Source organism: Streptomyces chengmaiensis (genome assembly GCF_029846775.1).
GTDB classification, from domain to species: Bacteria; Actinomycetota; Actinomycetes; order Streptomycetales; family Streptomycetaceae; genus Streptomyces; species Streptomyces chengmaiensis.
Genome location: NZ_JARWBG010000024.1, coordinates 57,672 through 113,538, shown reverse-complemented (window position 1 = coordinate 113,538; position 55,867 = coordinate 57,672). Strand labels below are relative to the sequence as shown.

At 69.7% G+C, this 55,867-nt stretch carries 57 protein-coding genes and 5 pseudogenes (1 of these 62 running past the window's edge); 43 read left to right on the top strand and 19 right to left on the bottom strand.

Going from position 1 to position 55,867, the window contains the following annotated elements; translation table 11 throughout:
* Positions 1-99, bottom strand: partial view of a TerD family protein gene (locus tag QCN29_RS20995; protein WP_279929984.1) — the beginning only. 456 nt of this gene lie to the left of the window's left edge; only the first 99 of its 555 coding nucleotides appear in the window; the start codon lies at positions 97-99; its stop codon lies beyond the left edge, outside the window.
* A gap of 297 nt (positions 100-396) precedes the next feature.
* On the opposite strand from QCN29_RS20995, the gene QCN29_RS36890 reads away from it, so the two are divergent.
* From QCN29_RS36890 to QCN29_RS20985, 3 genes are read left to right on the top strand one after another with little or no spacing between them, the layout of a single operon-like run.
* Entirely contained in the window at positions 397-552 is a 156-nt protein-coding gene (locus tag QCN29_RS36890; RefSeq protein WP_318036728.1) for a WXG100 family type VII secretion target, read from the top strand.
* A gap of 39 nt (positions 553-591) precedes the next feature.
* Positions 592-780 (top strand): hypothetical protein, encoded by a 189-nt coding sequence (locus tag QCN29_RS36885; protein ID WP_318036727.1) that lies wholly within the window; start codon positions 592-594, stop codon positions 778-780.
* Between the two features lie 12 nt (positions 781-792).
* The gene (locus QCN29_RS20985) at positions 793-1,041 is read left to right on the top strand and encodes a WXG100 family type VII secretion target (RefSeq protein ID WP_279929983.1); all 249 of its coding nucleotides are present in this window, start codon (positions 793-795) and stop codon (positions 1,039-1,041) included.
* Positions 1,042-1,116: 75 nt separating this feature from the next.
* Here the strand turns inward: QCN29_RS20985 and QCN29_RS20980 are convergent, their stop codons facing one another.
* Positions 1,117-2,034, bottom strand: coding sequence for an IS110 family RNA-guided transposase (locus tag QCN29_RS20980; protein ID WP_279929982.1), 918 nt, complete (start codon positions 2,032-2,034; stop codon positions 1,117-1,119).
* Positions 2,035-2,065: 31 nt separating this feature from the next.
* Between QCN29_RS20980 and QCN29_RS20975 the strand changes: the two are divergent.
* Together QCN29_RS20975 and QCN29_RS20970 are read left to right on the top strand one after the other, a co-directional pair.
* A pseudogene (locus tag QCN29_RS20975) lies at positions 2,066-2,658 on the top strand (transposase); the annotation flags it as partial.
* Positions 2,659-2,739: 81 nt separating this feature from the next.
* Positions 2,740-3,141: a hypothetical protein gene (locus tag QCN29_RS20970; protein WP_279929981.1), complete on the top strand. Its 402-nt coding sequence runs from the start codon at positions 2,740-2,742 to the stop codon at positions 3,139-3,141.
* A gap of 10 nt (positions 3,142-3,151) precedes the next feature.
* Here the strand turns inward: QCN29_RS20970 and QCN29_RS20965 are convergent.
* Positions 3,152-3,301: pseudogene (locus tag QCN29_RS20965) on the bottom strand (ATP-binding protein); the annotation flags it as partial.
* Between the two features lie 145 nt (positions 3,302-3,446).
* Between QCN29_RS20965 and QCN29_RS20960 the strand changes: the two are divergent.
* From QCN29_RS20960 to QCN29_RS20945, 4 genes are all read left to right on the top strand, one after another.
* Entirely contained in the window at positions 3,447-4,511 is a 1,065-nt protein-coding gene (locus QCN29_RS20960; RefSeq protein ID WP_279929980.1) for a tyrosine-type recombinase/integrase, read from the top strand.
* The gene (locus QCN29_RS20955; RefSeq protein WP_279929979.1) at positions 4,508-4,822 is read left to right on the top strand and encodes a helix-turn-helix domain-containing protein; all 315 of its coding nucleotides are present in this window, start codon (positions 4,508-4,510) and stop codon (positions 4,820-4,822) included. Before QCN29_RS20960 ends, QCN29_RS20955 begins: the two co-directional genes overlap by 4 nt.
* A 102-nt stretch (positions 4,823-4,924) precedes the next feature.
* Positions 4,925-6,493: a site-specific integrase gene (locus QCN29_RS20950; protein WP_279929978.1), complete on the top strand. Its 1,569-nt coding sequence runs from the start codon at positions 4,925-4,927 to the stop codon at positions 6,491-6,493.
* Between the two features lie 55 nt (positions 6,494-6,548).
* Complete coding sequence (locus QCN29_RS20945; RefSeq protein ID WP_279929977.1) at positions 6,549-7,070, top strand: GNAT family N-acetyltransferase; 522 nt, start codon at positions 6,549-6,551, stop codon at positions 7,068-7,070.
* On the opposite strand, the gene istB is transcribed toward QCN29_RS20945, so the two are convergent.
* The 3 genes from istB to QCN29_RS20930 form a co-directional block, all read right to left on the bottom strand.
* A complete protein-coding gene (gene istB / locus QCN29_RS20940) occupies positions 7,003-7,737 on the bottom strand; it encodes an IS21-like element helper ATPase IstB (protein ID WP_318036726.1) in 735 nt (244 codons plus the stop codon). The two genes, QCN29_RS20945 and istB, sit on opposite strands and share 68 nt — an antisense overlap.
* Positions 7,734-9,158: an IS21 family transposase gene (gene istA / locus QCN29_RS20935; RefSeq protein WP_450169743.1), complete on the bottom strand. Its 1,425-nt coding sequence runs from the start codon at positions 9,156-9,158 to the stop codon at positions 7,734-7,736. Before istA ends, istB begins: the two co-directional genes overlap by 4 nt.
* 283 nt (positions 9,159-9,441) lie before the next feature.
* Entirely contained in the window at positions 9,442-11,019 is a 1,578-nt protein-coding gene (locus QCN29_RS20930; protein WP_398859610.1) for an ISL3 family transposase, read from the bottom strand.
* Positions 11,020-11,208: 189 nt separating this feature from the next.
* Here QCN29_RS20930 and QCN29_RS20925 point away from each other — a divergent pair.
* From QCN29_RS20925 to QCN29_RS20905, 5 genes and pseudogenes are all read left to right on the top strand, one after another.
* Positions 11,209-11,902 (top strand): annotated as a pseudogene (locus QCN29_RS20925) (IS3 family transposase); the annotation flags it as partial.
* A 38-nt stretch (positions 11,903-11,940) separates the two neighbouring features.
* The gene (locus tag QCN29_RS20920) at positions 11,941-12,099 is read left to right on the top strand and encodes a hypothetical protein (RefSeq protein WP_279929975.1); all 159 of its coding nucleotides are present in this window, start codon (positions 11,941-11,943) and stop codon (positions 12,097-12,099) included.
* A 1,113-nt stretch (positions 12,100-13,212) separates the two neighbouring features.
* Positions 13,213-14,913: a carbon starvation CstA family protein gene (locus QCN29_RS20915; RefSeq protein ID WP_279929974.1), complete on the top strand. Its 1,701-nt coding sequence runs from the start codon at positions 13,213-13,215 to the stop codon at positions 14,911-14,913.
* Complete coding sequence (locus QCN29_RS20910) at positions 14,910-15,167, top strand: cory-CC-star protein (RefSeq protein ID WP_279929973.1); 258 nt, start codon at positions 14,910-14,912, stop codon at positions 15,165-15,167. Before QCN29_RS20915 ends, QCN29_RS20910 begins: the two co-directional genes overlap by 4 nt.
* Entirely contained in the window at positions 15,158-16,144 is a 987-nt protein-coding gene (locus QCN29_RS20905; RefSeq protein ID WP_279929972.1) for an ArsA family ATPase, read from the top strand. The genes QCN29_RS20910 and QCN29_RS20905 overlap by 10 nt, the downstream gene beginning before the upstream one ends.
* Before the next feature lie 1,277 nt (positions 16,145-17,421).
* On the opposite strand, the gene QCN29_RS37150 is transcribed toward QCN29_RS20905, so the two are convergent.
* On the bottom strand, positions 17,422-17,571 hold the full coding sequence (locus QCN29_RS37150) for a hypothetical protein (RefSeq protein ID WP_398859608.1): 150 nt from the start codon (positions 17,569-17,571) through the stop codon (positions 17,422-17,424).
* A gap of 277 nt (positions 17,572-17,848) precedes the next feature.
* Here QCN29_RS37150 and QCN29_RS20895 point away from each other — a divergent pair, with 277 nt between their 5' ends.
* From QCN29_RS20895 to QCN29_RS20875, 5 genes and pseudogenes are all read left to right on the top strand, one after another.
* Complete coding sequence (locus tag QCN29_RS20895) at positions 17,849-19,405, top strand: sodium:solute symporter family protein (protein WP_279929971.1); 1,557 nt, start codon at positions 17,849-17,851, stop codon at positions 19,403-19,405.
* On the top strand, positions 19,402-20,061 hold the full coding sequence (locus QCN29_RS20890) for a sigma-70 family RNA polymerase sigma factor (protein WP_279929969.1): 660 nt from the start codon (positions 19,402-19,404) through the stop codon (positions 20,059-20,061). Before QCN29_RS20895 ends, QCN29_RS20890 begins: the two co-directional genes overlap by 4 nt.
* Complete coding sequence (locus tag QCN29_RS20885) at positions 20,058-20,366, top strand: hypothetical protein (protein WP_279929968.1); 309 nt, start codon at positions 20,058-20,060, stop codon at positions 20,364-20,366. The genes QCN29_RS20890 and QCN29_RS20885 overlap by 4 nt, the downstream gene beginning before the upstream one ends.
* 47 nt (positions 20,367-20,413) lie before the next feature.
* A pseudogene (locus QCN29_RS20880) lies at positions 20,414-20,719 on the top strand (helix-turn-helix domain-containing protein); the annotation flags it as partial.
* Positions 20,720-20,727: 8 nt separating this feature from the next.
* Positions 20,728-21,021 carry a hypothetical protein gene (locus QCN29_RS20875; RefSeq protein WP_279929963.1) on the top strand — a complete coding sequence of 98 codons (294 nt, stop codon included), beginning with the start codon at positions 20,728-20,730 and terminating at the stop codon, positions 21,019-21,021.
* A 23-nt stretch (positions 21,022-21,044) separates the two neighbouring features.
* Here QCN29_RS20875 and QCN29_RS20870 read toward each other — a convergent pair whose 3' ends face one another.
* From QCN29_RS20870 to QCN29_RS20855, 4 genes and pseudogenes are all read right to left on the bottom strand, one after another.
* Positions 21,045-21,875, bottom strand: a complete 831-nt coding sequence (locus tag QCN29_RS20870; RefSeq protein ID WP_279929960.1) for an IclR family transcriptional regulator — start codon at positions 21,873-21,875, stop codon at positions 21,045-21,047.
* A 145-nt stretch (positions 21,876-22,020) separates the two neighbouring features.
* Positions 22,021-22,350 carry a hypothetical protein gene (locus QCN29_RS36880; protein ID WP_318036725.1) on the bottom strand — a complete coding sequence of 110 codons (330 nt, stop codon included), beginning with the start codon at positions 22,348-22,350 and terminating at the stop codon, positions 22,021-22,023.
* A gap of 10 nt (positions 22,351-22,360) precedes the next feature.
* The gene (locus QCN29_RS20860; protein ID WP_279929959.1) at positions 22,361-23,188 is read right to left on the bottom strand and encodes a helix-turn-helix transcriptional regulator; all 828 of its coding nucleotides are present in this window, start codon (positions 23,186-23,188) and stop codon (positions 22,361-22,363) included.
* 33 nt (positions 23,189-23,221) lie between these two features.
* Positions 23,222-23,915 (bottom strand): annotated as a pseudogene (locus tag QCN29_RS20855) (hypothetical protein); the annotation flags it as partial.
* A 153-nt stretch (positions 23,916-24,068) separates the two neighbouring features.
* On the opposite strand from QCN29_RS20855, the gene QCN29_RS20850 reads away from it, so the two are divergent.
* Positions 24,069-25,121: a helix-turn-helix transcriptional regulator gene (locus QCN29_RS20850; RefSeq protein WP_318036724.1), complete on the top strand. Its 1,053-nt coding sequence runs from the start codon at positions 24,069-24,071 to the stop codon at positions 25,119-25,121.
* A gap of 629 nt (positions 25,122-25,750) precedes the next feature.
* On the opposite strand, the gene QCN29_RS20845 is transcribed toward QCN29_RS20850, so the two are convergent.
* The gene (locus QCN29_RS20845) at positions 25,751-26,992 is read right to left on the bottom strand and encodes an MFS transporter (RefSeq protein WP_279929955.1); all 1,242 of its coding nucleotides are present in this window, start codon (positions 26,990-26,992) and stop codon (positions 25,751-25,753) included.
* Between the two features lie 294 nt (positions 26,993-27,286).
* On the opposite strand from QCN29_RS20845, the gene QCN29_RS20840 reads away from it, so the two are divergent.
* The gene (locus QCN29_RS20840) at positions 27,287-28,477 is read left to right on the top strand and encodes an acyltransferase family protein (RefSeq protein WP_279929953.1); all 1,191 of its coding nucleotides are present in this window, start codon (positions 27,287-27,289) and stop codon (positions 28,475-28,477) included.
* 100 nt (positions 28,478-28,577) lie between these two features.
* On the opposite strand, the gene QCN29_RS20835 is transcribed toward QCN29_RS20840, so the two are convergent.
* From QCN29_RS20835 to QCN29_RS20825, 3 genes are all read right to left on the bottom strand, one after another.
* Positions 28,578-28,799, bottom strand: a complete 222-nt coding sequence (locus QCN29_RS20835) for an NAD(P)-binding domain-containing protein (protein ID WP_279929952.1) — start codon at positions 28,797-28,799, stop codon at positions 28,578-28,580.
* Positions 28,800-28,903: 104 nt separating this feature from the next.
* Positions 28,904-29,914 (bottom strand): beta-ketoacyl-ACP synthase III, encoded by a 1,011-nt coding sequence (locus QCN29_RS20830; protein WP_279929950.1) that lies wholly within the window; start codon positions 29,912-29,914, stop codon positions 28,904-28,906.
* 721 nt (positions 29,915-30,635) lie between these two features.
* Positions 30,636-31,379, bottom strand: coding sequence for a thioesterase II family protein (locus QCN29_RS20825; protein WP_279929949.1), 744 nt, complete (start codon positions 31,377-31,379; stop codon positions 30,636-30,638).
* A gap of 363 nt (positions 31,380-31,742) precedes the next feature.
* On the opposite strand from QCN29_RS20825, the gene QCN29_RS20820 reads away from it, so the two are divergent.
* The 19 genes from QCN29_RS20820 (at position 31,743) to QCN29_RS20730 (ending at position 49,793) form a co-directional block, all read left to right on the top strand.
* Complete coding sequence (locus QCN29_RS20820) at positions 31,743-31,985, top strand: acyl carrier protein (protein ID WP_279929947.1); 243 nt, start codon at positions 31,743-31,745, stop codon at positions 31,983-31,985.
* A gap of 56 nt (positions 31,986-32,041) precedes the next feature.
* Entirely contained in the window at positions 32,042-32,662 is a 621-nt protein-coding gene (locus QCN29_RS20815; RefSeq protein ID WP_279929945.1) for a hypothetical protein, read from the top strand.
* Positions 32,655-33,551, top strand: coding sequence for a hypothetical protein (locus tag QCN29_RS20810; RefSeq protein ID WP_279929944.1), 897 nt, complete (start codon positions 32,655-32,657; stop codon positions 33,549-33,551). Before QCN29_RS20815 ends, QCN29_RS20810 begins: the two co-directional genes overlap by 8 nt.
* Before the next feature lie 32 nt (positions 33,552-33,583).
* Positions 33,584-33,802: a tautomerase family protein gene (locus QCN29_RS20805; protein ID WP_279929943.1), complete on the top strand. Its 219-nt coding sequence runs from the start codon at positions 33,584-33,586 to the stop codon at positions 33,800-33,802.
* A gap of 42 nt (positions 33,803-33,844) precedes the next feature.
* Positions 33,845-34,669, top strand: coding sequence for an AfsA-related hotdog domain-containing protein (locus QCN29_RS20800; RefSeq protein ID WP_279929942.1), 825 nt, complete (start codon positions 33,845-33,847; stop codon positions 34,667-34,669).
* Positions 34,670-34,728: 59 nt separating this feature from the next.
* Positions 34,729-35,406 (top strand): HAD family hydrolase, encoded by a 678-nt coding sequence (locus QCN29_RS20795; RefSeq protein WP_279929941.1) that lies wholly within the window; start codon positions 34,729-34,731, stop codon positions 35,404-35,406.
* Complete coding sequence (locus QCN29_RS20790) at positions 35,403-36,035, top strand: nucleoside/nucleotide kinase family protein (protein ID WP_279929940.1); 633 nt, start codon at positions 35,403-35,405, stop codon at positions 36,033-36,035. The genes QCN29_RS20795 and QCN29_RS20790 overlap by 4 nt, the downstream gene beginning before the upstream one ends.
* Positions 36,032-37,714, top strand: coding sequence for a GH3 auxin-responsive promoter family protein (locus tag QCN29_RS20785; RefSeq protein WP_279929939.1), 1,683 nt, complete (start codon positions 36,032-36,034; stop codon positions 37,712-37,714). The genes QCN29_RS20790 and QCN29_RS20785 overlap by 4 nt, the downstream gene beginning before the upstream one ends.
* 155 nt (positions 37,715-37,869) lie before the next feature.
* Positions 37,870-38,724 carry a class I SAM-dependent methyltransferase gene (locus QCN29_RS20780; protein WP_279929937.1) on the top strand — a complete coding sequence of 285 codons (855 nt, stop codon included), beginning with the start codon at positions 37,870-37,872 and terminating at the stop codon, positions 38,722-38,724.
* 2 nt (positions 38,725-38,726) lie between these two features.
* On the top strand, positions 38,727-40,133 hold the full coding sequence (locus QCN29_RS20775) for an NAD(P)/FAD-dependent oxidoreductase (protein ID WP_279929934.1): 1,407 nt from the start codon (positions 38,727-38,729) through the stop codon (positions 40,131-40,133).
* Positions 40,130-41,266 carry a hypothetical protein gene (locus QCN29_RS20770; RefSeq protein ID WP_279929933.1) on the top strand — a complete coding sequence of 379 codons (1,137 nt, stop codon included), beginning with the start codon at positions 40,130-40,132 and terminating at the stop codon, positions 41,264-41,266. Before QCN29_RS20775 ends, QCN29_RS20770 begins: the two co-directional genes overlap by 4 nt.
* Positions 41,263-42,153 (top strand): DUF6182 family protein, encoded by an 891-nt coding sequence (locus QCN29_RS20765; RefSeq protein ID WP_279929931.1) that lies wholly within the window; start codon positions 41,263-41,265, stop codon positions 42,151-42,153. The genes QCN29_RS20770 and QCN29_RS20765 overlap by 4 nt, the downstream gene beginning before the upstream one ends.
* Before the next feature lie 3 nt (positions 42,154-42,156).
* On the top strand, positions 42,157-42,789 hold the full coding sequence (locus QCN29_RS20760; protein ID WP_279929929.1) for a substrate-binding domain-containing protein: 633 nt from the start codon (positions 42,157-42,159) through the stop codon (positions 42,787-42,789).
* Complete coding sequence (locus tag QCN29_RS20755; RefSeq protein ID WP_279929928.1) at positions 42,786-43,556, top strand: alpha/beta fold hydrolase; 771 nt, start codon at positions 42,786-42,788, stop codon at positions 43,554-43,556. Before QCN29_RS20760 ends, QCN29_RS20755 begins: the two co-directional genes overlap by 4 nt.
* Positions 43,550-44,389, top strand: coding sequence for a class I SAM-dependent methyltransferase (locus tag QCN29_RS20750; protein ID WP_279929926.1), 840 nt, complete (start codon positions 43,550-43,552; stop codon positions 44,387-44,389). The genes QCN29_RS20755 and QCN29_RS20750 overlap by 7 nt, the downstream gene beginning before the upstream one ends.
* Before the next feature lie 47 nt (positions 44,390-44,436).
* Positions 44,437-45,255 carry a carboxymuconolactone decarboxylase family protein gene (locus tag QCN29_RS20745; protein ID WP_279929924.1) on the top strand — a complete coding sequence of 273 codons (819 nt, stop codon included), beginning with the start codon at positions 44,437-44,439 and terminating at the stop codon, positions 45,253-45,255.
* Positions 45,256-45,315: 60 nt separating this feature from the next.
* Positions 45,316-46,521: a cytochrome P450 family protein gene (locus tag QCN29_RS20740; protein ID WP_279929923.1), complete on the top strand. Its 1,206-nt coding sequence runs from the start codon at positions 45,316-45,318 to the stop codon at positions 46,519-46,521.
* 1,259 nt (positions 46,522-47,780) lie between these two features.
* On the top strand, positions 47,781-48,260 hold the full coding sequence (locus QCN29_RS20735; protein WP_279929922.1) for a hypothetical protein: 480 nt from the start codon (positions 47,781-47,783) through the stop codon (positions 48,258-48,260).
* A gap of 288 nt (positions 48,261-48,548) precedes the next feature.
* Positions 48,549-49,793: a protein-glutamine gamma-glutamyltransferase gene (locus tag QCN29_RS20730; protein ID WP_279929919.1), complete on the top strand. Its 1,245-nt coding sequence runs from the start codon at positions 48,549-48,551 to the stop codon at positions 49,791-49,793.
* A gap of 250 nt (positions 49,794-50,043) precedes the next feature.
* Here QCN29_RS20730 and QCN29_RS20725 read toward each other — a convergent pair whose 3' ends face one another.
* The 3 genes from QCN29_RS20725 to QCN29_RS20715 all read right to left on the bottom strand — a co-directional run bounded on the left by QCN29_RS20725 (position 50,044) and on the right by QCN29_RS20715 (position 50,630).
* Positions 50,044-50,184, bottom strand: a complete 141-nt coding sequence (locus QCN29_RS20725) for a hypothetical protein (protein WP_279929918.1) — start codon at positions 50,182-50,184, stop codon at positions 50,044-50,046.
* Between the two features lie 2 nt (positions 50,185-50,186).
* Complete coding sequence (locus QCN29_RS20720) at positions 50,187-50,390, bottom strand: hypothetical protein (RefSeq protein ID WP_279929916.1); 204 nt, start codon at positions 50,388-50,390, stop codon at positions 50,187-50,189.
* Positions 50,391-50,462: 72 nt separating this feature from the next.
* Positions 50,463-50,630: a hypothetical protein gene (locus QCN29_RS20715; protein ID WP_279929914.1), complete on the bottom strand. Its 168-nt coding sequence runs from the start codon at positions 50,628-50,630 to the stop codon at positions 50,463-50,465.
* Between the two features lie 795 nt (positions 50,631-51,425).
* On the opposite strand from QCN29_RS20715, the gene ltrA reads away from it, so the two are divergent.
* Both ltrA and QCN29_RS37145 read left to right on the top strand, forming a co-directional pair.
* Positions 51,426-53,090 (top strand): group II intron reverse transcriptase/maturase, encoded by a 1,665-nt coding sequence (gene ltrA, locus QCN29_RS20710; RefSeq protein WP_318036723.1) that lies wholly within the window; start codon positions 51,426-51,428, stop codon positions 53,088-53,090.
* Positions 53,050-53,223, top strand: a complete 174-nt coding sequence (locus tag QCN29_RS37145; protein WP_398859606.1) for an HNH endonuclease signature motif containing protein — start codon at positions 53,050-53,052, stop codon at positions 53,221-53,223. Before ltrA ends, QCN29_RS37145 begins: the two co-directional genes overlap by 41 nt.
* A 256-nt stretch (positions 53,224-53,479) precedes the next feature.
* Here the strand turns inward: QCN29_RS37145 and QCN29_RS20705 are convergent, their stop codons facing one another.
* Positions 53,480-54,067 (bottom strand): hypothetical protein, encoded by a 588-nt coding sequence (locus QCN29_RS20705; RefSeq protein WP_279929912.1) that lies wholly within the window; start codon positions 54,065-54,067, stop codon positions 53,480-53,482.
* Between the two features lie 390 nt (positions 54,068-54,457).
* Here QCN29_RS20705 and QCN29_RS20700 point away from each other — a divergent pair, with 390 nt between their 5' ends.
* Positions 54,458-55,327: an SDR family NAD(P)-dependent oxidoreductase gene (locus QCN29_RS20700; protein ID WP_318036722.1), complete on the top strand. Its 870-nt coding sequence runs from the start codon at positions 54,458-54,460 to the stop codon at positions 55,325-55,327.
* The last annotated feature ends 540 nt before the right edge of the window (positions 55,328-55,867 follow it).

Below are 55,867 nucleotides of genomic sequence, written 5' to 3'. Positions count from 1 at the left end.
GCCGTACGCGTCCCGCATCGCGCCGCTCTCCGTCGACCGGACCACGAGGACACGGACGATCTGCTCCTCGACGGCCGTGAGGGACGCCTCCAGCCACACGGTGCCGGTTTCCTCCGCGAGCAGCCGTAGGCGCCCGACGGACGGACCGGAGCCCCGTGGAACACGATGTCCCCGTCCCCCCGGACCCGGCCCGTCTCCATCAGCAGCAGCGCCGCGACATCGACCCGCTCCGTACCGTGGTCCGTAGTGGCACCGTCGGAACGAAGGCGTTGCCTCCCTTGATCATTTCCCCTCCCCGAAATCGATCACCTATGGATCTTCCGATCACGTGAGCCCGCGGAAGAAGGCTCTCGGACCGCGTTGTTAGGGTGACTCGAGCGACGAGAGGCGGGGGCCATGACGATCGACGCCCACTTGAAGGTGTCCGAGGACGATCTCACTCGGCTGGCGGACGACCTGGACGAGATGCAGCGTCATCTCAACGGTCAGGTACGGCGGATGGACGACATCGTCGACCGTATCGAGGCCGGCTGGAAGGGAGATACGAGGTAGGCGTACCGCGCCCTGCACCGGGGTGCGGCCGAGGATGCCGTGCGCATCCGGGAGATCATCGTCGTCCTCGAGGAAGCCGTGCGGATGAGCCGCGACGGCTTCACCGAGCAGGAGCTCGAAAACCTGCGGCGTCTCCAGCGCATGGAGAGTTCGGTCGACGTGGCACTCGAAGCCGAGCGGCTCCAGGCTCCGACTTCGGCTCCACGCAGCAGCATTCTCGACATCTGAGCGGGGGCTCCCATGTCCGATGACCACATAGGCGTCGACTTCGGCACACTCCGAGATCTGTCCTCGGAGCTCGAGGACATTCTCAAACAACTCGACATCAAGCTCGAAAGCCTGTATGCGCGGACCGAGAAGGTGGTGCTGAGCTGGGACGGTGAGGCCCGCGCGGCGTTCATCGACGAACTCGACCGCTGGGACCGCCAGATGCAGGACCTCCAGGCAGCTCAGCAATGGCTGCACGAGGTGGTGACGACCGGATGCTGAACGGAAAATCGACCTTCGGGAGGGCAGGCGGCAGCATCCAGTCCGCTTGCGGACCGGATGTCGGGGTGGGGCCCGTCAGGTGGTCGCGGGTTCGAGATTGACCTGGTGGCCGAGGGCCTGGAGCTGGCGGACGAGGTCGCGGGTCCTGCGGGCGGGGTTGAGGTGACGCTGATGCCAGTCGGCGCCGAGTTCCTCGTAGGAGGCGCCGGGTTCGTTGATCAGATGCCAGGCGATGACGAGTATCGAGCGGGCGACGGCGACCAGGGCTTTGGCGTGGCCGCGGCGTTTGACGATGCGCCGGTAGCGGGCGCCGAGGAAGGTATCGGTGCGGGCGGCGGCGTTGGCGGCCTCCCCCAGCGCCCCCTTGAGCCAAGGGTTACCCTGCCCGACCGGGCCCGCGCTGTTCTTCGCCCCGGACTGGATCGTCCTGGGACACAGTTTCGCCCACGAGACGAGATGTTCGGGGCTGGGGAAGCGCCTCATGTCCGTGCCGATCTCGGCGAGGATGATCTGCGCGGTGGCCGGCCCGATGCCGGGGACGGCGTCCAACCGCTCGGCCAGGGCCTGGGCAGTCACCGCGTCGGAGGCCGGTCCGGTTCCGGTTCCCGCCGGGCCGTCGTGTGGGGTGGTGACCTCTTCCAGGGTCTGGACGATGAGGCGGTCGAGTTCGTTGATCTGGGCGGTGAGATGGTCGACGATACTCAGCAGCACGCCTAGCAGTCGTGCGTGGTGGTCCTCGAACTGCCCGGTGAGGGCTTCGGCCAGGGCCGCCTTCTTCCTGACGAGGCTGCCCTGGGCGAGTTCCGCCAGAGCGCGGGGGTGGCGTTCGCCGGCGACCAGGGCGTCGAGCATGGCCCGGCCCGACACGCCGAACAGGTCCGAGACGACCCCGGACAGTTTGATCTGGGCGTCCTGCAGGGCCTTGTCCATGCGGTGCTTGTGTCGGGTGCGTTCCTGGATGAGGTGACCCCGGTGGTGTGGACACTCTGACAATGGATCTTTCGATCCGAGGAAGGGTGTCCTGGTGGGACGTAAGTCTCCGTATCCGGCGGAGTTCAGGAACGATGCGGTCGCGCTCTATCGCGCGGCGGGCGGGAAGCGCACGTATGCGGCGGTCGCGGCAGATGTCGGAGTGACCGGCGAGACGCTGCGGAGCTGGGTGCGCCAGGCCGACGAGCACGCGGGCCGCGCTCATAGCGATGGTGAGCAGAGCGCGGAGAGCCGGGATGAGGAACTGGCCCGGCTGCGCGCGGAGAACGGCCGGCTGTGCAAGGCGGAGAAGGAGTGGGAGCTCGAGCGCGAGATCCTGCGCCGGGCAGCGGCGTATTTCGCCAAGGAGATGAAGTGAAGACCCGCCGCTGGGACTTCGTCTCCGCCCACGCCGAGACCTTCGGCGTCCAGCGGATATGCCGGGTCCTTCGGGTCTCGCGCTCGGGCTACTACCGGTGGATCGCCGGCGCGAAGACCCGCCAGGAGCGGCAGGCCGCTGACGACGCCCTGCTCGCGGAGATCCGTGAGATCCACACCGAGCACAAGAGCACCTACGGAGTCCGGCGCGTCCATGCCGAGCTGCGCGGCTTCGGGCACACGGTCAACCGCTGTCGGCGTACTCGCCTATGTGCAGAGCTGCGTACGGATGAACGTGCAGAGCAAGGAGCCCTGTGAAGCGCGAGCGTCATGGTTCGAGATGATGGCGCGGTGTCTCTTCGCTATTTCAATCAGACCGGCTGGACCGCGATCTTCAACGGCACCGACACCGAGATCGGCCGCATGGTGCGTGTGGAGGGCTGGGACCAGGCGACCGGGACGGCTCTGGTCGTCGATCCCAAGCGCGGTGCCCTGCGTGCGGTGACGGACTACGAGGACTTCTCCCACCTGGAGCGGGCCGAGCAGGTCGTGGCCGCGGTGCCTGGTGGAGGGTGGCGGGTGCACTGGACGGACGAGGGGCCAGGGGGAACGCCGCTGACGGAACAGGTCCTGGCCTGGCTCATCACGTCGCAGGGGCGGGCGACGGCCATCACGGTCGATGCCCAGGGGCATGTCGAGGACGCTGATGGTGCCGACGCCTTCATCCCGCCGGGCGAGGACCCGGTGGCCTGATCGCAGCCGGTCAGGCCACGTCGTTCTCTCGCTCGATGGCCTGGAGGCGGTTCTTGAGCCGGTAGCTGGGGCCGTTGATGGAGATGACCTCGCAGTGGTGGAGGAGCCGGTCGAGGATGGCGGTGGCGAGGACCTCGTCGCCGAAGACCTGGCCCCATTCATCTGGGGCTGGCACTTGTTCCCTCACAAGAGTTGATGCTGCCACCTGGCCGTATCCCGTTCCTGCGATCCTCGTTGGTTCTCGCGGTGGCACCCAGTTTCTCAAGGTGCTGCCTTAATCGTTCAGGTGCGAGGAAGGTGTGCCGGTGGCCGAGGCGAGACTCCAGGTCATCGCGGGCGGAGCCGTTCCGCAGGAACCACTGGTCACGGATCCGTGGCAGTTCCAGAACGCATGCGTCGTCGCGTTCGTCGCCTCGTGGCGGGCCCGCGGTTTCAGCCCGGTCACCATCGACAACGACACCGGTCTGCTGGAGCGGACGCTGGCCGCACTGGGCCGGCCCGCGTGGGAGGTGACCCCTGAGGACATCGACCGCGTGGTCGGTGACCTCGCCGTGAAGGGCCGCAAGACCTCGACGCGTCGCGAGTATGTCCAGGTCTTCAAGGGGTTTCACCGGTTTCTCCAGGCCCGGAAGGCGGCCGAGATCGAGGCCGCGTTCGGCGTCCGGCTGGTCTGCCCGGTCGACGAGTTCAACGCCTCACGGCATGTCGGCGACGACTCCCCGGCCCTGGTGCCGCCGCCGACGCCGGAGCGGGTGGCGGAGTTCTTCGACTTCATGAAGCAGCGGATCGCCACCGCGAGGAAGTACGGACCCGCCGCCCGGGACTATGCGATGTTCCGGACCCTGTATCACGCCGGGCTCCGTTCGGAGGAGGCATCGCTGCTGGACAAGCCGGACCTGCACTTCACCCGCGGCCCGTTCGGCAAGCTCCATGTCCGCTTCGGCAAGGGAGCCCACACCTCCGGGCCGCGTCCGCGGTGGGTGCCCATGCTCGACGGCCTGGACCTGGTGCTGCGGTGGTTCCTCGACGACGTGCGGCCCAAGTTCCCCGACTCGCCAGTGCTGTTCGCCGACGAATCCGGCGGCCCCCTGCATCGCGGGACCATCCGCAACCGACTCCGCTATCTCATGGAACTCGAAGGCCGCCCGCCAGCTGAGCGGTTCAGTCCCCATGCCCTGCGGAGGGCCTGCGCGACCCACAACTACGAACGCGGCGTCGACTTGGTCGCGATCCAGCAGATGCTCGGACACTGGACGGTCAGCTCGACCATGCGCTATGTCCGGCCCTCCGCGACGTTCATCGAGGACGCCTATCAGCGGGCAGTCGCCAGTACTCTCGCGGAGCTGTCCGGGAAGGACACCACGGCATGAAGATCCGATGGCGGCTGCGGATGGCCGCCGCCCAGCGCGAGGTCTGGACCGGGACCGAGCTGCGGCGGCTGCTGGCCGAGAAGGCCGGCCTGGAGTTGTCCTCCGCGTCGGTGTCCGCACTGTTCACCAAGGAGCCGTCGCAGGTGAAGATGACCACCCTGGCCGCGTTGTGCACCGCGCTGGAGTGCACCCCCAATGATCTGATCGAGGTCGACACCACCCCTGTCGAGCGGCCCATCACACCGCCTCGGCCCGTCGCCGACCTCCCCAAGGCCGCCTCCGCCCGGGGCCGATCGATGCCGCCCCTGTGACCGGCAGAGAACGCGATGGGCAAGAAGCAGCGGGACTGCGTCATTTGTGGCGCCCCGGTCGGCTATCTCGATCGCCAGCACTGCTGCCGGTGCTGGCGCCGGATGGAGGAACAGGCAGCGAAAACCGTATGCCCGTCCTGCGGCAAGGACCGCGTGCTCCAGGAGGACACCAGCCGCTGCATCACCTGCTCGCGTGTCTGTGAACAGTGCGGCCAGCCGGTCCGTGCGGCCCAGAACCGGCTTTGCGGGGTCTGCCGGCGCAAGGCCGAGCGGGTCGCCGACCAGCAGCCTTGCCCCCGCTGCGGCAAGCCGGGATATCTCCGCGAGGCGACCGGCTGGTGCGGCCATTGCTCCCGCCCGCGGCAGGACAAGCAGCCGCCGCGGACCTGCCGCGAGTGCGGTCAGCTGCGACGGCATGCCGGCCTGGGCCTGTGCTCAGCCTGCTGGCAGAAGCACCCCGGCCGCCCCTTCATCCGCGGCGAACACCTCCGCGACCAGCTTGCCAATCCGCCCGCATGGCTGGACGACTTCGTCGGTCATGTCGCGGCCCGCTTCTGCGTCGCCCGGGCCTGCGGCCTGGTCACTGACCTCGGCCGCCTCCTGCAGGACGAGCACCCCAACTCGCCCCAGGCCCTGCTGGAGCGGTCCCGCCGACCAGGACGGTCCATGGGCCCTTTCGCCCGTACTCTCGAAGACTTCTTCACCCATCGCGGCCTGGCCCTGCCCACTGACCAGGCCGAACGGCTCGCCGCCGGGCGGCGCAAGCGTCGCATCGACGCCGTCCCCGACCCCCTCAGGCCAGCCGTCGCCGCCTTCGACGCCTCCCGCATGCGGGCCCAGGACCGGGCCCGCCGAGCCAGCACCCGGCCCCGCAGCGATCACACCCTGGAAACCGCCCTGGCCATCCTGCGAGACTTGGCCCTCTTCCTCACCGAGCACCGCGACAAGGACGACTGGGCCCTGGCCGACGTTCACGACATCGAAGCCTTCCTCGCCACCTTGCCCAAGGCCCGCAAACGCCGGCTGGTCGTGCTGCGGCAGTTCTTCCGCTTCGCCCGCTCGCAGCACCTCATCCTGGTCGACCCGACACAGACTCTGACCACGAAGGAGCCGAACGGCTTCCGCGGAATGACTCTCACCCTCGACCAGCAGCGCGAGCTCTTCCGCCGCTGGACCACCGATGAACGCGTCCACCCGCACGAGGCACTGATGGGCATGCTTGCCCTGCTGCATGGTGCCTCCAGTTCCGAGGTGCGGACGTTGCAGATCACGGACGTCGACTCGGTGTCCCAGACCGTCAAGCTCGGCAAGCGACCCCACCCTGTTCCATTGGACCCCGCCTCCTGGACGGTGCTGCAGCGGTGCCTGTCCCACCGCGACGCGTGGCCGACTGCCAACCCGCACGTGATGGTCACCAAAGGAACAAAAGCCGGGCGAAGCCCGGCCTCAACTACCTTTCTGTCCCACGTCCTTGACGACTGCGGATACCCGCCCCGGATGATCCGCAGCACCCGCCTCCTCGACTTGGTGAACACCATGGACCCCAAGCTCGTCGCCGCCGCCTTCGGCATGGACCCGCAAGCCACCCTGATCTATCTCGCCGACCGCGTCGATCCCGGACGACTGCCGACCCTGCCGAAAACCGCTGGCGCAACACCACACAGAACGTGAGGATCAACAACCAGTGTCCAGCACTCAGCGGAGGGGAACCGGCATGGTCGGTCGGGTGGAAGTGCAGCAGCTGGACGAGGAAAGCCTCGAAGGACTCCTTGCGGTGGCCGTCGAGGATGCAGCACCCGAAGAGGTCATGCCTCCCGTGGCCGGTCCACCAGGATGGACGACGGAACGACAGGAAACCTTCCGGAACTGGCACTGGGCTCGACGCCCCGGACTTGCCGGCCCGCTCCGCGAGTCCACATTCGCGATCACCCACAACGGGAAAATCGTGGGGTCAGCCCGTTTGGCACTCCGCGACAGCCATGACGTCCTCGAAACCGGCATGTGGCTCGGCCGTTCACATCGCGGACGCGGAATCGGCACCGCCACTCTCCGAATCCTCCTCGAAGAAGCCGCGAGAGCCGGTGCACGGGCCGTAGTCGCGGACACCAAGACTCACAACACGGCGGCACTTCGCGCCTTGCGCCGCAATGGTGCAACGCTCATCGCAAGCCAGGACACCGTCAAAATCCACGCTGAGCTGATTCCGAAGGAGATGCTGCCGCCTTCACCCTCCACCGCGAACCCGTGAGGTTTCGGCAGCACCTGGCACGGGTTCGCCGGAACATGTGCGCTTTGCTGGAGGTCTTGTTCGAGGTCAGGATGATCGACCCCTTCTCGTAGCGCTTCGAGATCACCTGGAAGACCAGGTTCGCCTCCGCTCGTTCGAGGGGCTGGTAGCCGACCTCGTCGACCACGAGAACGCCGGGCCGCAGGTAGGTGCCGAGCTTGTTCGTCAGCCGGCCTGCAGCCTCGGCGGCCTTGAGGTTGCGGACCATGTCGTCGAGGCTGGTGAAATAGATCGAGTAGCCGGCCCGGCAGGCCCCGACGGCCAGGGCGACGGCGATGTGCGTCTTCCCGACCCCGGGCGGCCCGAGCAGAGCGGCGTTCGCCTTGCCCTCGACGAACGAGAGGGTGGCCAGGTCCTTGACCTTGCGCGGGTCGAGGTCGGGCTGGAAAGAGAATTCGTACTCATCGAGCGTCTTGTGGTGCGGCAGCCGGGAGAGCCGCAGGCCCTGGCGGAAGCGGCGGTCGTCGCGAACGGCCAGTTCCTCGGACAACACCAGGTCGAGGAAGTCGAGGTAGCCCATCTTCCCCTCGTCGGCCCGGCGGGTGTACTCGTTGATCGTTTCGGCCAGGTGGGGCAGGCCGAGCTTGCCGGCCGTGTTGCGGATGCGGGTGGAGACCAGCTCGCTCAAGACGTTTCCCTCGTGCTCGGACGGGTGGTGAAGGGGCGGGTGCCGGTCAGCTCGTCATAGACCGACAGCGGACGGCGGCCGACCTCGACGCGAGTGGCCGCGGCCCGGTTCAGCAGGGCCTGCAGAGGCCCGGCCTCCTCGCCCCGTGGACGCTCCTGGCGGGGCCGGGGCAGGACATCGCCGGTGGTGGTGCGGCGTCCCTTGCCGGTGGGCAGGCCGTCCCAGTGAGCCTCTTCGACGACGCGGGCCCCGCGGCCGACCGCCCGCGGGTGGGTGGCCAGCAGCGTTTCGCCGCTGGAGTCGGCGACGGTGGAGTGCAGCATGATCTGCGACTTCGTGGCCCTGATCTCCACCAGCTGCCGGGGGCGGACCTTGCGGGCCGGCACCGAGTAGAGGTTGCCGCCGAAGGCGACCAGGCAGTCCTTGCCGACCGGCCGCAGGTGCCGTTCGGCCACCAGATAGGGAGTCTCCGGCAGCGGCTTGAGAGCCACGTGATCACGGGCCGCCCGCTCTCCGATGATCTGCTGGTGAGTCCTGTGGGCCTGGGCCCGTCGCTGCGGCACCCAGGTGGTGAAGGCGGCGTCCATCTCCTCGACGGAGGAGAAGGACCGGCCGGCCAGGACGTGGTCGCGGACGATGAGAACCTGGCGTTCGACGCGTCCCTTGCCGGTGGGCCGGTAGGCGGCCAGGACGTCGATGTCGAAGTCGTAGTGGCCGGCGAAGCCGACCGCTTCCGGGTGCAGCGGGACCGCCTCACCTGGGGCGACGTGCCGACGGACGACGGTCTTGGTCCGGTCGTAGACGATCGTCATCGGGACGCCGCCGAAGTGCGCGAACGCGCGGCGGTGGCAGTCGAAGAACGTCTGCAGGTCTTGGCTGGTGGTGAAGCAGCAGAACGGGTCGCGTGAGTACGACAGCGTCATGTGGAAGGAGTAGACCTTCGGAATGCCCATGTGGGCGAGGATCTTGCCCTCGTCGCCCCAGTCCACCTGGGCCTGGGCGCCGGGGATCACCTCGAAACGGCGGTGCATGCCCGCCAGCTCATTCGGCGTTATGCCGAGTTCCTCGGCGATCCGGGGCCGGGCTTCCTGAACGTAGAGCTTGACCCTCTGATAGTTGCCGGTGAACCCGTACTCCGCGGTCAGCCGCCCGTGGATCACAGCGGCCTTCATCAGGATCTCCGCCCGGAGCATCGAGTCGACCAGCGGCGCGAACTCGTCGATCACCCTGGCCCGTGACCGGCCGTTCGGCGACCGGCGCGGAGGTGCGGCGGGTCCGTCGGCTGCGAGGTACTTGCTGACCGTCCGCCAGTTCAGGCCCATCTCCTTGGCGACCTCGGTCAGGCTCATGGCTCCGGACTCGACCAGGCCACGAAAGCGCCGTAGCTCCAGCCAGCGCTGCGGATCCAGGACCACGGCCACCCCATCTCTGCGACCTCGACCAACAGGCAACAGAGTGCCGAACCCTGAACCTCAGCACATCAGGAACCCTGCACGTTCATCCGTACGCGGCCCTGCACGTTCACGGCTCTGGCAAGATTTTCGTAGCTGGAGATCATCTCGGTGACACGGTCGTCCGGTCCGCATAGCGGCGGCGGAGGTGGGCGATCAGAACGACTCGGTGGCGGAGGAGAGGGACGCCGGCGCGACCGGCCATCAGGCGTTTTTGCAGCTTNGGCTCTGGCAAGATTTTCGTAGCTGGAGATCATCTCGGTGACACGGTCGTCCGGTCCGCATAGCGGCGGCGGAGGTGGGCGATCAGAACGACTCGGTGGCGGAGGAGAGGGACGCCGGCGCGACCGGCCATCAGGCGTTTTTGCAGCTTGACGTCGGTGATGCGGCCTTCGTTGACGCCGGAGCTGTAGGGGGTGGTGATGCCCTGGGCGACGGCGTGCCGGTCTTCGCGAAGGGCTCCGGCGAGGCCGACGAGAGGGGCCAGGCCGCTGCCTGCGAGGTCGTCCAGCCAGTCCGGGAGGGGTGTCGCGTCGTGGTTGTCGAGCATGGCGGCGAACCGGCGGACCAGGTCGTGAGTCTTCCTGAGTTCGGGGCAGTGCTCTAGGAGCCGGGGCAGGCGGTCGTTGATGTGGAGGTTGCGTCGGTGCGGGTGGGTGGTGATCCAGCGGGCCGTTTCACGTGGTGAGGGCGGTCGCTCGCGTGGTTCGTCCAGGGGCAGGCCCCGTCTGAGGGGTGCGACGGCCATCTTCACGCGCTGGTAGTGGCCGAGGTAGCCCTTGGCCTGGAGTTCCTCGTGCAGGATCTTCGCGCTGTGCTGTCCCTCGTCCCAGCGTTGCTGCAGGTAGTTGAGGTAAGGGTCCAGGGTGGAGGGCTTGCGGGGCGGGCGGCGCATCACCTCCTGCCAGGTTCGGGCCCGGGCGTATTTGCTGACCGTGCGACGGTCCAGGCCGAGCTCGCGGGCCACGGAGCTGTGACTCCGGCCGGTGCGGGTCAGGGCCTGAACGGCCTCGAACAGCCTGCGGGCGTGCCGTGCGGCCCGGGTGTCGGCCGCGGTGCTGCCGAGGGTCTCCTCGGCCGGTGCGGGACCGCTCTCACCGGCCGGAGGCAGCGCCGCGGGCAGGCAGCCGCGGTGGGCGGAGGCGATGTCCTGGACGCGGCGGGAGAGGCCCTGCCAGAGGTGGAAGCGGTCGCTGACCTGCACCGCATCGGGGGCGCCGCCTGCGATTCCCTGCCGGTAGGTGAGGGAGCCGTCGCGGCAGGCGACCTCGACACCGGGGTGCTCGCGGAGCCACCGGCTGAGCTGGTCGGCGTCGCGTCCTTCCCAGAGCGTGAGCGGGAGCCGGGTGGTGGCGTCGACCAGGAGGGTGCCGTAGGTGTCGCCGTAGAGCGCGAAGTCGTCCACCCCCAGCACCCGAGGCGTCTCCAGCGGCGGAAGCGGCACCCGCATCAGCTGGGACAGGACGGTGCACCGCGAGAGAGTGACGTTCAAGATCCGCAGCATCCGGGAACCGCCCCGGCCGGCCAGCACCACACCGACATCCTCAACCAGGCGCTGCAGCTGAGGTGTCCGCCGCTGATAGCGCACGGTCAGCCCCGGTACTTGCTCGGCGAAGGTCCTCTTCGGGCAGGTCTCGTTCTCGCAGTACAGACGGCGTACGGACAAGTCGATACGCACAGGCCGGCCCCCGAGACAGACGTCGGCGAGGCGCCGTACGTAGCGGCTGTGGAACCACGCGCTGAGCTGACCGCATCCCGTACATCCCGTGGGAACACCGGACCTCGTACGGGCGTGAACCGCCACACCAGCATCAGAGACATCAACCGACACAACCAGCACATCAGTCAACTGCGGTAATAGACTTGCCAGTTCAACAGAGCACAACCACAGGCTGCCCGCACCGCGGACCGGACGACCGTGTCACCGAGATGATCTCCAGCTACGAAAATCTTGCCAGAGCCACGTTCACGTGTACGCCGACANGCGGACCGGACGACCGTGTCACCGAGATGATCTCCAGCTACGAAAATCTTGCCAGAGCCACGTTCACGTGTACGCCGACAACCGCAAGCGCGTCGAGCGCCTGATGCGCGTCAACCGGCTCGAAGGCCGCCATCTACGGCGCCGCAAGCGCACCACGGTCCCCGACCGGCTCGCACCGCCCGCCCCGGACCTCGTCCAACGCGACTTCACCGCCGCACGGCTGGACGAGAAGTGGTGCGGCGACATCACATACGTGCAGGTCGGTGGCTCGTGGCTGTATCTCGCCTGCGTCATCGACATCTGCTCACGCCGAGTGCTCGGCTACTCGATGGCCTCGCACATGCGCGCCGAGCTGGTCATCGATGCACTCAAGATGGCGGTGGCGACCCGCGGCGGCAACGTCGACGGAGTGATCTTCCACGCGGACAGGGGTTCGCAGTACACGTCGGCCGCGTTCGCGCAGGTCTGTGATGGTTTCGGGATCCGCAGGAGCATGGGACGCGTCGGCTCGAGCTACGACAATGCCCTCGCTGAGAGCTTCTGGCAGGGGCTGAAGAGGGAGACGATGCACCAACGGCTGTTCCCGACGATGCGCCAGGCGCGGCTGGAGATCTTCCAGTGGCTCACCTACTACAACGCCCGCAGACGCCACAGCGCCCTCAACTACCTCTCACCAGCCGAATTCGAACAGCAACAGCAGAGAGCACGTACACTCACACTCGCAGCATGAACCCCCGTGTCCACACCCCGGGGGACGCCTCAATACGTATGCGTCCGCAGTCGCTCGGCCAGATCCTGGAGGAATGCGTCCACCCCGAGGCCGCCACCGCGTCGACGGTCACCCCGTCGGCGCCGGTGGCTCCTCGGATCGCGCACACACCGGCCCGCCCGCCGAAGAACGTCTATGCGGTGGACATGGCTATATAGGGCATGAAACCGGCGTTCGGGTTCTTGCTCGGCACAGCGGTACAGCGTCCGCTGCAAGGCTCGGACCTTGTCCAAGGGACGGCCACCCGGTCTGGCGGCGCCTTCCTCCCGGCGGATGGATCTAGCCGAAACGGCACTCATCCGGGCCCCTCCCTGTTCGCGAATCGCATCGATGAAGCAGGAGTCCTTCGCTCCCAGCGGGTTGTGTTGTCCCGCCGATCAGCACTACTACGACCCCCTCCGACTGCCTCTCGACAGCCCGCCACTTACCGGTTCCGCCGGTTATAGGCAGGCCACGCTTCCCGCGCCGCATGCGCGGGGCCGAGGAGGCTCTCTCCAGTTCCCAGGACAACGTCCGGGTCACGTCCACGGGCGTGGTGTACGACTGAGGATGTGAGGGCCGCCGGAGGCGGTCCCTCACATGGCTCAATGGCCGAGGGCGTTCGGCTGGCCCCCGAAGTGCGGGGAGCTGGGCAAACGTCTCGCCCTTGGCGAGCCAGACCAGCAGCATCATCGGCCTGCGCGTGCGAGGTCAGCTTCCGCCATCGGGCGCCGGTCTCACACCTTCGGGTGCCGGTCAGATCCTCCAGCCAGGAGGCCAGCGCATCAGGTACATCGAGGGTGGCGCGATAGGTGACCCCGAAGCTCCTTGCTCCGAGCGACAGTTGGCACGATGACGCCCGTCATGGCCCGCCGTCCGAAACTTCGACGCAATCTCCTGTCAACCGAATCGGAAGCCTCGACAACTCTTGGGCAGACCGCCGGGTGGCTAGCTCGCGGCATCCGCGCAGGAGGTGGGGCACCAGTGGCAGACAGCAGGTACGGACTCACGCCGAGCCAGACGTTAACCGACGGCTTTGACCCGGCGCGTGTGGCCGTGGCGGGAGAGTTCCACCGCTGCCGCGGCACAGTCGCCGCCCAGGCGCAGCACACCGAGTCTGGGTACGCCGCCAAGCTACGCAAGAGGCACCTTTCAACGCCCGGTTCCCCGTTCCGGACGTTGCCCCCCTCGGTCGAGGAGGGCCACGCTCCACCGTCCCTCCTGTCTGCCTGTCAGGTCACATCTCGTGCAGGGCAGCGGCTCCATCTCCCAGAATCCAGAGGGCATCTCGTATGAATGCTATTCCGCTGCTATTGATCGGCCTTGCGATATTTGCGGGCGGATATGTCCTTTACTCGAAATTCCTGGGCAACCGGGTATACAAGCTTGACGCTTCCTTCAAGACTCCGGCGCACGAGCTGCAGGACGGCGTGGACTACGTCCCGACCAACAAGTTCGTGCTGTGGGGTCACCACTTCACCTCGGTCGCTGGCGCGGCGCCGATCGTCGGCCCCGCAGTCGCGGTGATCTGGGGCTGGCTGCCCGCGTTCCTGTGGGTCACGCTCGGCACGGTCTTCTTCGCGGGCATGCACGACCTGGGCGCTCTGTGGGCCTCGGCGCGCAACAAGGGCCGCTCGATGGGCACGCTCTCTGGCCGCTACATCGGCAACCGGGGCGCGAACCTGTTCCTCGTCGTGATCTTCCTGCTGCTCCTGATGGTGGTCGCGGCCTTCGCGGTGGTCATCAAGAACCTGCTGATCTCCTCCCCCTCGGCGGTGATCCCCGCATGGGGCGCGGTCGCGGTTGCGCTGCTGGTCGGCCAGGCGGTCTACCGCTACAAGATGAGCCTCGGGCTGGTCACCGTGGTGGGCGTCGCGGCGCTCTACGGCCTGATCCTTCTCGGTGACGCCTTCCCGGTGGTGCTGCCCGACCCGATCCTGGGCATGTCCCCGGCGACCTTCTGGATCGTCGCCCTCTTCGTCTACGCCGGCATAGCCTCCCTGCTGCCCGTGTGGGTGCTGCTCCAGCCGCGTGACTACATCAACGGCGTCCAGCTCTTCGTCGGGCTCGGCATCCTGTTCGTCTCGGTGCTGCTGAGCGCCCCGGCGATCGTCGCCCCGGCCTTCAACGACGCCGTGCCCGCGGGCACCCCGAGCCTCGTGCCGCTGCTCTTCGTCACCATCGCGTGCGGCGCGATCTCCGGCTTCCACGGCATGGTCTCCTCGGGCACCACCTCGAAGCAGCTGGACAAGGAGACCGACGCCCGCTTCGTCGGCTACTTCGGCGCGGTCGGCGAGGGCCTGCTCGCGCTCGGCGCGATCATCGCCGCCATCGCGGGCTTCCGCACCCTGGCCGACTGGGAGGCCGTCTACACCGCCTTCGGCCAGGGCGGCGTCGGGGCGTTCGTCGCGGGCGGCGGCCAGATCGTCAACAGCGGCCTGGGCCTGCCGGCCACGCTGAGCTCGACGGTCCTGGCCACCATGGCGATCCTGTTCGCCGCCACCACCATGGACACCGGCGTGCGCCTGCTGCGCTTCGTCGTCCAGGAGGCCGGCGATGTCGTCAAGGTGAAGATCAACAACGGCGTCGGTACCCTCATCGCGCTCGGCGCCGGTATGGCACTCACCTTCAGCCAGGGCTCCGACGGCTCCGGCGGCCTCCGCATCTGGCCGCTGTTCGGCACCAGCAACCAGCTGCTGGCCTCCCTGACCCTGTCCATCGTCGCGGTCATGCTGATCCGCAAGCGGCGCAACCCGGCGCCTGCGCTGGTGCCGCTCGCGATCGTGTTCGTGATGGCGTTCTGGGCCGCGCTCGTGCAGCTCGGCAACCTCTACGCCTCCGGGGACTGGCTGCTGCTGGCCATCGACGTCGTCATCATCGTCGCCGCCGTGTGGGTCGCCTTCGAGGCCGTCGCCGCGATGCGGCGGGCCTCCCAGGAGCCGCCGGAGGCCGCTGACGCCGATGCGGCGGAGAAGGTCGAGCTGAAGGGGTGACATCCCGCTGGGCCTCGTTCCGAGCCGGGTTGGAGGAGTTCTACGCCGGCCCCTACCGGCGTACCTTCGCCCGCGCCCGGCGCGAGGAGGACGACTTCTTCCGGATAGTCGTCCTCGCGGAGGCACTGGGCGTGCCCGACCCGGCGGCGTACTACACCGCCGAGCTGATGCCCGCCCTCTACGAGGACTTCCATGCCTGGCACCGCCGGATGGGCATGGACCGCTCACCACTGGAGCACGTCGGATGCTGCTAGACCTCATCACCTCGCGCAGGGTCGTCTTCGTCGGCGGCAAGGGCGGGGTCGGCAAGACGTCCATCGCCGCGGCACTCGCCCTCGGCCGTGCCGCGGCCGGCGCCCGCGTGCTGCTGGTTTCCACCGATCCCGCCCACAACCTCGGCCACCTCTGGGACCGCCCCGTGGGCGACGAGCCCTTGCGCCTCGCCGACCCCGGGGACCTCGCCGCCGGGGCGGCGGGTTACGTCGACGGGCTGGAGATCGACCCGGAGCGCACGGTCGAGCAGCACCTGTCCGCGGTCGCCGGGATGATGCGGCGGCTGCTCCCCGAGCGGATGCACGCACCGGCCGCCCGGCACCTGGAACTGGCCCGGCAGGCGCCCGGCACCCACGAGTCGGCGGTACTGGAGCGGATCGCCGAGGCGGTGGAGCTCGGGGAGGAGGCGTACGACCTGGTCGTCTTCGACACCGCCCCGTCCGGCCACACGCTGCGGCTGCTTGCGCTGCCCGAGCAGCTCACCTCCTGGACCGAGACCCTGCTCGCCAACCGTGACCGGTCCGAGCGGTTCGGCGCCGCGGTGCGCGGTCTCGGCGGCAGCGAGGAGTCCGACCGCGACGCCGAGCTGCGCCGGATCCTCGTACGCCGACGCAACCGCTTCTCCCGGCTGCGCGAAGTGGTGACGGACCGGGCGCAGACCGGGTTCGTGGTCGTGCTGACCGCCGAGTTGCTCCCGATCGCCGAGACCATGGAGGTGTATGAGAAGCTCACCGGCCTCGGCGTCGACGTGGCCGCACTCGTCGCCAACCGCCGTTCCCCGGCGGACGCCGGGGAACTGCTCGCACGGCGCCGGAGGCAGGAGGACAAGCACCTCGTCCGGCTGCGGCAGCGGGTCCCGGACGTACCGCTGCTCGATGTGCCGCTGCTGCCGGGGGATGTAGTGGGCACCGAGGCGCTTGCCGCGCTGGCCGACCGGCTCGGACCTTCCTCTTCCTGAGTTTCCGGATGGCCCACGCGCTTTGGGCAGGACTGCCCGGCAGTGAGGTATGCCGAGCAGATACCGGGCCTGACCCGCCCGCATGCGCGCTACACCGCGGTCCGCCACGGCCTGCCGCGTGTCGCAGAGGTTCTGACTGGACGTCCGGGCGAGCCGCGAGCCGGACACCTTGGACGCGGCCAAGGAAGCCTTCGGCGCAACAGGCGACACCGCTTCTTGGCCGACGCGCTCCCCTCGGGCCGGAGGGGGAGCGGGGGCCTCCCATGGCCACGCCGTGTGGACAGCGCCGCCGACTTGGCCGGAAAGCACCGCCGATGTGCGGTGAAGACGACCCCGACGTGCCGCTGTTTCCTGAGAAGACGCCAGTTCACAGAGAAAGGCTCACACCCCTTGAAAGATCGTTCAACGATCCACATCTTGTTCTCATCGTCGAGCCGAGCCCGGTACACGTGGGCTTCGGAGCGTGAAGGCCGGAAACATCGCTTCCGCAGGCAGTTCTCCACACGTCTTGCCTCGTCCGGATCGCGGGGTATTTCACGGCCAGGAGCCCCCACCGCCGTCGCCTCGCCCCCTGCCGCCCGGGACATGAGGCGAGGCCGGGCGGCCCCGTCCCACAGCGCTCACCGCGTCGGAGACCAGTACGCAACTTCGTCCGGCGGCATCCGGCGGGCAGGTCCGGAACACGGGTCGGCCGGTGTCAGGTGTGCTGTGGACGGCAGACGACCCTCCGGCGAGGGCGGCACGACCGTTCCCGGCAGTCCGCGTTCACGGTCACGGCCGACCACAGACTCAACGCCCTCGCCGGGCACCAGGACAGCACTCACGAGAGGTTCCGTCCTGCAGGGCCTACCGGCACTGCGCGCATCCGTGGATACCGCCAACCTCACACAGAGCTCCATCCTCGCCAACTACCCCACGACCATACGCAGGTTGATGGATCTCGGGTCGGCGCTGGCCTCGTGCAACGGCCGCAGTAACACCGGTCAGTACCGTCCACGCCATCCAGGAACGAGCCGCCGACCAGGCGCAGGCTCCCCGTATCGACGTGGACCCGGCGGCCTGGCACGAGGCATCCAGCCGCAAGATCACCCTGATGCGGGAGGATTCGTTCCGACCCGGCGGCGGCGAACACCCTCCGTGTGACACCGTCACCCGCCCTGCCCATCGCGCCGAGCACGGTGACCGTGCACCGGGTTGGCCGGTGCTGTGGCTCGGTGGGTCAGGGCAGGGCCGTCCCACACCTCGGGGTGTTCCGTGACGACGCGCTGTGCAGCGGATCAGGGGCCGGGCCGGTGACGCCGGCGGTCGGAGTCAGGGTCGGGACGGCGATGGACATTCCTGGTCAGCAGATATGCGGCGAGCAGGGCGAGACCGCATCCAGGCACCCAGGCGAGCTGGTACCAGTAGAAGAACGGCACTCCTGCCAGTCGCGGGCGCGCACCGCCGTATCAGGGGACCCACAGCAGTCCTGCCGCAGGCGCGAGGAGCAGAACGGCTGCCGTGACGCGCCGCAGCCGGTACGGGACAAACCGTGTCACATCACGCATTCCTCTCGCCTTCATCGATGGGTTCGTGTAAGAGTTGCCGACCGGCCCCAACCGGTTGACAGCAGATCTCCAGAAGAATTCCGCATGCTTCTGTCATCCGGACCGGCGTGCCACGCAACTCGCGGTCAGAGGCTGATCCACACACGGAAGGTGAGCGATGACGGATGCCGCCATGATCGCTCCGTTCCTCGCCGTCATCGGCGGGGCCTCACTCGTCGCCGTCACCGCGCGCCGCCTCCACCCGACCGACCGCCTGCCGTCCCTGGGGGGCTGGGCACTGGCCGACCGCGGCCTCGGGCCGGTATGGACGTGGTTCCTGCTGGGCGGCACGATCTTCACCGCGTACACCTTCACCGCCGTACCGGGGCTGGCGTACGGGGTCGGCGCCCCTGCCTTCTTCGCGGTGCCGTACACCGTGATCCTCTGCCCGCTCGCCTTCGTCCTGCTGCCTCGCCTGTGGAAGGTGTCCCGCCGCCACGGTTACATCACCGTCGCCGACTTCGTCCGCGGGCGCTACGGATCGTCGCCTCTGGCCCTGGCGGTCGCACTGACCGGCATCCTCGCCACGATGCCGTACCTGGCGCTGCAACTGGTCGGCATACGCGCAGTGCTCGTTGCGGGCGGCCTCTACCCGCGGGGTGGCGCCGGCGACCTGGTGATGGTGGTGCTCTTCGCCGGGCTCGCAGTGACGACGTACCGATACGGGCTGCGCGCTCCCACGGTCATCGCGGCCCTCAAGGCGGTGGCCGTGTTCACCTCGGTCGGCGTCGTGTGCTGGCTGGCCCTGAGAGGTCTCGGCGGCCCGGGAGCTGTCTTCGACACGGCTGCCCTCCGGGCCGCCGAGACCGGCAACGCCTCACTGCTTCTGGCTCCCGGACAGGAGTCCGCGTACGCCACGCTCGCCCTGGGCTCCGCCCTGGCCCTGCTGATGTACCCGCACGTGCTGGTCGCCGGCTTCGCCGCCTCCGGCCCCGACGCTCTGCGGAAGGCCACGGTCGCATTGCCCGCATGGACGGCGCTGCTCGCCCTCTTCAGCCTGCTCGGCATCGTCGCGCTGGCTGCCGGCGTACGCGCCCCGGCAGGCGGCGCCGAGTCGGCCGTCCCGATGTTGGTGGACCGGCTCATGCCCGCGCCGCTGGCCGCGCTGGTGTTCGCCGCGATCACCGTGGGTGCGTTGGTCCCGGCCGCCGTGATGTCGATCGCAGCCGCCACGTCCTTCGTACGCAACGTCTATGTCGAATACGTTCATCCGACGGCCACTCCGAAACGGCAGGTGCGCGTCGCCCGGCTGGTGTCGCTCACCGCGAAGGTCGGGGCAGTCGCGTTCGTGTTCGGTCTGCGGGACCAGGACGCCATCAACCTCCAACTCCTCGGTGGCGTATGGATTCTGCAAATATTCCCCGCGGTGGCCATCGGGCTGTTCACCCGCCGGCTGCACCCGAGGGCTCTGCTCGCAGGGTGGGCGGTGGGCATGGCGGTCGGGACGGTCATGGTTGTGCGCGAGGGATTCTCGCCCGCTGTGCCTTTCGGGCCCGCCGGCCACCACGTGGAGATCTATGCCGGACTGGCCGCTCTCCTGATCAACCTGACAGTCGCGCTGGTCACCACCGCGGCGCTCGAACGCCTCGGCACGCCTCGCGGGACCGACACCACCGAACTGCCGTCGCGCCTGACTGCCAGGCGACGCCCCGAGACGGGAACGAGCAACTCATGAGACGCAGACACGACAGTCCTGCGACACTGCAACCCGCCGCGCAGGTCCCAAAGCCGCCCGTACCGGAATCCGCCGGTTCCGCCGCCGACGGCGGAACCGTCAGCGGACGCGCCGCCGGTGAAGTGACCGCTGGTGGCTCTGCGCAGACCGTGACCGACCCGGACGGACTCGAACGGGAGGTGACCGTATCCCGATTGTTCGATCTGCACTACGCCTCGATGCTCCGTCTCGCCGCACTGCTCGGCGCCGACGATCCTGAGAACATCGTCGCCGAAGCCTATTACCAGATCTACCGGAAGTGGCGCAAGCTGCGGGACACCGAGGCGGCGGAAGCCTATCTTCGCTCCACCGTGTGCAATCTGACCCGCATGCGCATACGCCATCTGCAGGTTGTGCGCAGGCACGCCGAGACCCCGCCCGCCGATTTCGTCGCCTCGGCCGAGAGCTCTGCCCTGCTCCGCGCCGATCAGCGCGTACTGATCGGCGCCCTCCAGCAGCTGCCCGCGCGACAGCGTGAGGCCCTCGTTCTGAGACACTGGCTCGGGCTGAAGGAGAGCGAGATCGCCGCGGCGATGGGCATCTCCGCAGGCTCGGTCAAGACACACACATCGCGCGGTATCGCCGCCCTGACCCAGGTGATGGAGGCCCGGCGATGAACGACACCTCCCACGATCGCACCGAACAGCAACTGCGTGAGGCCCTGGGCGCCCTGGCCTGCAACGTGCATGCCACCCCCGACGCCTACCGCCTGGCCCGCGGGGACTGGCTGCGCCGTGAACGCCGCCGCCGCCTGGTCCTCACCGTCCTGATCACCGTCGTCTTCGCGCTCGCCATTCTGATCGGCCTGTGGGTCCTCAATCAGAACCCGTCCGGACCCGGTGTCGTCTTCGACCGCACTCACGGCCAGCTCGGTCCCGGACTCGACGGCAAGGCTGCGTTCGACCTCATCGGGCCTCTCTGACGCTGAGGTTGAAAGGGTGGGGTGACAGAGGGCCTTGGCCCTGCTACATCCTCGTCAAGAGGTACGCGGATGGCGGCGGTCTGACCCCCGTGGGGCGGGTGAAGCGTGAAGCAGTGCGCTTCGAGGCCGCAGAGATGTTCGAGCAAGGGGTGCGGCCGCCGGAGGTGGCCCGCAGGTTACAGGTGTCGCGGAAGTCGGCGTACGCCTGGCACGCCGCCTGGCGCCAGGGCGGCACAACGGCTCTGGCGTCCAAGGGGGCCGGCGGCTTTCCGTGTCAGCTCAGCGACGGCCAGGCAGAACGCCTGCAGGTCGAGTTGGAGGCCGGCCCGGCCGCGCACGGCTGGAGGGAGGACGGTTCCCGATGGCCGGGATGATCTGCGTCAGACCGGGCCGCGAGACCCGTCTGCTCTACCGGACCCAGACGTACCGAGGCCGTACCGGCGAGAAGAAGGGCTTCCGGGCCCGCGAGTTCGAGGACCTGCTGAGCTGTGCCCGGCGGCAGCTGGACGGTGCCCCGCTGATCGTGGTGTGGGACCTCATTCGGTGTCTCCGCCGTCAGCCCGTCCGCGTCCCGGTCGGCCCCGACCACGACGAAGGCGGCGTCGCCGAAGAGCGGCCCCCCGTCGGCCCCGATCCGACCCTTCGGAGCCGATGACGAAGGTCGCCCAGCACGCCGAACTACTGGAGGGTCTCCCACGTCAGTTCCGTGGCCACCACGCGGGTGATGGCGCGTGCCGCCACCACCATCGCGGGGACGTGCGCTGCCGGCTGGATCTGCTCGGACGGGGTGACGACCGAGAGCGCGGCGATGGTGGTGCTGTTCCGGTCGAGAATGGGTGTGGCGACGCCGCTCGTGGGGACGCCCCACAAGGGGCGCGACAGGACAGCGAACCGGTCGCGGCGGATGGCGGCGAGCCTGGCCCGCAGCGCGTCACCCGTGTTGGTGAGTCCTTCCTCGTCGTCCGGCCATTCGATGGCGTGGAACTCCTCCTGCACCTCGGTGGGAGCGAACGCCAGGAGGACGAGCCCGGGAGCGGTGAAGTGCAGCGGCATCCGGCCACCGACCCGGTAGGGGATGCGCGTGGAGTCCCGCGCGGACAGCCGCTCGACCAGGACGCACTGCAGTCCCTCGCGCACGACCAGTTGTACGTGCTGGCGCGTGGCGTGCCACAGATCCTGCATGTAGGGCAGGGCCAAGGCGCGGAGGCCGTGACCGCGTGGCGCCAGGGAGGCGATCTCCAACAGCCGTAGGCCGATGGTGTAGTGGCCGGACGGGGTACGTTCCAACGCTGCCTGGTCCACCAGTTGGCGGACGAGGCGCAGTGCGGTGGCCTTGGGCAGGTCGGCCCGCGTGGCCAGGGAGGACAAGGACAACACCGGTGTGTCCGGCCCGAAGCAGGTGAGCATGCGAAAGGCCCGGTCCAGTAGGGCTTCGCCGTGGGTGGTGCGGTGTCCGCGGGCACGGGGCCGTTCCTTGTCCGTGCTCTTGCCGTCGTGCGAGACGTCCACTCGAACTCCCCGGATCACTCATCATGGGTTCACTCAATGAAACCAGAGGTGGGCAGTCGTCGACGGACCGGCGAGTATCTTTCGCGCCGGTTCTCTCTCCCCCTCCACGCAGCGCACCTCGCTTCTGCGGCGGCTCACCGAGCTTTCAATTAGTGAAGTTACGAGTGGTGAGCGCAGGCCATTCTGTGTGAGGCAGCCGTCGATCAGGTCTGGCCGGTGCCAGACCTGCTTCAGGGCCCGTCTGGTGACGCGAGCCCCCCGGCTCGGTGGCGTCACCGGCCCGCAGCACCACGGCTCCGGCGCCGTTTCCGAGAATGGCCGAATCGATGCGGTCGTCGGGATGGAGGGTCGCGGAACACGTCTCCGCACCGATGACCAGCGCCCGTTCGGCGGTGGCGATGGCTCCGGCGGCGGTGGCCGGTGTGCAGACGAATCCACCGCATGTGACTGCGCCTGCGCCTGCGCCTGCGACCACCAGTGCGGGCCTACCGTGAGATCGACGGGAAGCCGTCCACGCCCGGCGGAAGGTACACCAGGAGCCGGGTGCTGGCGGCCTCGTCCAGATCCATGGTGAACAGCTCGAAGGTGAGCGGGCCGTCGTCGGAATGGTTCAGCTCGACGGTCGTCGGCCCGAAGTCCTCGACCTCGTGGCGGTCCCACAACTCGGCGAACTCATGGCTGCTCCGGGACAGTTGGTCTGCCATCTGGTCGTACCGCGGATCGTCGGGAACATACGAGGCCTGCGCGCGGAACCGGGCGGTCATCCGCCGCGCGACCTGCTGCCGGTTCAGGTAACGCGTGCCATGGGATCCGGTGAACAGGCTCGTCAGGTAGTTGTTGTTGCCGTCGCGGCCGAGCCTCAGGGTCTTTGCCGCCTGCTGGTTGACCACGAGGATCTCCCAGTAGCGGTCGATGACGCACGACGGCCCCGACAACTGGGCGTCGACCGTGCGCTGGAACAGGCCGAGGTCCGGGAGGGCGGTCCTCGTCACCGGTAGCGGGGGATTGGCATCCGCCAGCCGGTACAGATGAACCCGCTCGAGCTCGCTGAGGCGCAGGGCACGGCTGATCGCGTCCAGTATCCCGTCCGAAACCCTGATGGGACGGCCCTGCTCCAGCCATGTGTACCAGGAGGCGCTTACTCCGGCGAGGACGGCCACCTCCTCACGCCGCAGCCCGGCCCTTGCGCGTCTGTCGGTTGTCGCCAGTCCGACGTCCTCAGGGGAGAGACCGGCGCGGCGGCTGCGCAGGAAGTGGGCCAGCCCCGTGCGCCGCTTCTTCTGGCCCCCGGTCCGGGAGGTGATGCTGTCCATGGCAGCCGAATGTATGGGTGCGAACACATACTGTCAGCGGCGCGAATCACAGACGGTTCCGGTTTGCGGGGCCGACACCCGGTGCAGGGAGATGAGGGCCGGTCCGTCACCGCTCGGCCGACCCGAGACCTTGTGGTGGGCGGGGCGGGCGTAGGCCTCGCCGGTGGCGAGCACTCTGCCAACGTCATGGCGGATGGCCGAGCGGCGGTTCTTCGAGCCCGGTGGTCGGCCGGGGCCGGTGGTCGGCCGGGGCCGGGTCGGGTCGGGTCGGGTCGGTTTGGGTGCACCGGCCGGGGAGCCAGCCTTCGTGCGCAGGTTCCTGAACCCGCGCCGAACCCGGGCCGGGGGTGAGCTTGTTCGGTGGGGCAGGTTTCTCCCACGGCCGCCGGAGGTCGGTCGCCAGGGGACGGGCGAGCCGGAGCTGGGTGTGGGCGGCGATCACCGGCCAGGTCCAGCGGTCCGCCGCCTGCGGGCTCCGTAGCCGTGGCTTGGTCCAGCCCGGAGTCTGCTTGAACAGGCGAAATGTATGCTCGACGTCGAAGCGCCGGAGGAAGGACTGCCAGCAGCGGTCGACCTCCGCCGTGGTGGCGCCGGCGCCCGACCACCACAGCCAGACCGGCTTGTTGCCCCCGCCGCTGGGCAGCTTCTCGACGACGAGACGGATGACGGCGCCCTCGATGATGGGCAGCGGCCCGCCGTGGTCGGTCCAGGCGGCCCGCCGGGTCAAAACAAGGCCGCATCTCCACGACGGTGTTCCGGTGCGAACGCCAGGTCCACCAGCGTCTTCACCGGCCTCCACATCGCAACCCCGGCGGTGCCTTCACCGGGTTCGTGTCGGCTGTCGGGTTCACTCAGTGAAACCGGGACTAGCAGACCGCAGATGGAACCGGCAAGCATCTTCCGCGTCGCGGCACTTTCCGTGGACGGAGCGGCCGGTGGGACCTCAAACGTGCCACGCACGCGCCGACCGGAAGAAGTGTCGGCGGTCGCATTGCGACGGGATTGCCCGAGACCGTCGGAATCCGCTGAAACAAATGGAGAAGAGGCCGATACAATGCAGGCAACTGCATCCACCCCAGAATCCGGACTCTTGCGTCGGACAAAGCTGCGCCATTTCCTGCGGACCCGTAGAGCGCAGGTCACCCCCGAACAAGTCGGGCTGGTGCACGTGGAACGGAGGCGCACGCCCGGATTGCGTCGTGAGGAGGTGGCGGCGCTGGCCGGGGTCGGGGTGTCCTGGTACACCTGGCTGGAGCAGGGGCGGGACATCAACGTCTCCGAAGGGGTCGTCAACGCCGTCAGCGACGCCCTGATGCTCAAGGGCTACGAGCGCGAATACCTGTACCGCCTGGCCGGTCACAACCCGCCGTGGCCCAGGGGGAGCCGTCCCCGGGACGCCAATGGCGTGCGGATGCGCGCGCTCGTCGAGGGGTGGTCCGTCAACCCGGCCTACCTCACCGACAGGTACGGGCGCATCGAGATCGCCAGCAACTCGGCGCGCTCCCTGTTCCATGTCGGCCTGCGGGGCGACAACTGCCTGGTGAAATTCTTCACCGATCCCACCGTTCGTGTTAAGTACCCCGACATGGACACGGTGGCGCGGGGATTGGTCGCCCACTTCCGCGCGCAGGCAGCCCGTTTCCCGGAGGATCCGGAGTTCGACCGGATCGCCGGACGACTGCACGAGCACAGCCCGCTCTTCGCCGACCTGTGGGACTGCCACGAGGTCGACAACCCCTATCAGCGTGTGCGGAGGATCACTCACCCGCAGGCCGGGCTGATGGTCTTCGACCGGGTGACGATGCGCTCCCCCGCGTTTCCGGAGTCCCTGCTGACCGTCTACATCGCCCAGCCCAGGACGGACACGGCCGAGCGGGTACGCGGGCTGCTCCATTCTCATGCCAGGGCTCTACTGAGCCCTTCGCTGGTCTGACGTCCGGTGCCGACTCGGGACGTCGGCGCGTTCGGTCCGCCCGTGTGCTTGTCCGGGTGCGGCATGCGGTCCGCCCGTCAGATGGTGTTCGTACCCACCGCGATCAGGAGTCATCTCCCCCACAAGTACCGCGGGCCCGAGAGTGAAGGTGTGGGCCACGGCGGGGTTCGAGCCGCTGGGTTCCCCGGCTCTGACCGGTCTTGAAAGGTCTGCCGCACAGCGTCGTGCGGTGACGAGGACGGTCCCTTTGACGCGACGGCGCTCCAGCACAGTCCGGGGATGCGGAAATCCGTCAGCCCTCCGACGTTCAGGGATGTCGTCCTGCATGCCCTGCCACTGCCCCTGCCAGTTCGCGCGACACCTCGGCCGCCGCGGTGTCCCCAGGCCTGCTGCTGCGGGTGCCGGAGCAGCATGAAGCCGAGGGGCGCGCCGCGTTCGGCTCGGCCCGCAGCAGTTCGAGGGCGGTGGGCAGTCCGAGCCGCGTCCGGGATCCAACGCGCCGTCGAACGTGCGGATGTTCTCCGCCGCACGCCGACGTACGCCTCTTCGTCGGGGAGGCCGTCCGGGAGCGCCTCGCCGCGTGGCCGGAGGAACACCCGGAGCAGGCCGCCCCGTCCTGGTGCGGGTCGTCAGGGGCGGCTGACCCGCTCGGGCCCGCCCCTCCCGCACACCACCGTCAGCACCATCGCCGCCAGCACGAACCCCGCCGCCGCCAGCAGCGTCGGCCGCGGCCCCGACGCATCCGTGAGCAGCCCGCCGATCAGCGATCCCACACCGATCGCCCCGTTGAAGGCGGCGACGTACCACGACGAGGCCGCCTCGCTCTCCTCCGGGACGACCCGAAGCACCCACGTCTGGAGGGCCACCGGCAGGGCCGCGTACAGCACGCCCCAGCACACCAGCATCGTCACGGCGAGCGGTGTGTTCGCGCCGCCGGCCCACATCACCGCCAGGACGACCGCCAGCAGTCCGCTGCTGCCGATCAGGCTGCCCCGCAGCGCACGCCCCACCACGGCGCCCGCCGCGAAGTTGCCGACCAGCCCGGCCACACCGAAGACCAGCAGCAGGACACCGATCAGCGACGACCGGACACCCGTGACCTGCTCCAGATACGGCGTCACGTAGGTGAAGGCCAAGAAGTGGCCGCTCATCACCAGAGCGGTCACTCCGATCGCCACCAGCAGCGTGCGGTGGCGCAGGACATGGAGGAGCACGGCCAGGTTCCCGCTGCCCCGCGCCGGCAGTGCCGGCATGAACAGCAGGGCCGCCGCCAGCACCAGCACGCCCAGCAGCCCCACGCACACGAACGCCACATGCCAGCTCGTCGACTGGCCGATCGCCGTGCCCAGCGGGGTGCCCGCGACCGAGGCCAGCGAGATCCCACCCAGGACGACCGAGGTCGCACGGACCGCGTGCCGCTCGGGGACCAGTCGTACGGCGATCGCCGCGGCGATGGACCAGAACACACCGTGGGCCAGCGCCACCGTGATCCGTGCGGCCAGCAGGAGGGGGTAGGCCGAGGCTGCCGCCGCCAGCAAATTGCCCCCGATGTAGAAGACCATCAGCGTCACCAGCAGCCACTTGCGGTCCATCCAGCCCGTCAGGGCGGTCAGCGGTGCGGCCGTCACCGCCGCCACCGACGCGAAGCCCGTCACCAGAAAACCCGCCGTGCCGACGGATACTGACGTGCCGTCAGCTATGGCCGGGAGCAGTCCGATCGGCAGGGTCTCCGTCGTGACGAACGAGAAGACGCCGAGGGCCAGGCCGGCCACGGCGAGCCAGCCGCGCAGCGTCGAGCGTTCTGCCTGCGGCGGGCTGGATGCGTGGGGTGAGCGCTGCGAGGTCGACTGACCGGTCGCGCTGTGGGACATCAATGCTCCCAGGGAAAGGGGAAATACTCCTGTAAACAACTATGTGGAGAATTGCTCATCAGGAGAATTGCTCAGGGAATGTGGATACGCCCATCATCGCGTCCATGCGGCCCGTCACGGAAGTGTTTCCCCATCATGGTGGTGAGGCCACCACCCAGCCGCCACTCACCGGAAAGCTCCTGGTGGCAGCCCTGGTGGTGCTGGCAGTAACCGGATGAACCCACCCCTGTAAAGCACGGTCACGTCGGGTAGCTTGCGGTCATCCGGACCCCCATTTCCTGAGGAGTGACACACGTGTCGACGGACCGAAAGAGCGCGACGGGGCGTTCCCGGGTGACCCGCCTCAACACTCTCACCGGGCTACGATTTCCCGCCGCTTTCATGGTGTTTCTCTACCACGCGGCGCTGCTCGGTTTCCTCGGCGTCCCCTGGCTCAGCAACCCCGAGAACGTGCTCGACTTCTACCGCGCCGTGAGCCACTCCGGCGCGCTCGGCGTCAGCTTCTTCTTCGTGCTCAGCGGTTTCGTGCTGACCTGGTCGGCCCGGAACACGGACACCGCGCCGCGATTCTGGCGCCGCCGGTTCCTGAAGATCGTCCCCAACTACGTCGTGGTCTGGGCGCTCGCGATGGTCGTCTTCGCCGCGCCCTACACCGACATAAAGGTCGGGCTGCTCAACCTCTTCATGCTCCAGGTCTACTACCCGGACTTCTCCGTTAACTTCGGTGTGAATCCCGCGGGTTGGTCCCTGGCTGTCGAAGCGGTGTTCTATCTGTCCTTCCCGCTCCTGCTCCACCTGGCCAAGAAGATCCCCGCGCACCGCATCAACCTCTGGGTCGCGATCGTCGGTCTCGGCATCATCGCCACGCCGTTTCTGTCCTCCCAACTCGTTCCGGCCGGCACGGTGTTCATGGACATGGAGCCCGAGACCTCGGTCAACCAGTACTTCTTCTCGTACATCCTGCCGCTGCCGCGCGTGCTGGACTTCGCCCTCGGTATCCTCGTGGCCCGCTCGGTGATGGCGGGGCGCTGGCGCAACATCGGCATGGTCTGGGCCGGCGCGCTGCTCATCGCGAGTTACGTCCTCGGCTATTTCACGCCGTACCTGTACTCCTCGCGCGCCGTCTGCGTCATCCCGGCCGCCCTCCTCATCGCCGCCGGCGCCATAGCGGACGACGAGGGCCGCTTCACCCTCTTCCGCAACAAGGTGATGGTCTGGCTCGGCGACATCTCCTTCGCGTTCTATCTCGTGCACTTCACCGTGACCGAGGGTGTCTGGAAGGCGCTCGGCAGCAAGTCGTACACGGCACCGCAGGCCACCGCCCTGATGGTGCTCTTCCTCGGCATCGCGGTCCTCGCCTCCTGGGCTTTGTACGAGCTGATCGAGCGCCCGATCACCCAGCGCTGGTCCAACCCGAGGAAGAAGCCTGCGCCCGTGCAGCAGCACCGTCCGCTCGCCGCGCAGCGGGCCGGCGAAGAGGCCTGACCTACGTCGCGCAGAGCGCGGTCGTACGATGAACCGCCTGCCCCCTCCGGCTCCGGCCGGGCGGGACAGGCGGCTGCTTCGTTTCTCCTCACGCCGGCGATCAGCCCGCCGGACCTGCCACCGCCCTCAGCCCCGCCGCCGTCGAGAAGTACCCGAAGAGCACACCCCCGGGCTCCATCGCCCCCGACTCGTCGAGCCCGCCCAGCCGCACCGGGACGAAGCCCGCGTCACGCACCGGCCTCTTCGAGACGCGCAGGGCGCCGGTGCCGTCCGCGGCGACCGCCATTCCCAGTAGTGCCGCCGCCGCGTCCCACGCGACCACAGCAGCTCGTCCGGGAAGTGGCTGAACCCCGCGCCGCGGCCGGACATGGATGCCGGCCGCCGGTCCTCCTCGACCGGCGGCCGGCGACGGTGGAGGCGTGTCGCCTAGTCCGCCACGATCTCCGGCCACACCAGAGCCGTGGACCCCCAGGTCACGCCGCCCCCGAACGCGCTCAGCAGCACGCGGTCGCCCGGTGTGAGCAGACCCCCGGCGACGGCGTCGGCGAGCGCCAGCGGGATGGAGGCCGCCGAGGTGTTGCCCACCCGGTCGAGATTGACGACCGTCCGGTCGCGGGCCATTCCGAGCTGGTCGGCGACGGCGTGCAGGATCCGAACGTTCGCCTGGTGGCCGACGAACCGGTCCACCGACTCCGGGTCCCACCCGGCGCGGTCGAGCATGGCCCGGGAGGAGGCCGCCATCCGGGTCACGGCGTGCCGGAAGACCGGCTTGCCCTCCATGTGGAAGTACGTCTCGGCGGGGCGCGCGCCGGACGCGTCGGCCGCGGCGGACGGCCGCCGGGAGCCGCCGGCCGGGACGATGATCAGGTCCTTGAGCGAGCCGTCGCTGCCCAGGTCGTGCCCGAGCAGCGCGCCCGGTTCGGCGGGGTCGCCGGCCCGCAGCACCACGGCCCCGGCGCCGTCGCCGAAGATGACCGAGGTGGTGCGGTCCTCGGGGTTGAGGATCGTGGAGTAGGTCTCCGCCCCGATGACCAGGGCGCGTTCAGCAATGCCGGCCGCGATGGCGCCCGCGGCGGACGCCATGGCGTAGATGAATCCGCTGCACACGGCGCCGATGTCGTACGCGGCGACTGCGTCCAGGCCCAGCCGGGCGGCGACGTCGGGAGCCGTCGCCGGGCAGGGGTGGTCCGGTGTCGTCGTGGCGAGGACGACCAGGTCGGCGTCGCCTGAGCCGGCCGACTTCAGCGCCCGCTCGCCCGCCTCGACGGCCAGGTCGCCGGTGGCGGTGCCGGGTTCGGCCCAATGGCGCCGGGTGATGCCGGTGCGGCTGCGGATCCACTCGTCGGAGGTGTCCATGGTCCGGGAGAGTTCGTCGTTCGTGACGACGCGCGGCGGGACGTACGTCCCGAGTCCGGTGAGGACCGCCGCCCTGCTCATACGGCCGCCTCCCTCACGAGACGGTTGTCAGACAGCGTGCATGCCAAGGGGGCCTCCCTATTTGCCGGTGCCTGGACGTCGTAGCCGGTCCGATGGAACGCGCGCCGCCCCTCCGGTCAGGGGACAGGGGTGAAGGGCGGCGCGCGTGGCCNGGGGACAGGGGTGAAGGGCGGCGCGCGTGGCCGGGTGCGGACGGCACGGCTGCCGCGCCGTCACGAGGACGTCCTCAGGACGTACGACGATTATCCGGCCGCCCGACGGGGCTCCACCAGACCGTGCTGACGCTGTGACCGGCCCCGGTGGTGGCGGCAACACCACCGAACTGGTCCTGCGGGGGGGGGCCAGATCTGCTGCGGCCCGTGACGCCCGGCGGCAGATACACCGGCAGAGCGGGTGCGGGACCCATCGTCGAGGTCCATGGTGAACAACACGAAGGGATGGCGGCATTCGCCGGGATGGTCCGGCTCGGCGCTCGTCGGCACGAACTCCTCCCGGGCGGACATCGGCGCCCACCCCGGCCAGGACCGCGACCTCCTCGCGGTGCAACCCCGCCCGGCCGCGACCGTCTTCCGACGCCGGTCCGACGCCGACGGAGGGGAAAGAAAGAGCCTGGCGCGGCGGCTGCGAAGGAAGTGCGTCGGATCGCTGCGCCGCTTCTTCTTGCCGTCGCTCCGGAAGGTACGCGGCGTCCATGCCAGCCGAAAGGCAGGCCGCCCGGAGTTCAGCGTGCCGGTGTCATCCGGTCGGCGTGGGCCGCGCCCAGCGCCTGCCCCAACTCCTCGAAGAACAGCTCCTTGTGCTCCTTGTGGAAGAAGTGGCCACCGGGCATCGCGCGCAGTGAGAAGATCCCATCCGCGTGGCGGTTCCAGGCCGCCGCGTGGGCCGCGGGGACCAACGGGTCGTCGCTGCCGTGCAGCACGTGGACCGGGCAGGGCAGCGGCCGGTGACCCTCCGCCGGATGCCGGTAGGTGGCGCCGACCAGCAGGTCCTCCCGGAGCCGGTCCACCACGGCCCGCATCCGCCGGGGGTTCTCCCGCAGCAGCCGCCCGGCTCCACCCAGGCCCGACAACAGCTCAAGGGAGCCACTGTCCGACAGCTCTGCGGTCATGTCCGGCGCGGGCAGATGCGGCGCGCGGTGGGCCCCGGCCACGAAACAGAGGGGCGGGCGCCGGCCGGCGGCGAGCTGGGCCTGCGCCACCCCGTAGGCGACCAGCGAGCCCATGCTGTGGCCGTAGAAGGCGTAGGGCTCGTCGAGGGAAGGGGCGAGCCGCCCTGTCACCTCGCGGACCAGGTCAGCCATCGTGCTGACGGCACCGGGGGCGCCGGTGGCGGACACCGACCGCGGGGGCAGGGACACCGGCACCACCTCGATCGCGCGCCCGAGCCACTGCCCCCAGCCCGCGAAGGACCAGGCGCTGCCGCCCGCGTGGTGGAAGCAGAACAGCTTCAGCCTCGTGTGGACCATGGCGCAAGTCTGCCGCCGCTGCCGTGGTGGAGGGAGTGTGTGTCGGACCGGGGGGTGCCACCACCAGTGGTCCCGATGCCGAGCCCGCCCGAGGTTCTTCACCGATCCGGACACCCGCGCGAAGTACCCGGACCCAGAAGAGGTGGCGCAGGCTCCGGTCGCCCGCTGCCGTGCCCAGTCGGCCTGATTCTCCACATCGCCGGCCCGGCCCCGCCCGAGCCCTGCAGGTGGTGTTCTCACCACCAGCACGAGGAGACACTTCCTCCGCCCGGGCCCGGATCCCAGGATTGCATCCGTGGAACGCGGCGTCATTCAAACCGCTGAATTCCCAGTCGGCGTTCCCAGCGACTCGCGGAGGAAGAAATGGGTAATTCGATCGTCGGTCGCATCGTCGTGACCCTGACGGAACTGGACGTGCCGACGGCGGATGTCACACCGGACACCACTTTCGAGGCCATGGAGATCGACTCGCTGCTGCTGGAGGAACTCGCCCTGCGTCTGCAGAAGTCCTTCGGCATCGAGATCGAGATGGGTGAACTCGTCCCCGAGCAGACCGTGGCCGAGGCGGCCGCGGTGCTCATGGCCAAGGGTGTCGCCGTCGCCTGAACGCACTCCGCCCCCGTCACCCGCGTTTCACATGCACTTCATCGAGAGGAATACCGATGTCCGCCACCCTGCTCATTCTCAACGAAGTCACCGTGGCGCCCGGCAAAGTGGACCAGGTCCTGGCCGAGTGGAGCGAACGGAACAAGAAGGAGCCCATCGACGGCCGCACCCTGCTGCGCAGCACCGAGAGTGACAACGTTCTCGAGATCACGCCCGTCCAGGACTTTTCCGAGCTGGCTGCGCTCTCCGCGGGCTGGCAGAAGCTGTGGGACACCGTCTCGCCGGACCTCGTCACCGACTTCCGGCGCCAGCTCCTGGAGTTCGTCGAGGCGCCCAAGGACACCGCCGACCCGCTGCCGCGGACGCCGTACGTCCAGCTGCGCTATATCGAGGTCAAGCCGAAGGAGTACACGGCGTACCGCGAGTGGCGCGAGAACACCATCTTTGACGTCGTTCGCCGCGCCGAGCCCGTCACCACGTTCCTCGCCTACCACACGCTGCTCAGCACCCAGCCGGGCGTGATGTTCGTGACCGGCTTCGAGTGCGAGCCGGAGGAGTACCAGAAGGTCTTCACCTCGGCCGAGTACCAGGACATCGTCCAGCAGGCCGGCGACCGCTTCATCGTCGGCGGCGAGAGCGGCCTGTACACCCGCGTCTACCGGCGCGCCGATGTCTGAGACCCGTACGGCGGCGGCCTGGACCGCGACCCCGGGCGCGACCGAGACCCACGAGCTCAGCCGCACCACCCAGGGCCCGCTCTACCCGCCGAGCGAAGTCATGGACGCCGACGGCGACTTCGTGGTCGTCGGAATGATCAACCGGACCGCCCCGGACGGCGCGACCCGGCCCGAGTGGGGCGCGGCCGTCGTCTCCCCGGACAGCCCGCTGCCGGTGTTCGGCACGCTCGCCCCGTACACCGTGGTGCGCGAGCTGGACACCGACCCCGACGGGGCCGACAGCGACCTCGTCCTGTACACGCTGCCGCTGCCGCTGCCGTGCAACAACTACCCCATGGTGTTCGCGCCGGAGCAGCTGCCGGACGCCGACCGGGTCAAGCGGCCCAGCCACGCCTTCCACAAGGTGCCCATCCCGGACCTGCGCCCCGAGGACGGGCCCAAGATCACCACACCGGTCACCTTCGGCGCGTGGATGCGAGCGAGCGGGATGCTCCGGGCCGGGGTCACCTCCGACGGACACTGCGGGACGTTCGACTTCGAGTTCGCCGGGCTCGTACCGAACAGCGTCTACACGATCATGTCGCTGCGCGCCCATGACCTGGACCCCGCCGGGCCGACCCGGCCTGGCCCGCTCGGGGTGCCGAACGTCTTCGTCACCGACGCCGACGGCGGCGGCCGCTACCACACCGCCCTGCCGAACCCCTTCCCGGACCCGGAGCTGCCCGGGTCCAACCGGATCATCAACGTGATCGTGCTGTGGATGAGCTACCAGCGCAGCTACGGCGGCGCGATCGGCGAGTTCGGTCTCGGCGGCGACGTCCATGCCCACCTCAAACTGCGCGGCGCGTCCTTCCAGAACCTGCGCACCACCGCAGCCCCGCAGTCCTGACCCCCGCACACAGCAAGCACAGGAGAGGTCCCATGCCCATCATCTCCGTCACCACCTGGGACGGTCAGGACGACGCCCAGGCTCGGGAACTCATGGAGGAGCTGACCCGGACCGTCCGGCGCGTCACGGGAGCACCCCTGGACAAGATCACCGTCTATGTCCAGGAGGTGCCGCGCGACCGCTGGGCGGAGGGCGGCGCCCTCGGCAGTGACCCCGATTTCCCGGAACTGAGCCGGCGGCTTTCCGAGTGAGGGGCGGGAGCGATGTCCTCCGAGACGCACAGGTCCACTGACGTGCACGAGGTACCCCGCCTCACCGACGCCGACTTCGACGCCCTCTTCCTCGTGGGCGACGTCTTCGCCGAGTTCGCCCACCACGACGGCGTCCTGACGGTCTCCCAACTCGCCCGCGAGGTCAGGAACGGCACGTTCCCGGGCGGCGCCGGCGAGGTCCGGGTCACGCTGGGGCAGGGCGTGTCCGCGTTCGACGTCCAGTACGTACGCGACACCCTGGACCGGCGCGGCCTCGCGGACCGGGTCGTCATCGACGACCGGGCGCTGCACGCCCGCGCCGGACGGGAGATCGCGCACAAGCACCGGGCGGAGAACGTGCTGATCTCCCGGCCCCGTCCGACCGGCCCCGGCCGGTTCGAGTCGGACCTGCTGGTGGACGCCGGCAACGAGGTGATGTCCGACCACCTCACCGGTCAGCACATGCAGGGCATGCTGGCCATGGAGGCCGGGCGGCAGATGTTCATCGCGGTGGCCGAGCAGCACTACCTGCCGCGGGAGGCGATCGGCAGCAGCTACTTCGTCATCGACACCTTCGCCACCCGCTACCGCAACTTCCTCTTCCCGCTCCCCGCGACGGTCCGCTGCCACGTCGTCTCACACCGCTCGCCGCACCGCACCCGCATGGCGTTCCACTGCGAACTCGCCGTGCTCCAGGGTGGATCGCAGACCGCGGAGATGGAGGTCCGGTTCACCGCCTTCGACACCCAGGTCTCCCACGCCAAGGAGACCCGGGCGGCCCGGCGGTCGCTCCAGGACACCGCGGCGGCTATGGCGGCGGCGCAGGAGGAGCAGCAGCCGACGCCGGCCGCGGTCCGTACGGCGTGACAGACGGCGGCCCGTATGTGCGGAGGGCCGCCGAACCGTCCTCACCAAGGAGCCCCCACATGTCAGATGCGGCCCGCCCCTACCTCGTCTTCAGCGACGTCGACGAGACCCTGATCACCGTCAAGAGCATGTTCGACTTCCTCCACTACCAGCTGGTGCGGCGCCACGGCGCGGCCGGCGAGGAGGAGTACGAGCGGATCACGGCCGTGATCCGCCGCCGCGCCGCCGACGGCACCCCCCGCGCGGACATCAACCGCTTCTACTACGGCCACTACACCGGCGAGTCCGTGGAGGCGATCGGGCGGCTCGCCGACGACTGGTTCACCGAACGCACCGTGTCCACCAGAGGCTTCTACATCGACTCCACCCGCGAGGCCCTGGCCGCCCACCGCGCCGCCGGCGCCGGGCTCGTTCTGGTCTCCGGCTCCTTCCCGTCCCTGCTGGAGCCCCTCGCGCGCGAGGTCGGCGCCGACGCGATCCTGTGCACCCGCCCGCTCGTCGCCGACGGCCGCTATACCGGCGAGGTCGAGACCCCGGTCATCGGCGAGGGCAAACGCGCCGCCGTCCTACGGCAGTTGGAGTCGCGTCCCGACATCGACCCGCGTGACTGCTGGGCCTACGGCGACCACGTCTCCGACCTGCCGATGCTGGAACTCGTGGGCCACCCCGTCGCCGTAGGGGACGACGCGGAGCTGCGCGAGCGGCTGGCCGACCGCGCCCTGGGTGTACGGGCATGACGGGCGGGCGCACGTTCTGCGTGCTGCTGGGTCCCGACGGGGCCGGAAAGTCGTCGGTGATGGGCCGCCTCGCCGGACTGCTGCCCGAGTGGCGGCTGGTGTCGACGGACAGCGCCTTCGTCGCCCCCGAGCACGCCCTCATCCCCAGGCTCCGCCGTGACCTGCAGGACCACCTCCTGCCCGGCCTCGGCGTCGCCTACTCGGTGGACTTCCTGGCCAGCGTCCTCCAGACGGCCGTCGTACACCTCAGGGACCAGGTGCGGGGGCGGGACCCGCGGGTGCCGGTGCTCGTGGACTCGTACTACTACAAGATCCTCGCGAAGTGCCGGATGGCCGGGGTCCGGGACAGCCGGATGTACGACTGGTGGCGGACGTTTCCGCAGCCGGACCGGGTGGTCTACCTCGACGTCTCGCCCGAGGCCGCCTGGCGGCGCCGGTGCGACGGGTCCGGACTCAACGCTCTCGAGTACGACGGAGACGACGGCGACCGGGCCGGATTCGAGCGCTACCAGAGGGACCTGCGCAAGCTGCTGCTGGAGGAGGTGCGCTACCTGCCGGTGACCGTGCTGCCGCAACAGCCAAGCGTCGACCGTGCCGCCGAGGCCGTACGGGAGGTGCTCACCGCGTGAACGCGTCCTCCGTCTGGCACACCCCGGGCCACGCCGACCGCTACCGCGAGCGCGTGTACGCCGAACGCGCGCGGCTCGCCGCCGAGCACACCGACCTGCCGGGCACTCAAAGGCGGGTTCTCGCCGACCTGCTGGAGTTCAACTCCGGCACCGAGTTCGGCCGGCAGCACGGGTTCGGCCGTATCCGCACGATGGACGAATTCCGCGCCGCCGTCCCGGTGCGGGACTACGCCGCCCACGCGCCCCTCATCGAGCGGACCGCCGCAGGCGAGCGGGGTCTGCTCACCGCCGACGCGCCCGAGGTGTACTTCACCAGCAGCGGCAGCACCGGAGCGCACAAGAAGGTGCCCGTCACCCCGCGCTTCATGAGCACCACCTTCATGCCGTTCTACTACGCGGCCTGGGCCCCGCTGATCGAGCACTTCCCCGAGGTGCTCCAGCGGCCCGATGCCGTCCTCAACCTCAAGCACGACCCGCTCACCGCCCTGCCCACCACCGGAGACGGCCGCCCCCATGTAGGCGCCAGCCAGGTCGACTTCGGCGCCCGCTTCGGCGAACCCCTCTCCGCCGAACCCGGCACCGGCGCCCCCTGGGCCGTCCTGCTCGTGCCCACCGACCCGGGCGACCACCTCGAACGCGCCTATCTGCGACTGAGGCTGGCCGTGCAGAGCGAGGTGCGCTGCCTGATCGGCATCAACCCTGCGATGATCGCCGCGGTGCCGCACCAGCTGAACCTGTGGTGGCCGCGCATCGTGAAGGAGGTCCGCGACGGCACGCTCGGCGGACTGCCGTACGGCGCGCCCGACCCCGAGCGGGCGGCCCGGCTGGAGCGACTCGCCGACTACTTCGGGACCGTCCGCCCCGCGCACGTGTGGCCCCGGCTCCGCGCGCTGTTCTGCTGGACCACCGGCGTCGCCTCGCTCTATCTCCCCGCGCTGCGCGAGGAGTTCGGCGGTGACGTCACCGCGCTGCCCGCGCCGGTGGCCGCCTCCGAGGGCCCCACCGGCGTCGCGCTGGACCGGCACGGCTCGGCGGGCAGCCTCGTCGCGTCGGCGTCGGTGTACGAGTTCGTGCCCGCCGACGAGGACCTCCTCGCCGACAGCACGACCCTGCTGCCGCACGAGATCGAGGCCGGCCAGGACTACCACGTGATATTCAGCCACGTCGGCGGGTTCTACCGGTACGCCGTCGGTGACGTCGTCAGCGTCGTCGACCGGGTCGGCGGGGTGCCGCGGGTGGAGTACGCCGGCCGGGGCGTGCGCTCCGACGTGGCCGGGGAGCGGCTGCGGGACGCCCAGGTCGTACGGGCCCTGCACACCGCCCTGCGCTCCGGCGGACTCGGGCTGCGCAACGTGGCGTGCCGGGTGGAGCCGGAGACCGACGACATCCGCCGCTACGTCTTCGCGATCGCGCCCCGCACCCCCTGGCGCCCGCACGAGACCGCCCGCTTCACCGCCGAACTCGACCGCGCCCTGGCGACCGAGTCCGCCGGGTACGGCCACGCCCGCGCCGCCGGGCAGCTGGGCAGGCCCGCCGTACGGCTGCTGGACACCGAGGCGTTCACCCGCGACTGGCAGACGGCAGTGGGCACGGGGATCCGGCCGACCCAGGTGAAGGACCGGCTGTTCCGGCAGGACGAGGCGTTGTGGCGGCGGCTTACCGGGGCGGGGGGAGGGTGAGCGCCGCACCCGTATGGGCGCGGGGCTGCACCGGTACGCGGCTCCGCCGCGTGGGGCCGACCAGCCACACACGACGCGCACCCCCCGCGACGGCGCCACCCGGCCAAGGCGCTGCCGATCGCCCGACTCCCACCGCCCGACAAGGAGCCCCCTCCATGCCCGCACTCGACCCGGTCGAACGCACCGCGCTACTCACCGCCGCCCTCCGGGCCGCGGAGACCCGCCGCCCGGACCGGCTGTACGAGGACCCGTACGCCGCCGGACTCGCCGGGGACGACGGCCCGGACCTGCTGGCCGAGATCCGCGCCGCCACCTTCCCGTCGGACCGCCCGCGCTCCCTGCCCAGCACGCCCGACTACAACGCCATCCGCACCCGTTTCCTCGACGACCTGTTGCAAGAGGCCGCCCGCGCTCCGGAGACCACCCAGATCGTGCTGGCCCCTGCCGGCATGGACTCCCGCGCCCACCGGCTGCACTGGCCCGCCCACATCCGCTACTTCGAGGTCGACCGTCCCTCGGTGCTCGCCTTCAAGGCCGAGCGGCTACGTGGCGTCGAGCCCCGCGTCGACCACCGCACGGTGGCCGTCGACCTCACCGGCGACGACTGGGAGGACCGGCTGACCACGGCCGGCTACGACCCGGCCACGCCTTCGACCTGGCTGCTGGAGGGCCTGCTCTACTACATCCCCGAGGCAGACGCCCGCCGCATGCTGGGGCGGGTCGCCGCGATCTCCGCGCCCGGCAGCAGGATCGCCGCCGACATCGTCAACGCCGCAGCCCTGACGCTCCCGCACATGCGCGGTCTGCTCGATGTGTTCGCGGGCTGGGGCTGCCCCTGGGTGTTCGGCACCGACGAGCCGGAGGCCCTGTTCGCGGAGTACGGCTTCGACGTGCGCGCCGTCCAGCCGGGCGAGCCCGACGCCGACTACGGACGCTGGCCCGACCCGGTGCCGCCGCGCGACGTCGCGGACGTACGGCGGGTCTTCTTCGTGCACGGCCGGCGACGCTGACCATGGCGCCCACCGTGATCGCGGGCGGCGGCACCGCCGGCCTCGCCCTGGCCCTCGCGCTCGGCACGCGCGGCCACCGGGTACGGCTCTTGGAGCGGGGCGAGGCGCCCCCGGACGGACCGGCCGTCAAGAGCGCGGAAGTCTGGCAGCGGCCGACGGTCCCGCAGGCCCCGCACGACCACATCCTCAACGCGCTCGGCGTACGGACCCTGCGCCGCCACGCCCCGCGGGTACTGGACGCGGCGCTGGGAGAGGGGGCCAGGTTGCTCGATCTCAGGACGGCGGCCCCCGGCGAAGTCGCCGACGAGGACCTCCTCACCCTGGTCTGCCGCCGCTCCGTGCTGGACCTGGTCCTCCACCGCGCCGTGCGGGCCCTGCCCGGCGTGACCATCACCCACGACACGACGGTCACCGGGCTCCTTCTCCACGGGCAACGGGTGACCGGTGTCGCCGCGGACACCGGCGAGACGATCCCCACCGACCTGGTCGTCGACGCGTCCGGCCGCCGCTCCGCGTCCCGTTCCTGGCTGGCGGCAGCGGGCCTGAAGGCGCCGCGCGACCTCACCGGTCCCACCCGCCTCCGCGCCTTCGGCCGCTTCTACCGGCTGCGCGACCCCGATGCCCCGCCACCCGGCCCGCTCAACCGGGGCAACGCGGCCGGCGGCATCTGGGGCCACTACTCGGCCGTGGTGCACCCGGCGGACAACGACCTCTTCGCCATCACCCTGGGCACCCTGCCCGGCGATCACGCCACGACGGCCCTGGGCGACCCGGCCGCCTTCACCGCCGCATGCCGGATCTCGCCGTATCTGGCCGCATGGGTCGACGAGGCCGCGGCGGCACCGCTGGGCCCGGTGCGGGTGATCGGCATGCCCCCGAACATCCTGCGGGGCACGCCGTCCGTGACGGGCCTTCTCCAGGTGGGGGACGCCGCCTGTGTCACCGACCCGATGTTCGGCAGGGGCCTGTCCCTGGCCCTCACCCACGCCTTCCGCCTCGCGGAACTGATCGACCGGCAGCCCTACGGCAGTGACGAGTTGAGCCGCGCCGCCGCCGACCTCGCCGACGAACTGCTCCGCCCCTGGTACGAGCAGGCCGCCCACGACTCATGGGCCCGCATCGAGCGATGGCGGGCCGAGACGGACATGCCGCCGACTTCTCAGCGCCCACCCGCACCGCCGCCCGTACCCCCGCACCTGTGGGCGGCGGCGCTCACGGCCGCGGCCACCGATCCCGTCGTGTGGCGGGGAATCGCCCGAGCCCGGACGGGCCTGGGCACCCCCGCCGAGATCTTCGCGGACGACGGGTTCCTGACCCGCGTGGAAGCCGCCCCGGCGACCCCCCTCGTCGGCGCCCGACCGCCCACCCGCAGCGAGCTCCGGCAGGCCCTCGTCCGGAAAGGAGCATGATGATGCCGCCGCGTAAGAACGTCCTGTTGGCCCCGGTCACGGTCACTCCCACCAAACCGCTGACCCCCAGCCACCTCAAGGGCCTGCTGTGGACGGACGTGATGTTCCGGGCCACGGCCCCCCTCGCCGAGGTGACGTACCGCTACAGCCACACCACCTACCACGTCACCGAGCAGACCGTCGGCTTCTGGGAGTACCTTGACCGCTCCCACGGTGAGACCGACTACGCGCAGCTCTCCGAGGAGGAGATCGGCGAGCTGTACGTCCGTCACCGCGCCGAGGAGCGGCCGCGGAGCGCGGAGGTGCTGCGGCCGTACCGGGACGCCGTCGAGCACAGCGGCTGGACGCACCCCGCGAGCGAGCGGTTGCTGAAGCTGTGGGCCGGGCACTACGAGCGGCTCGGCATGCACGACCCCGGCCTCCGGGAGCACCAGCCGCCCGGGCTCGGCCTGGAGGAGATGATCGAGCGTCTCTCCGCCGCCGGACTCGTCCTCGACCAGCGCGCCTGGGGCGGCCCGGTCTACCTCGATCTCACCCGGTACGGCATGCCCCTACGCCGTATCGTCACCTCCGACGGCCGCCCCAACTACCTCGCCTGCGCCCTGCGGGAGCTGCTCCCGCTCGTGCCCTGGTACGACGAGGTCGTCCTGCTCTACGACCGTGAGCTGGACGCCGACTACCAGCTGCTGAACCGCGTCCTGACCCGGCTCGGTCCGACCGTGCGCCGGGTGCCCGTCGGCCGGGTGCCCATCGACGGGCGGATCACCTCCGCCCGGTACGGGGGCTGGCGCGGACACACGGCCGGAGTGCTGCTCGGCGAGGCCGCCGAGACATGCGGCGACGACACCGATGTGCTGCGGCTCGGCACGCGCCTGTACTTCGTGGCGACCCTCGGCCCCGGTCAGCGCGAGTCGTTCCGTCACGACCTGCTGCGCAACTGCCTGACCGTGGCCGCCCGGCTCCTGAAGCGCTCCCGGGCCGCCGTCACGGGCGGCACGGGCGATCTGCTCGACGCCCTCGACCGGCACCGGCGGGGCCACACCTATGTCGACCCCTACCGGCTGACCTGCTCCCTCCTGGGCAGCGGCCGGCCCGCTCCCGATCCCGGACTCCTGTCGGCGGTGTATCTGTGACCAGTTTCCACGAACCGACGGCGCTCGCCCAGACGGTCGCCCAACCCACGGCCTCGCTCGCGCCCACAGCCACGCCCACGGCCGCGTCAACCACCTCGGCTCCCCCGGCTCCAGCCGCCACCACAGCACCCGCGGCCCTCGCCCCTGTCCACCCCTTCTCCGCCGCCGCCCTCCTCCGCTCCGCCCTGGACCGCGTCCGCAACGCCCGCCCCGAACTCGCGGACCGGCTCGACCTGGTCGACGCCCAGGCCCTGAGCGCCCTGCGGGCCGGCTTCCGCAGCGCCGGGGCCGTCGACAGCCAGGTGCTGGCCGTGGTCGTCGTGGGCCGCCTCGACCTGCCCAGCTGGGTGCGCGAGACCTGTGCCTTCGCGCTCGCCCTGGCGCCGGAGGCCCGCGACGCCTGGCGCCGTTCCTTCACCCGTACCGTCCATCTGGCGGGCAGTCCGGCCAACCTGCGCGAGCGGTTCACCTTCGACCATGTCGCGGGCGACGGCTCGATGGCCTGGTCCGGTCCGGCGCCGGGCGCGGCCACGGCCACTCTGCGCCGCCTCCTCAAGACCTTCGAGGCCGGACAGGAGCTGCCCGCGCGACCGGCGGCCACCGTGACCGTCCCGGATGCCGATACCGCGCGCCCCCGCCGCGTCGCCCACCGCGACCTGTACATCGCCACCGCCAAGGTGACCGTCGCCGACGCGCTCATCCACATCAACCACCTGCTCGCCGAGGCCGTCCTGGACGGCCTGATCGCCCCCGGCGACCGTCTGACTCTGCGGTTCGTGCCCCGGCTGACCGGCCTCGCCGCTCCGTTCGCCATGCTCCGCGTCGACACCGACGTCCACCGCCCGGACCAGCTCCAGGCCTACGCCGGACTGACCACGGAGGTCTGACCCATGACCACCCGCACGCCCACCGCCCGTGGAGCCATCCGCCTCGGCGTCCACGGCTCCCCGCACCTCGCCTCCCGCATCGTGGCCGCCGCCGGCCACCCGGAGACGGCGGTGCAGTACGTCCCCTACGAGGTTGCCGAGCCGTTCGCCCCGCTGCGCGCCGGAGCGACGGACATCATGATCGTGAAATACGACCCGCTCGAGCCGGACATCGCGGTCGGCGACCCGGTCGGCTGGGACGGCCGCGCCGTACTGGTCGGCGCCCACCACCCCCTGGCCGCCCGGGAGTCGGTCTCCATCGAGGATGTCGCCGACTACGACGGCTTCCGCTGCCCCGGCGACTTCCCGGCGAACGTCTGGGACCTCGTCGTACCCCCGCACACCCCGCGGGGCCGGGCCATCCGCCGCACCCACACCATGACGACCGTCCCCGCCCTGGTGGACCGGCTCCGCAGCAGCCTGGCGACGCACGTGTCCTTCCAGTCCCTCGACGCGGTCCTGCCCCCGGACATCAGGGTGATCCCGGTGCCCGACCTGCCCTCCTCCCCGGTCGCCTTCGCGTGGCTGCGGGACGTCGAACTATCCGAATGCGTACGGCAGTTCATGACCGACGCGGAAAGGGCGGCCCGGCGATGAGCAGCCCCGTCGTCCTCCTGCACGCCCTGCCCCTCGAGTCGTCCATGTGGGACGAGACCGCCCGCGCCCTGCGCGCCCGCGGCCACGACGTCCTCCCCGTCGACCAGCGCGGTTTCGGCGGCACCCCGCTCCCGGCCGGCGACGCCCCCTCCCTCGACCTCGTCGCCGACGACCTGGCCCGTGAACTCGACCGCCGCGGCCTGGACACGGTGGCCCTCGCCGGCTGTTCGATGGGCGGCTATACGGCGATGTCGTTCCTGCGGCGCCATCCGCACCGCGTCCGGGCACTGGCCCTGTTCGCGGCCCGGGGCACGGCCGACACACCTCGGGCCGCCGCTGCGCGCCTGCGCTTCGCCCACCTGATCCTCGACGACTCCCTGCGCGCCAGGATCGTCACGGACACCGCTGCCTCCCTGCTCGGCGCCACCACCCGCGCGCAGCGGCCCCGGCTGCTGACCCGGGTGACGGACCTGGCCCAGGCGGCCGCACCGCACTCCGTCGCGTGGGCGCAGCGGGCCATCGCCGCCCGCGCGGACTCCCTGGCCGCCCTGCGCGCCACGGACGTACCCGCCGTGGTCGTCCAGGGCGAGGAGGACGAACTCGTGGCCCTCGACGAGGCCCGCGAGACCGCCGCCGCCCTGCCGAACGGCCGGCTCGTCACCCTCCCCGGCGTCGGCCACCTCGCCCCGCTGGAGGCGCCGGAGAGGACCGCGGAGATCCTCGCCGACCTGCTGACGGCGTCCACGGTGCAGGCGCGCCCATGCTGACGGAAGATCACGCCGCCCTCGGCTACACGACCTCCACCGGCCTGGCCTTCACACACGAGGAGATCGTCGACCCCCACTTCGAGGCCTGTGCCGAGGCCTACCTGGACGCCCTGGAGGGCGTCGGCATCCGCAACCGCCGGCATGTGCTGGACGCGGGCTGCGGAAGCGGCGCCTTCCTGCCCCGGCTCGCGGAACTCGTCGGCGAACAGGGCCGCATCTCGGCGCTCGACCTGGCCGAGGAGAACGCCGAACGCGCCGCCGAGCGGATGCGGGACCACCCGGCCCGGGCACGGCTGGATGTGCGGCAGGGCAGTGTGCTCCACCTGCCCTACCCGGACGACACGTTCGACGCCGTATGGTGCGCGAACACCACCCAGTACCTCGACGACGCCGAACTCGCGTGCGCGCTCGCTGAGTTCCGCCGGGTCACCCGGCCCGGCGGGCTCGTCGCCGTCAAGGACGTCGACGGCACGCTGAGCACCGTACGCCCGGCGGACCCGTTCCTGATCACGGACTTCTTCCGGGCGTCCGCCGTAGCGCCGGGGTACGCCCGGCAGCTGCTGCGCGGCCGGGACCTGTACCGGTGGCTGCGCGAAGCCGGTCTGCGATCGGTGCGGCAGCGCACGATCCTCATGGAGCACCACGCTCCGCTGCCCCCGGCTGCCCTGCGGTTCTACGGCAGCGCGTGCGCGCGTTTCGCGCGACAGGCGCGGAGTCTCGGGATTCCGGGCGACTGGGCGCCCTTCCTCGACCCGGACGACCCGGCGAACCCGTTGCGGCATCCGGACGGATACATCAGCGAAGGCAATGCCATCGCCGTCGGGACCGTCTGAGTTCTCACATTGTTTGGTGTGCACTCCAACTACTAATCTGGTGCAACATGAATGAATCGATAAGGAATTCCTCGGCAGGTCAGAGCGGCACCCGGTTCGAGCGCGGCCTCGCCATCCTCGGCGAGATCTCCGGCACGCGTGGCGCCGCCGTCGTCGACTCGCTGGCGGACATCGCTCCGGACCTCGGCCGCTTCGTCGTCGAGTGGGCCTACGCCGACCTCTACGACCGCGCCGGTCTCGACCTGCCGGAGCGCGAACTGGTCACGGTCGGCGCGCTCGCCGCCCTCGGGGACACCGCAGCCCAGCTGAACTTCCACATCGACGCGGCCCTCCAGGTCGGTGTCACCCCGGTGGAGGTCGTCGAGGCGCTCATCCACCTCGTCCCCTTCACGGGCTTCCCCCGCGTGCTCAACGCGATCGGCGTGGCCCGTGCCGCCTTCGCCGACCACGGCGTCACGATCGAGCCGCCGGTCATGGACGACGACCGGGACCGCTACCAGCGGGGCGCCGACAAGTTGGTCGAGATCGACGGGCAGCACGGCCCGGACGTCATCGCATCTCTGCAGGACATCGCCCCTGACCTGGGACGTTACATCGTCGAGTTCGCTTTCGGCGACGTCTACCACCGGCCGTGGCTCCCGCCGCGGCGCAAGCAGCTGGTCACCGTCGCCGCTCTCACGGCCCTCGGCGACACGGCCCCCCAGCTGCGTGTGCACATCGGAGCCGCCCTCAACGTCGGACTGACCCCGGCCCAGATCGTGGAGACCCTCACGCATGTGGCCGCTTACGCCGGATTCCCGCGCGTGCTCAACGCCGTCAGGGCGGCCCGGGACGTGTTCGAGGAGCGGAACATGTCGGTGGACTGACAACCGTCGTGTTCCGTTGCCTGACCGTGAATCCCGTACCGACGAAGGGAAGGCGCTCCCATGACGACGGACGTCGCCGTGGACTTCGGGGCCCTCGGCGAGGACTTCTTCCGGAATCCGCACCCCGTCTACGCCGCACTGCGCGCCCAGGGTCCCGTGCACCGCGTCCGGGTGCCCGAGGGCGCGGAGGCCTGGCTCGTGGTGGGGCACGAGGCGTGCCGGGCCGCCCTCACCGACCCCGGCCTGTCCAAGAACTGGCAGCACGCGTCCCCCGACCTGCCGCTGGCCCGCCTCTCCGCCGGCGAAAACCTGCTCAGCTCCGACCCGCCGGACCACACCCGCCTGCGCGGGCTGGTCTCCAGGGAGTTCACCCCGCGCCGCGTGGCGACCCTCGCCCCGCGCGTAGCGGCCCTGACCGGCGAACTCCTCGACGCCATGCTCGCCTCGCCCGATGCACGAGCCGACCTCGTCGAGGCGCTCGCCTTCCCCCTCGCGATGGGCATCATCTGCGAACTCCTCGGCGTGCCCTCCCTCGACCGGGACTCTTTCCGCACCTGGGCCGAACAGGCCCTCAGCAGCCCGGATCGCGACACCCGCACCGCCGCCACCACCGCGATGACCCGGTACCTCGTCGCCACCACCGACGAGAAGCGCGGCCGCCCCGGCGACGACCTGATCAGCGCCCTCATCCGCACCACCGACGAGGACGGCGACCGCCTGTCCGCCGACGAACTCATCGGCATGGCCTGGCTGCTGCTCGTCACCGGCTTCGAGACCACCGTCAACCTCATCGCCTCCGGAGTCCTCGCCCTGCTCCGTCACCCCGACCAACTCAACGCCCTGTGCGCCGACTTCAGCCTCATCGACAACGCCGTGGAGGAGATGCTGCGCTACGACACCCCGGTCGAGACGACGACGTACCGCTTCACGACCGAGCCGGTTGAGATCGCCGGTACGACCGTCCCCGGGGGCGGCGAGCTGGTGCTGATCGCGCTCGCCGACGCCGGCCGGGACCCCGCCCGCTTCGCCGACCCGGACCGCTTCGACATCCGCCGCGCCACGGGCGGGCACCTCGCGTTCGGGCACGGCGTCCACTACTGTCTGGGCGCCCCCCTTGCCCGTCTTCAGGCCGCCTCCGCCATCACCGCGCTGCTCAGGTGCTGCCCCGGCCTCACCCTGGACACGGTCCCCACGACCCTGCCCTGGCGCCACGGCCTGCTCGTCCGAGGCCCCCGGAAGCTCCCCGTCCGCTGGGTGCGCGCGTAGCCCGGTTGTGCGACCACGTCAACGTGCCCGCGACTCGATGACGGAATCCGTCGGCTGGAACGGGGTCCGCATGATCGAGTAAGAGGGCCGGATCGCCCGGCCCTCCTCTCACACCACCGGACACGCGGGCCCGCATCCGGCGGTTCACCGAGCTGATCTCAACCGTTGCCAGGTCGGCTTGAGCATGCGCAGGCCAAGGTCTTCCCAGTAGGAGTTGGGCAGTGCCCGCTGAAGGACGGGTGAGCCCGCGATCCGCCAGTAGTCCTTGCCGCTGTTCCCTTCCTTGAAACCGCCCATGATTGCCTGCGGGGCGTACTGGCCCGGGGGGCTGCTGGATGTCGTGATGACGTCGGCGGGACACGATGGTGTGCACGCCGGGGACCGCGAATGCGTCGCGGTCCTGGCGGTCCAGTGCGCTGGGACGGCCGTGCGGGTGGTGCGGTACGCCCCGCGGTGGGGAGGCACGCCGCCATGCCGTGGGCAAGACCGTCAGGCACCCGCAAGCCTCACGCGGTGAGGCCTGCGACCTTCGGCTACGTCTCCGACCCCAACGTGCCGCGGACTGCGGAGGCACCGGATCTTCCCGGTCATCTCCCGCAGGGGCACCCCGAACATCGAGGAGGCCCGGGCAAGCTCCGCCACGTCGTCAAGCAGAGCCGTCGCCCTCCCTCGCCGGTTCGACCTCCTCGCCGCCCGCCGGGAACGCCACACCGCACTCCACGACGCCCGCGTCTTCCTCCCCCGTGCGGCCTCATCTACTGGAGACAGCTCGAACAACACAACTCATGATCGCGATACGAGCTCAGAGAACGGCGTGATCCGGTGCGTCACCGGCCGCCGCTTCGGTAGGTGACCGCTGCACACAGGATTCTCTGCACGAGATGATCTCGTCGAACACACTTCGGCCCGGCACCGACCGCAACACACAGGACCTGTCCCGCGGACTCATACCAACTCTTTGACCTGCGATTTCGAGTTGGCGGAGGCTCGCTTCTCGTACCGGTCGGCGACGACGTCATCGTCCGCGCTGCGGGACTCCCGACCACATCGGCACCGGCATCGCCACGAACCACACGTCTGGAGCGGAAAAAACGCTGCCGCATCGTGCCACCTCCCCTTTCGACCGGTTCGGATAAACGGCTAGATATCGCTCTTCGTACCAGAGTGGCTGATTTTGAAGCCATGGTGTTGCCGGGGAATCAGCACACAGACATGATCACCAATCGTAACAAGCTGATCACTCACCCAGGAGCCGAGACGTGATACGTCGAACCGCTCTCCGCGCCATCGCTGGCGTCGCTGTGACCGCGGCCCTCGCCCTGCCTCTCACTCAGGGAGCCCAGGCGGCCACCCCGGAAACCGCCGCCACGATCGCCGCCACGATCAACGCGGAAGACAACACCCCCTTCCGCTGGATGGAACTCGACGGCCTGCAATCCGACTTCCGGTCGATGTGCCCCGCGGGCCACTGTGCGGGCTTCCGGTCTCTGGTCCTGACGGACGACGTCATGCAGCAGGAGTTCGAGGGCCACAAGTTCTTCGTCTACGCCCCGGCCACGGGTGAGTACGGCTTCTTCCCCGACTCGGACATCGTCGTGCGCACGGTCGATCACCCCAGCCAGGTCCGCCTGGTCGACACCGGACTCATCCGCTCCCACCCATGTGTCGAGGTCCGCTACGGCGACCCCGATCGCCCAGACCGGGCCCGCGTCGTCGCCACGGCGACGACCTTGATGTAGCGGGCCGCTCCCCCGGGCGACCGGCCCCGGTGGTCGGACACCGAGTCGTGCTCAGCCGCCCGGCGGCCACCACTGTGACGACATGCCACAACCGCACCGCCGCCGCCTTCTCCCGCGTCCATCGCATCTCCTTCCTCCTCGCGGCGCCGCCCCTCCCGCCTTCGGGGCAACCGACGCAGGACGTGCGTCCAAGGCCCTGAGCGACAGCTCGCCGAACCCCTCCATCGGGTCGTGCCCCTCGCATGCCCCCGTTTCATGAGTTTCACCACAAGGGAGTCATCGATTTTCATGAGCAAACGTCAGAGCTTTCTCGCCGTCGCTGCTTTGGGTGCGGTCGTGTGCACCACCGGATTCATGCCGTCGGCCAGCGGGGCCGACAGCAGCGGCGCCAAGGAAAAGAAGGGGTCCTATGCCGAAACGCATGGCCTGACGGCGGAAGACGTCAAGAACATCAACGCACTAAACGAAAGAGCTCTGTCTCTGAGTCGGCCCGGCAAGTCCCCGGCAGACTTGTCGCCCAGCACCGGCGCGTTCTCCCGGGACGCCGGCAGGGAAACCCCTCCCGCCGAGCCGCTCGACAGGATGCCTGACGCGTACCGAGCCTACGGAGGCAGGGCCAGTACGGTCGTCAACAACTACATACGCAAGTGGCAGCAGGTCTACAGTCATCGCGACGGCAGGAAGCAGCAGATGACCGAAGAGCAGCGCGAGAAGCTGTCCTACGGTTGCGTAGGCATCACCTGGGTCAATTCGGGCCCCTACCCGACGAACAGACTTGCCTTCGCGTTCTTCGACGAGAACAAGTACGAGAACGACCTCAAGAACACCAGGCCCCGCCCCAACGAAACACAGGCGGAGTTCGAGGGACGCATCGCCAAGGACAGCTTCGACGAGAGGAAGGGTTTCAAGCGGGCGCGCGATGTGGCGTCCATCATGAACAAGTCCCTGGAAAACTCCCACGACGAGGCAACCTATATCGAGAACCTCAAGAGAGAGCTCGCGAACAAAAATGACGCTCTGCTCTACGAGGACAGCCGCTCGAATTTCTACTCGGCTTTGAGGAACACACCGTCCTTCAAGGAAAGGGACGGAGGCAACTACGACCCGTCCAAGATGAAGGCGGTGATCTACTCGAAGCACTTCTGGAGCGGGCAGGACTGGTGGAGCTCATCTGAAAAGAGGAAGTACGGCGACCCGGACGCTTTCCGCCCCGACCAGGACACGGGCCTGGTCGACATGTCGAAGGACAGGAACATTTCGCGCAGTCCTGCCAAGCCCGGCGAACGATGGGTCAACTTCGACTACGGTTGGTTCGGGGCGCAAACCGAGGCCGATGCCGACAAGACCATATGGACTCACGCCAATCACTATCACGCGCCCAACAGCGACGTGGGCCCCATGCGCGTATACGAGAGCAAGTTCCGGAACTGGTCCGCCGGGTACAGCGACTTCGACCGCGGAACCTACGTGATCACGTTCATACCCAAGAGCTGGAGCACTGCCCCCGCCAAGGTGGAGCAAGGCTGGCGGTGACGGAACCTGTGGGAGCGGATCGAGCCGCTGTCGCCGAGCAAGGCGGGCAGACCTACGGCCACCGATCGTAAACCGCTCCCGGACCGCCGCCCCTCCTGGGCGCCGGCCTCCCGGACCGCCGCCCAGGAGGCCGGCGAACCCGCCCCGAGGCCCGCAGGCCGTCAGTTGATGAGCCGGATCGGCCTGAGGCGGTAGCGCAGGGCCCGGTCGTACCGCTGCGGGACGACGCACTGCGCGTGGGCGGTGGTGGTCATCGGGGGCCGCCGTTCTCCCAGACGTCGATGAGGTCGGCGATCGCGTCGGGGTTGGCGGCCTCGCCGACCCCGACCCGGCCAAACACGGTGAACACGGGGACCTGGTCACGGTCGGCGTCGAAGACGACGACGCACATCCCTAACCGCTCCAGTACGAGGTCGTAGGGCACGGGGCCGGGGCAGCCTGGAGGACTTCCAGGCCGTCGGCGATGAAGCGGGCCCGTGGAGGGGGCCTGTGGAACAGGTAGGAGTCCTCGGAGGGCCGGCGGTCGCGGGCGGCGTGGAGCTGGTCCGGCGGGATTAGGGCAGCGAGGAAGAGCAGGCCGCGCTCGCGCAGTTCCACGCCGACGGCCCCGAGCTGGCGCGACTGATCGGCGAGTTCGGCGCGCTGCTGCTGGCCGACTACCTCACCGCCTTACCCGATGAGCACGCCGACTGCGAGTCCGCGTACGCGCTGCGGCAACTGGTGACGGTGGCGAGCCGGCACCTCAAGCGGTTCCACCTCCGCGGTCGCGACCTCGCCGACTCGGTACTCCTCGCCGAGCCACGGCCGGAATACCGTCTGGATGAGCAGGTGCGACACGAAGTCGCACGTTTTAACTGGACTGGCATCGAGGGGAGTTGGATAAATGGTTCTGACGATGCTGGTCCCCGACTCGTGTTCAAGTCTGTTCCCACTCTGGCATGCGCCGCTGGCAACGGCGGGGTGTGGAGCCCAGAGGAACGCCGAAGGGCCCCCGCGCCATCAGGGGTTACGGGCAAGGGAAATGGCTGGACGGGCGAATGCGAATGAACCCTCGCTGACACTTCGTAATCCAGAGCCCTCACGCTGGCGGCGCGCCAGGAGGGTGCAGGGACCAGCGCAGACAGGCCGTACGGCCTGGTGGCGCAGGCGCGGCACGGTGCTGCTACCGCGCCGGAGAACACCGCCGTCCCCGGAGGAAAGAGGGCGCCCAACCCAGCCGCGCGTTGAACGTGCGGAACGTGGAAACCCCGTTACGGTCCGGGCGAATTATGCCGGGTAGGCCAATCGTGAGAAAGGTTCAATTCCGTAGCGGGACAGGATGACCCAAGAAGCGAATGCCGGTGGGGCGAAAGCCCAGGTGAACGCGTCCTCGATATCGCGGATCCCCGCCGCTCGGGAATGTATAAGCTGCCGGATAGGCGACTGCCACCGACCTCTTCATCACCCGTTCGGGTGGCGTGGGGGATCCAAGGGGGCAGAGGTCCGTCACCCGAAAGGGTGCTGACGTGGGTCAGGTGAGCCGACGAGGTCACCGCAGCGAGAGCGCAAGAACCGAAGGACAAGTTAGACGCTGGGAGGCACCGGATGAGCGTGGCGGTTAGAACTGCCGTGGCTCCGGAGGGAGCTTCTGCGGTGAACGGACCCGAGGACGAGACCCTCGGCTGGCACGGCATCGACTGGGCCAAGCACGAGGCGAAGGTACGGCGCTTGAGGCAGCGGATCTTCGTGGCTTCGCAGAAGGGTGACACCAAGCAGGTACGCAACCTGCAAAAGCTCATGCTGCGCTCGTACTCGAACACTCTGGTCGCGACCAGGCGAGTCACGCAGCAGAGCGGCGGCCGCAAGACGGCAGGACTGGACGGGGAAACCGCGCTGAACCCGCGCAAGCGGATGCAGCTGGCGGCCAAGGTCCACACCGAGGCCACTCCCTGGAGAGCCCAGCCGGTCAAGCGGGTGTACGTCCCGAAGGCGAATGGGAAGCAGCGACCGCTCGGCATCCCGGTCATCCGTGACCGGGTGCTCCAGGCCCGTGTGAAGAACGCGCTGGAGCCCGAGTGGGAGGCCCGGTTCGAGCCCCGTTCCTATGGGTTCAGACCGGGTCGGTCGGCACATGACGCGATCGAGACGATCTACTCGACGCTGGCGCGCAAGGCCAGACGCGTGTGGATCCTCGACGCGGATCTGTCGGCGGCATTCGATCGCATCAACCACGACTACCTGATGGAGGCTGTCGGAGACTTCCCTGCGAAGGGGCTGATCCGACAGTGGTTGAAGGCTGGCGTGGTCGATCGCGGAAAGTTCGCGGCCACCGAGGAGGGTACTCCTCAAGGGGGCGTGATCAGCCCTCTGCTGATGAACATCGCGCTGCACGGGATCGAGGCAGCAGCCGGAGTGCACTACCGCCCCGTGCCCTCAACCGGCGTTCACGCCGGGAAGGCCATGGTGCGGGAAAGCTCTCCCGCACTGGTTCGGTACGCCGATGACTTCGTCGCGCTCTGCGCGTCGAAGGAAGAGGCAACAGCGGTACGGCAACGGCTCGTCGAATGGCTGGCTCCCCGGGGCTTGTCCCTGAACGAGGAGAAGACGAAGGTCGTCCACGTGGACACCGGGTTCGACTTCTTGGGGTTCACCATCCGGCGCTACCGCAACGGCGTACTACTGATCAAGCCGAGCAAGGATGCTGTCAAGAGGATCCGGAGCCGCCTGACCGAAGAAGTCAGGAACCTTCACGGCACAGACGCCCTATCGGTGATCCGTCGGCTCGCCCCCATCGTCCGGGGCTGGTCGGGGTACTACCGGCACGCGGTCTCTGCGGAGACGTTCACTGACCTCGACAACCACGCCTTTCGGTTGTTGTGGCGGTGGGCGGTGCGGCAGCACCCGTGTAAGGGGCGCGTCTGGGTCAGCGGGAGGTACTTCGGAAGGTTCAATCCGCACCGGAAGGACAACTGGGTGTTCGGGCACCGCGCCAGCGGCGTCTTCCTGGTCAAGTTCTCCTGGACGAAGATCGTCCGCCATGCGGCGGTCAAGGGTTGGTCGTCTCCGGATGATCCTGCCCTGGCTTCCTACTGGGCCGAGCGCCGACGGCGCAGACCGCTGCCACCGCTCAACAAGAGCGAACTGGCACTCGCGGCGAAGCAGAAGGGCCTGTGCCCTCTGTGCGATCAGCCCCTCATCGGGGGCGCTGAGTATGAACCGGGCAACGTCCGAGAATGGATCGCCTGGTTCGACGCAATGAGGAGGACGCTGCACACGCATCACTTCCTCATCTTCAAAACGGCACGGTGGCGGCGATGAGCGAACCAACCTCCGCCTCGTTCACGATCACTGTCACCGGCGTCTCCATGCCACCGAACAGGCGGGCAGAGCTGCCACAGTCCCGAGCCAAACGGCACGGGACACTTCACCGAAGCCGTCACGGCTTGCTTGAGCCGTGTGCCGCGACGAGTGGCACGCACGGTTCTGAGGGGGCCGGAGCGCAGCAATGCGCTCCGGCTACCCGACTCCGGGCTTGAGCTTGCGGGCCGTCACGTACGGCAGCCCGCTGACGTCACAGACGGTGCAGGTGCCATTGATGGCGTGGTGATGCGTCATGGACTTCTTCCGGGGTGCGGGATCTCGGTTGCGGGGGTGTCGGCTCCCCGTGTCCCTGACCGAGTGCTGACCCATGCCGGCATTCCCGGCTGTCAGTTGAAGATGTCCAGGAAGTCCAGCCCCGAGCCGCCGCCGTCGGCGGAGCTGGCCCGCATCGGGCGCGGCTCCGGGTAGGTCGCCGTTGCGGCCCTCGCACGGACGGCGCCCGGCCCGCCGCACGCCGCGACCGCGAACGCGCCGAAGACCTCCGCGAACGGCGCAGGGTCGCGGAACTCCACGCCGTACGCCCGGTCGTCCCGCAGTGGCACCCACACCACCCGGACGGCGCGCGGCCACTGCCGCACCGGCTGGCCGTCCGCGGTCGACTGCCCCTCCAACCACAGCCGCGCCACGTGCAGCAGGTTCACCTCGCCCATCGGCAGCCGCCTGCGCCGAATCCGCAGTTCACGCGTCGTCAGCGTGACCCGCTGGTCCTTCCTCGGGTACCAGGCGACGCCGATCCCGAACGGCACCCACAGCACCACCCCGATCAGCGGCCAGACCAGGGCGTCGCCCCACGACCGGAGCAGCCCGCCATCCACCAGGTACAGGGCCCCGAAGACCAGAACCCACTTCGCCGTCATCCGCCAGAACCCGCTGCCCTGCTGGTACAGGACCCGGCGCTTCCCCATCATCGCCATGCCCGCACACTATCCGCCGCCCCGCAGCTCACCGTAGGCGACCTTCGCCACCGCGGGGGCAGGTGACGTCACTGACTGTTGTTGTTTCGGCTGTGGCGCGAGCGCTTCGTACGTCCATCCCGGATCGGGCCTTTCGTCGGTGGTGCGCGCACGTCCCGGTTGCGGGGGCCCGCGAGTCGGACCGGCGTACGGCTTGCATCCGTGAGTCACTATATCTAGAGTGACACTGAGTTTCATGTATGAGTTAAGAACTCAACATCGACTCTTTGATGCAGCACCTTGTCCGGCACGGGGCGTCACAAAGCCGTGATGCCCACCGCCCGGCCGAGCCCGCCAGCCCAGAGCCGTCCGGCCCCGCCGGCGGACGAACCGCCCAGAGGAGCGTTCACGATGAGCGACGACACGAAGACCGACCTCACCGGCCGCACGGTGGTGGTCACCGGCGCGAGCTCCGGCATCGGCGCAGCGGCGGCACGGCGTTTCGCGGCCCTCGGGGCCACGGTCGCCGTCGTCGGCCGATCGCATGAGAAGACAAGGGCCGTCGCGGCGGAGATCGGCGCCGAGGCCCACCTGGCGGACTACGGACGGCTGGACGACGTACGCCGCCTCGCAGGGGAACTCCTCGCCCGCTACCCCCGCATCGACGTCCTGGCCAACAACGCCGGGGGGTTCTTCACCAGCCGCAAGGAAAGCGCGGACGGCCACGAGCTGACCTTCCAGGTCAACCACCTGGCGCCGTTCCTGCTGACGAACCTGCTGCTGGAGCGCCTCGCGGAGGCCCCCGACGGCTCCCGGGTGCTGAACACCGCCAGCGTGGAGTACCGCAAGGGGCATCTGGACCTGAGCGACCTGGACCGCACCCGCAGCCGCTACCGTTGGCGGGAGGCGTACGCGGCCGCCAAGCTCGCCACCGTCGTCTTCACCCGGGAACTCGCCCGCCGGTCACAGGGCACGGGGGTGACCGCCGCGGCCTTCCACCCCGGCTCCGTCGCCAGCGACGTCGCCCGGGACAACGCCATGATGCGGGCGTTCATGGGGACGCGCCTGGCCAAGGCCATGATGGCCACGCCCGAGCAGGGTGCTGAGCCGCTGCTTCACCTGGCCGGCGCGCCGGACGCCCTCGCCGCCAACGGCGCGTACTTCGACCGCCTCGAGCGCGAGGAGCCCCGGAACTCGCAGGCCACCGACCCCGAGCTGGCGCGGCGCCTGTGGGAACGCTCCACGGAGCTGACGGGGCTGCCGGCCCCCACTTCCGTGTGACGAGGTCCAGGCTGCGGGGCGGGTCGCCGCTGCGGGAACGGCCGCTTCGCCCGACGCGCAGGCACCGCACGTCCTCCGGCGCCCACCCTCCCGGCCGCGGCGACCGCCGGCACGGCGGCGATCGGGTGTGTGGTTCCACCGCGGCAGCCGACCGGGCCAAATAGCCCGTACGACCGCAAACCCGGCCCACCCGGACACACGCTGCGGCACGGACGGTACGGCCCTTTCTGATGCGAAGGCACGAAAGGGGCGGGGACGACGGCACCGGCCCCACGCTCCGCCATGGCGTCCCGGGGGCCGGGGGACGGCTCCCGTGGGTGGATTCCCGCCCGAAGTCGGTGGTCACGCACAGGTGCGAGTGGCCGGGGGCACCCCAGGGGGCTCGCCCGCAGACGGCGTGGTCGATCCGGCGGCACCGAGAACCGCGGCCCCGCTGCCGGGGGGTGACCACGCCGACCGCGCCGCGGCCGCGAAGAGGCGTCTGGTCGATGGACAGGCGGCGCGGGCGCGCTCCTGACGCCCCTGGCCGGCCCGCCGGCC

Excerpts from the sequence above, each read along its gene's own strand:
- QCN29_RS20820 (WP_279929947.1), top strand. The coding sequence starts at position 31,743 with ATGGGTAATTCGATCGTCGGTCGCATCGTCGTGACCCTGACGGAACTG.
- QCN29_RS20815 (WP_279929945.1), top strand. The coding sequence starts at position 32,042 with ATGTCCGCCACCCTGCTCATTCTCAACGAAGTCACCGTGGCGCCCGGC.
- QCN29_RS20850 (WP_318036724.1), top strand. The coding sequence starts at position 24,069 with ATGGAACCGGCAAGCATCTTCCGCGTCGCGGCACTTTCCGTGGACGGA.
- QCN29_RS20825 (WP_279929949.1), bottom strand. The coding sequence starts at position 31,379 with ATGGTCCACACGAGGCTGAAGCTGTTCTGCTTCCACCACGCGGGCGGC.
- QCN29_RS20700 (WP_318036722.1), top strand. The coding sequence starts at position 54,458 with ATGAGCGACGACACGAAGACCGACCTCACCGGCCGCACGGTGGTGGTC.
- QCN29_RS20860 (WP_279929959.1), bottom strand. The coding sequence starts at position 23,188 with ATGGACAGCATCACCTCCCGGACCGGGGGCCAGAAGAAGCGGCGCACG.
- QCN29_RS20895 (WP_279929971.1), top strand. The coding sequence starts at position 17,849 with ATGACGGATGCCGCCATGATCGCTCCGTTCCTCGCCGTCATCGGCGGG.
- QCN29_RS20885 (WP_279929968.1), top strand. The coding sequence starts at position 20,058 with ATGAACGACACCTCCCACGATCGCACCGAACAGCAACTGCGTGAGGCC.
- QCN29_RS20905 (WP_279929972.1), top strand. The coding sequence starts at position 15,158 with ATGCTGCTAGACCTCATCACCTCGCGCAGGGTCGTCTTCGTCGGCGGC.
- QCN29_RS20915 (WP_279929974.1), top strand. The coding sequence starts at position 13,213 with ATGAATGCTATTCCGCTGCTATTGATCGGCCTTGCGATATTTGCGGGC.
- QCN29_RS20790 (WP_279929940.1), top strand. The coding sequence starts at position 35,403 with ATGACGGGCGGGCGCACGTTCTGCGTGCTGCTGGGTCCCGACGGGGCC.
- QCN29_RS20875 (WP_279929963.1), top strand. The coding sequence starts at position 20,728 with ATGGCCGGGATGATCTGCGTCAGACCGGGCCGCGAGACCCGTCTGCTC.
- QCN29_RS20725 (WP_279929918.1), bottom strand. The coding sequence starts at position 50,184 with ATGTGCGTCGTCGTCTTCGACGCCGACCGTGACCAGGTCCCCGTGTTC.
- QCN29_RS20920 (WP_279929975.1), top strand. The coding sequence starts at position 11,941 with ATGCGTCCGCAGTCGCTCGGCCAGATCCTGGAGGAATGCGTCCACCCC.
- QCN29_RS20845 (WP_279929955.1), bottom strand. The coding sequence starts at position 26,992 with ATGTCCCACAGCGCGACCGGTCAGTCGACCTCGCAGCGCTCACCCCAC.
- QCN29_RS20760 (WP_279929929.1), top strand. The coding sequence starts at position 42,157 with ATGACCACCCGCACGCCCACCGCCCGTGGAGCCATCCGCCTCGGCGTC.
- QCN29_RS20780 (WP_279929937.1), top strand. The coding sequence starts at position 37,870 with ATGCCCGCACTCGACCCGGTCGAACGCACCGCGCTACTCACCGCCGCC.
- QCN29_RS20740 (WP_279929923.1), top strand. The coding sequence starts at position 45,316 with ATGACGACGGACGTCGCCGTGGACTTCGGGGCCCTCGGCGAGGACTTC.
- QCN29_RS20810 (WP_279929944.1), top strand. The coding sequence starts at position 32,655 with ATGTCTGAGACCCGTACGGCGGCGGCCTGGACCGCGACCCCGGGCGCG.
- QCN29_RS20890 (WP_279929969.1), top strand. The coding sequence starts at position 19,402 with ATGAGACGCAGACACGACAGTCCTGCGACACTGCAACCCGCCGCGCAG.
- QCN29_RS20755 (WP_279929928.1), top strand. The coding sequence starts at position 42,786 with ATGAGCAGCCCCGTCGTCCTCCTGCACGCCCTGCCCCTCGAGTCGTCC.
- QCN29_RS20770 (WP_279929933.1), top strand. The coding sequence starts at position 40,130 with ATGATGATGCCGCCGCGTAAGAACGTCCTGTTGGCCCCGGTCACGGTC.
- QCN29_RS20805 (WP_279929943.1), top strand. The coding sequence starts at position 33,584 with ATGCCCATCATCTCCGTCACCACCTGGGACGGTCAGGACGACGCCCAG.
- QCN29_RS20730 (WP_279929919.1), top strand. The coding sequence starts at position 48,549 with ATGAGCAAACGTCAGAGCTTTCTCGCCGTCGCTGCTTTGGGTGCGGTC.
- QCN29_RS20705 (WP_279929912.1), bottom strand. The coding sequence starts at position 54,067 with ATGGCGATGATGGGGAAGCGCCGGGTCCTGTACCAGCAGGGCAGCGGG.
- QCN29_RS20830 (WP_279929950.1), bottom strand. The coding sequence starts at position 29,914 with ATGAGCAGGGCGGCGGTCCTCACCGGACTCGGGACGTACGTCCCGCCG.
- QCN29_RS20750 (WP_279929926.1), top strand. The coding sequence starts at position 43,550 with ATGCTGACGGAAGATCACGCCGCCCTCGGCTACACGACCTCCACCGGC.
- QCN29_RS20745 (WP_279929924.1), top strand. The coding sequence starts at position 44,437 with ATGAATGAATCGATAAGGAATTCCTCGGCAGGTCAGAGCGGCACCCGG.
- QCN29_RS20955 (WP_279929979.1), top strand. The coding sequence starts at position 4,508 with ATGAAGATCCGATGGCGGCTGCGGATGGCCGCCGCCCAGCGCGAGGTC.
- QCN29_RS36890 (WP_318036728.1), top strand. The coding sequence starts at position 397 with ATGACGATCGACGCCCACTTGAAGGTGTCCGAGGACGATCTCACTCGG.
- QCN29_RS20950 (WP_279929978.1), top strand. The coding sequence starts at position 4,925 with ATGGAGGAACAGGCAGCGAAAACCGTATGCCCGTCCTGCGGCAAGGAC.
- QCN29_RS20795 (WP_279929941.1), top strand. The coding sequence starts at position 34,729 with ATGTCAGATGCGGCCCGCCCCTACCTCGTCTTCAGCGACGTCGACGAG.
- QCN29_RS20775 (WP_279929934.1), top strand. The coding sequence starts at position 38,727 with ATGGCGCCCACCGTGATCGCGGGCGGCGGCACCGCCGGCCTCGCCCTG.
- QCN29_RS20985 (WP_279929983.1), top strand. The coding sequence starts at position 793 with ATGTCCGATGACCACATAGGCGTCGACTTCGGCACACTCCGAGATCTG.